Source organism: Mucilaginibacter sp. A5337 (genome assembly GCF_059690695.1).
Genome location: NZ_JCAWEC010000002.1, coordinates 1,153,428 through 1,211,098, shown reverse-complemented (window position 1 = coordinate 1,211,098; position 57,671 = coordinate 1,153,428). Strand labels below are relative to the sequence as shown.

Here is a 57,671-nt window from a genome sequence, read left to right as displayed (position 1 = left end):
CAGCGCGGAACCAACTTATTTTGAATGATGTAGTGTCGCAGTTGAACTTAGGTAAAAAAGCTGTTATAATAACAGAGCGAAAGGATCATATTGGTTCGCTTCAACAATATTTAAAACAACAATACGACACTATTGCATTGAGTGGCGAAGATTCCGACTTAAGTAAAAAATCGAAGTGGGCGGCCATAAATAAAGGTGATTTTCAGATGCTGATCACAACGGGCCAGTATTTTGGAGAAGGAACTGATATTCAAAATATATCGTGTTTGTTTTTGGTCTACCCATTCGCTTTTGAGGGTAAACTCATTCAATATATTGGCAGAGTACAACGATCAGAAGTATCACCCGTTATCTATGATTATCGAGACCACAAGATAAGCTATCTGGAAAGACTATTTCAGAAAAGAAACCTGTACTATAAAGAACTTGATAAAAGCGGCCTAACAAATCCAATAGATGAAAGCGAAATAGTAAGTAGTCAAATAAACGAGAAAATCGAGGTGACGATCGAACAATTAGAATTTAGATTTGGTAGTATTGCTTTTAAGCATGTCATTGCTGACTTTAATAATAAAGAAGTTGAGTTTGAAATAGAGAATTTAAATGTCAGACCAGAGTTCGCCGTTCTCAAGCCGTACTTTATTCGATTTCTAAAAAGTACAACTGTGTTAGTCAGCATCCGGGCTACGTTCCAACATAACAGACTAGTCTTTAAATCAGCGACCTCAAACGACCTTGATAAAATAAACCACGAGGTTATTGAAAGTGTAAAGTTTCGTTTTTTAAATAAAGAGATCATAAAAGGTGTCCGGGCCAGCGAAGAAAATATATTGGATGCCGGGCAAGTGCAAGGCGACAGTGAGCAATTAATTTATACCAACGAAGATGATTTACTGGAAAATATACTGGCACTTAAACAGTATAAACACCATAGCCATATCCGGTATCTTTCCCAGAAACATGAAAGATCTATATTAAAGCTCCGCTTTGTATTGGAGCCATTTTCATTTGTGTTTCTACTTTCCGGCAATAATCAATATCACTTGGTGTGGGAAACATTAGACACTGAAGAAGCAACCTATATATGGCACATTGAAAAATCTATTTACGAACTTGAACGGAGTATAAAGCGAATAGACGGTTTGCTCGGCCAAATAAGGACAAAAGGGCGACAGCAATATCTTGAAACTAATCCTGAGCATTTTAGCCGCATCGTACATGATTATTCGGATCACGCTAAAGGTTTAATTACATGGAAAGACTTATTGGAAGAAAAACTATTCTAAAAAAGCAGCAATAGTTAATGCGTTATTTATCAATATATCCTGTCCCCTTACTCTTTAAACCCCAATTCATCCGCGCCACGCGTTTCAAATGATCTCTAAATCGGTTCGTATGTATAAGGGACAAGAGTACATCTGATAGATGTAGAAGGCTGTAAGCTAATAGCTTACAGCCTTTCTTTCTTTTTTCTTACATATCATTTTAGTAATATTTTTGGATCAGGCAGGATTAGTCGGCAAAGTTTGTGACGGATATTTAAGCGTTAGATACTTGCAAAGAAAATCATCCTTTCTTTGCAACCAATTGCCCGGATTATTCGTCTAAAATAAAAAATACACCTATGAAAATATTATCTGCCATTTTTATCACTGCATTGCCATTAGGCCTTTTTGCACAAACCGGGAATCATCTCCCGGTTAATTCATATGAAAAACTAAGTTTTGAAAACGCCGGTTTTTTAGTGAGGGACTATTATATACCTCTTGATGGCAATATCAATAACGACAGAAGCGCAATGTACCTGTCAAAAAAGCCCGGTATGGATGATGTTTTAAAAGCTGCAACCACATTTAAAACAGATTCTTTCACGGTTGAAAAGGACAAAAAAGTTCTTTATTCCATAATCCTTCATATCGATCCTTCATCCAGCTATTTTGCAGTCACAAACATAAGCACAGGAAAACAGCGAAATTTCCCCTGCAAATTTGATGGGGTTATATCGGCCAACAGAGCTATTGAAATAACCGGAAAGCGTTATGATAAAAATGGCTCCGTTGTTGACGGGATATTGAATTTCAATTCAGCACAATATAAGATTGTATCGAATAAAGAAATTGAAACAACAATAACCGGTATCCTCAATAATAACAAACTATAGTGGTACCCGGTTAGAAAATAACAAAGGCTGTTCCGGAAAGCGGAACAGCCTTTTGCTGTTTTCACGAGGTATTGCAGGGTTTAAAAGATGCTTTTATTTCAGGCTGCAAGGTTGTTAATTGCACATTTATCATTGCATGAATTATAGGTGCCACAGGCGGTAAGCTCAGAGCATGATCCTGAATGGGTTGCACATTCATTAACGCTACGTACCCCTCCGTAAAGCAGATCCATGACTTCGCCATTTAGTATGGTTACCTGGCTTTGCGGGGCTGTTGCAGCCTTACTTAAGGTGTTTTGAAATAATGATTTAAGAGATTTTGATTTCATGGTTTTAGGATTTTAAAGAGATTATTTTATTCGTTGTTTTTCATCTTCGTTACTGGTGTTTCGCTTATCGATGCGTTTTACCTTCAGGTTGCCAAAGGTTTTACTAACCGTAAGGCGTATGCTCCGGGCATCGCTATTGGTTATTACCCTGGTGTACTGATCGTCGGTTTCATTAATGTTGTACACATGCCGGTCGTTATATTTCAGTAAATCGTTTACCGCAAGCGAGAGCCTGAAATTGCTTTTAGGAATGTTATAGCCTGCTCCCAGGTCTACGCGGTAACTGCTGGTATTATCTCTCCATAATCCGTATCTGCCAGGTGTGTTAAAGCTTACATTGCAATAAAGGCTAAGGTTTTTAGAGCCGATTTTGCTAAATGAATTATTTAAGGAAGCAAATAATTGCACGTTACTGCTTGAAGCAGTTGATTTAGTAATACTTGTGTTATAGCTTCGTTGATAATAGCCAAGGTTTGTATTTATTGAAGCGGTCCAGTGATTTTTGAACATGTTTCGTTGTGTGAAAAACCAAAAGTTATATTGTTTTTGATTTCCCCAGTTTTGCCATTTAATTAATAAAGTGTCCTGGTTAATAACCTGGTTGATTTGGCTAAACAGGCGATTGTTTTGGGTATAGGTAAGCCCCCAGTAATAGGTTTGTTTTAAACTGTACATCAATTCTACTATACCGCCGTTTGATGGGTTTAGATATGGATTGCCTTCGGTGATGGTCCTGCTGCCTATCAATCGTCTTGCGGGGTTAAGATAGCTGTACCCCGGGCGACTGTTGTTTATTTTTGAGGTTAGTGAAAATGAATTGTTATCATTAGGGCTGTAATTGAGATAGCCTAATGGAAAAATGAAAGTGTAATCCTGTTTATTGGTTTGCAAAGTGGCCGATTGTGTTTCGGTATGGATATGACTGTGCTCAACCTGCAGGCCAATCTTTGCTGACCATTTTTTGCCAAAATCCCGCTCTAAAGTTGAATATCCTGAATAGATGTTCTCGCTATAATGAAAGTCGGCCGAAAACTCGTCGAGAGGTTTAACTTCATTATTTGACAGGTCAAAGGCCTGGTAAGGAGTATTTATGGTTGAGTTACTATACCTGAGGCCGCTTGTTAACAAAACCTTTGCGAAAACAGGTTTTGAAAAATCTGTTTTAACAGCATAGTTGCGTATATGCTGTGGCGATATATTTTGGTAATTGCCGCCCGGAAGATTACTGGTAAAGCGGTTGTCCTGGTCCATATCGGCTTTTAAGTAGTCTGTGCTTAACTCAAAATAAGTTTGTTTCTTTTCCGAATTGTATTTCAGGAACGCATTGTTTGACAGCAGGTTGTTTTTTACATGGTCAACTTGCTGATAGTCTGAATTGATTGCAGCAGGTTCAATAATTTCGGCGCCATCACCATTACTATTGGTTTTGGAGTTGTTGGTTATCAGTTGTGTTCCAATAGTTAAAACCGGTGTTAAACTATACCGGAGATCGGTATAGATGTTTATTCCTTTACGGTTGGCATGGGTATTTACGTCAGATGTTACCGTTGATGGCTGCGCACCACGAAAATCGGTAGTTTTGTCGATGGTTTTGAAATAGTCTCCATCATTAAGCCCGATAGAAATGGTTTGGTTATATCGGTTAGAATTGATATCAAGACTGTTTGATAAAACACCCCGGTTTACACTGGCCCGTTCATAGGCAAGGGATGTTGAACCCCTCACGCCATTTATATCAAGATGTTTTAGGACGATATCGATAACAGGGCCGTTAACATCATAATAAGGTGGCGGAACACTGAGAATTTCTATCTGCAGGATATTATCTGCAGGCATATTTTTTAAGAAATTGGCCAGGTCTTCACCAGTAAGCGGGAACTTTTTCCTGTTAATGAAAACAGTTGCATTTTGCGGGTTGCCGAGTATGTTTAATGCACCCTGGTCTGTTAATTGCACCATGGGTGTTTGCCTCAGCACTTCAAAAACATTGTTCCCAAGTGTAAATGGCGAATTGGAAACATTGAAAATAAACCTGTCGCGTCTGCGTTCAAGCAGCCGCTTGTTACCTGCTATTGTTACGTTAGACAGGGTGTTGATACGGTCTGTTAATTTTACCTTGATGGTGGTATCATTTGCCAGGTTGATTTTTATTGACAGGGTATTATAAGCCACATTGGTTATGGTCATGCTATAAATGCCCTTTTGCAAGTGATTAATAGTAAAGGACCCATCTTTGTCACTTAAAGCTGTTTGTACAAAGCCTTGATTCGTGGCCGAAGTCAATTTAACCGAGCAACCGGGAATGGATACGGCTGTACTATCTTTTATAAAACCCTTTATACTTAACTGAGCATAAGAAGCGGTACAGAAAAGCATGAAAAAGAGAGAGATGTATATTTTTCGGAATAGTGGGGTATTAGTTATGATCATATGATTTGGGTTATGTTTGCATCAGGCTACCAAAAGCCTGTTGTATACGAATGCCTGGCTCGATAAAAAATGATAAAGACCATCATTTATGGAGCCGACTTCTATTTTTATCTGATCATGATTGCTCATGATTTTAATTATTTCTTTTCCTTTAAGTCCCTGATCTTTAATTAAATCAAACACCATAAACCAGTTTTTTAAAAGGATGAGTTTAAACCGGTTGTTTTCGCGGCAAATGAGGTACGGGGATAAATTACCTTCGCTCGGGGCTTTATCATCTATCATAGCCCCTATATTTTTGATTGTTAATTCGTGCGGCCAGTCATGATAAAGATGTATGATCTGGCACGAGTCTTCATTTATTTTGAACTCAAGATCAAGGAAATTATTGATGTCATATTCGTACAGGTAAGTGAGGCTGTTGCAGTAGGCAGTTGCCGGCTTAAGGTTTTTTACGGCCCATTCTATCTGGTAAAGGTCCCACAGCTTATGATATTCGTTTTTATCAAAGTTCTCTTCCAAAAGTGCTTCTATAACATCTTCATTAACATCTTTTATATGGTGGTTTAGCTTTCTGATGTAGCTTTCGCAATAACCAAACCTGCTGTCCGCACTGCTGGCCTGCCAGTCGGTCGGGATGGAAGGAGTAGCGCTGTAAATTTTCTGATTTTTGTAAATATTGCTGATGTGCTTGTAAAAACGCGGAAACTCAAATGAAAAGCGTTCTTCCATATGTAGTGCCAGTTTGATATGGGATTTGGCCTGACCAATCATGTGGATATATTTTTGAACCTGGGGTACCAGTCCAAAAGAAGTAAGGTTATACATATGGCCTGCATTTTCGCTTAACAGCGTGCCAGCAGCAGTTTGCGCGTCCCCATATTTCATAAACAGCAACTTGGCATAAAAGAGTTGTTCAAAGTACAGGTTATATGCGCCCTTCAGATCTGAATTGAGAATGTTATGTTCATTTTGTTTTACAAATTCAAAAGCTAAAGCACAATAGTTTTTATAGAAATCAATATCGTAACCGCCTATAATACCGGCATTAATGGCTGTAAGTTCGGTATTCTTATTCATGGCATCGGTAAACTGACAGGGGATTACAAAGTTTTTGCTTATTGCTTCTTCATGCAATTGCTGATAAATACCATGGTTTACCTCAAAGTTTTGGAAAATAAGTGGTTTGGCCAGCAGCTCGCTGTTAAATCGTTCCCACATAAATACGTCGTTATCTATGTGCAAAAAAGGTTCAGTTTGTCGGCTGTAAGTATATATTTTACCCATTGACCACAGCATCGGATCGATATGGTTAATACAGTCAAGCTCAACCTTTACATCATCATAAGGAAGGGAAAGTTTATTGATCAGCCAGTCGAAACCCTGATTATCTGTATATAAGGTTACAGGTGTACCTGCGTTGTACTTTTGCAGCAGCATTAAGCTCATGGCACAGCTTATAGCATGGTGTTTTTCGGTTACCCAGCCGCCGCGAAAGCGGCTATAGTCGTTTTCGTATGTTTTAATACAGGGTAAACTCCAGTAGGATTGAATGTGCTTCATGTTTATTATCTGTTGGATTAATTCCCTAATTCTAATTGATTTTTAACAAGCTGAAAATATTTGCCCCGTACCTGGGTAAGCTCCCGGTGATGACCTGTTTCTTCGAGCCGGCCGTTTTCAAGCACGATAATCTGATCGGCATTTTTTACTGTACTTAACCTGTGTGCTATGATCACTACAGTACGGCCTTTAAAAAACTCGTCAAGGTTTTGCATAATCTGCCGTTCATTATTTGAATCAAGTGAACTGGTTGCTTCGTCAAGGAATAAGTATTTTGGATTTTTGTAAATAGCACGAGCTATCAGCAGGCGTTGTTTCTGCCCGCCGCTCAGCCCCATACCTGTATTACCTATTTTAGTGTTAAACTGTAGGGGGAGCTTTTCGATAAAACCAATAAGGCAGGCTATCCGGGCTGCATTTATTAATTTATCCATATCCGGTTGCGTATCGCCAACGGCTATATTATCGGCTATGGTGCCGCTAAAAATGTATCCGTCCTGAAGCACTATGCCGCATTGTTCACGCCACTTTTCGGGGTTCATTAATTCAAAGTTGGTATCGTCCATAAGGATGCTGCCTTTTTGCGGCGTGTAGAAATTGAGAAGTAACTTGAATATGGTAGATTTACCACTTCCGCTGCTTCCAACTATAGCCGTTACCTTACCTATGGGGATCTCAATATTGATATCTGAGAGTACGTAGGGCTGGCTGCTTCCTTCATATTTAAAGCTTACATTCTTTAACTCAATCTTTTGTTTCGGCTCAATATCCAGGTAACCGGCATCCTCCATAACCTCGTTTCTGCGCTGCATAATTTCATCAAGGCGGGTTAACGATAGCTGAGCGTCCTGGATGGTACGCGAGAAGTTGGCGAGCGAATCGATGGGGTTGGAGAGTAGTCCTGTTATATAACCAATGCTAAGCATAGTGCCTATACTCAGTTGCCCTTTGATAACAAGGTAGGCGCATAAAAAAGTAATAAGCACATTTTTAAGCTGCGTTAAAAGTTGCACGCCAATATTTTGGTATACCCCCAGCTGCAGTACACGGTTTTTAAGTACAAAGATTTTGGTTTGCAAGCGTTTCCACTGTGATATTTTTTTATCCTGGGCATTGTTCACCTTCACATCCACCATGCCATGAATAATTTCATTTACGAGATTGTGATTTTCAGAATTGAGCCGGAAGTTAGTGTAATCAAGTTGTCGCCGAAGCCTGTAAAACAGGAACACCCATGAAACGGATATAACGCTTAAAATGGAAAAGATGTAACCGATATCAGTATTATAACCAAACAAGCGTACGGTTAGTACTATAGTTAATACTATTGATACGATGGTTTGGATAAGCTGCTCAGAGATAAAGAGCTCTACGTTTTTTTGATCTTCAATGCGCTGAAAAATATCTGTTGGTACCCGGCTGTCAAAAAAGCGAACAGGTAATTTGATCACCTTAAGTAATAGCTGGGTGATCATTTTCACGCTGATCCTCATACTGAATTTTACACGTACCCAGCCCTGGATCCAGTTAAAAAGGTTTTGGCCGAATATTAATGCCAGCTGAAAGCCCAGAACCGACCACAAGATGCCAATATTTTTATGCTGGATCCCCTTATCTATTACCGTTTGCATGGTTTTGGGAAACACATAAATAATGGCTGAGCTAAACACAATGATAAGCAACAGGGCGCTGATAAGCCGGTGTTGATCTTTAATAGCATCTTTAAAGTAGGAAAAACTCCGGCCAACGCGTTCCTTAAAGGTTGAGGATACTAACTGAAGTTCGTCAAAGTCGGCTTTGGGTTCAAGGAACAGGGCAATACCTTTTTCGGCATCTTCTTTCCACCAGTTTACAAAAACGTCATGCTTTAGCCTGATTTTACCAAATGCAGGATCTGATATGTAAAAATGCTTATCGGTAATTTTATATAAAACAACAAAATGATCCTGTTTCCAATGAATAATACAAGGCAGAACCGCGTTTTCTATCAACCATTGGCTTGTGCATAATAGAGAGACCGTATCAAAACGCAGTTTATTAGCAGCGTTAACAAGGTCGCCAACGGATACGCCTGCCCTGGTTGTTTCGCATAAGTCCCGAAGCTGTGCAAGAGACGATTTTTTGTCGTAATATTTTAAAATGATCTTAAGACAAGTGGCTCCGCAATCGCTATATTCTAACTGTGAATAATGTGGAAACGACATATGAAATTTATTAAAATATTGATCTTTTGTTGCTTTCAGCCGGTAACCGGGCAATTGTTATCAGTTACCGGCAGTTGATCAGGAATAAACGGGCTTCTTGTTATAAGTAAGGCCATGTTCAGCTAGTATGCCGGCGAAATGTGTGAAATTTGTATGCTCTTCAATATTTTCATCAAGCCCGTTAGTGTAATTCAGGTAATTATTTAACACCAATCGTTTCAGGTAAAACGGACTGTTTCTGATAGCATCAAAGTCAGATTCATTTAGGGAATTAAAAATGTCTTTTTCGCCATTGAAATACTGATGATTGAGGTTTAATACCCGAACCAGGGCGTTGAGCGTGGTTTTGGCCTGATTTTCAGGTTGAAATACGTTTTGTAATACCGACTGGTAAATGGCATCAGCCTCTATGCTTTCGTCTCCAAACTTTCGCCACAAGGCATGGATAGAATTGTTAACGATATGATGGGCCCACTTTGTTTTTTCTGCGTGCAACAGGCCGCTCAACGAAGGATCGAGATAGGCGTTGTTATTGATATCGTAAATAACACTATTCAAAACTGCCGATAAAAGTTCGATGGTTTTTTCCGTGTCATGTGTTTTGATAAAAACACGCAAAATATTAACATTCAATTCATAAATGCTGGGTACAAATTTGGCCATCTTGTCTTTTTGAATAACAGTGAATTTTAAGGCCTCCTCCATGCAGTTAATGGCGCTTTCGTAACGTTTTTCAACATATTCCAGGTAAGCGAGGCATGAATAATAATTTGCTTCAACTGCATTTACCACATTGGGCGAGAAGGTACTGCGGTTAATGGCCGAAAGGGTTTTGAATGTGGCGTAAGCCGAATTTATTTCATTACGTCTGCTAAAGGTTAAGCATTTTTCGCACAGGGTATAAAAATAATAGAGCTCCATATATTCAGAACTTGAAAGCTCTTTTTCAAATTGGGTTAACAATTCGATAAAAATGTGGTAACTCTTTAATTGTTGCTGAGTCGTGTCCTTTAAGGCGCTTGCTGAGCTGAAGTAGTCAAGAAAATTCATGTCAAAAAAGATTAAAGGTTAATGATTAGTTCAATACAGTTGCTTGTGCACTATCAAGGCTTACAAACTTGCTCAGGAACAGACGTTCGTCAATATTCTTTTTGAAGCTTGGGCAGGCTGCCGTACCGCTGTTCCAATGTTTTGGACAACCACCACCACAAACAGGAAGGAATTTGCACCCTTTACACCAGGTATCGTTGGTAGGTATTTCGTTAAACCAATCGCGCATGATAACCTTGGTCGAGTCGACATTTGGATTGGTATGAAGATTACCTGCATAATATTCCGTATTATCATAAACAGGGGTATAAGGAACCTCCCAGCATGTTGACACATTGCCGTAGGCGTCATAAACCTCGCTTTGAGAATTAGCAACCATACACACATTGTAGTTTCTTAAAGGAATAAGCCTTCCCCGACGCAGTAGGCCATAGCTATGGAGTTTTAGTAAAACGTCTATCTCGAACTGTGCGTAGTCGTCTTTAGATATACCATTTATTTGCGACGCGCCATTGTCGCCCCAATCATGTATAGGTGCAGTGTTAAAGCCAACTTTATCTAAAATTCCGTGTTCGTGCATCATTTCAAGCAGAGTCATGATGTTGTCCTTGTTCTGGGCATCAACATTACACCTGATATTTATATCAGCCTTATTCTCCCTGAAAAACTCAGAGTGCACAATTTCTTTTACATTGTTAAAGATGATGTCAAATGATGGTGCCCCGGTTTTTAACATCCGGCGCTGATCATGAAACTCGGCAGTACCGTCAATAGTGATCTGGTAGCTGGTGATCTTGTATTTGCTTACAAGCGTTTTAAAAGTTGACATTTTTAATGCAAGAGCGTTGGTAACGATAGATGCGCTGTAATAAATATTATTGTTGTTGCAATAGTTGATCAGCTGCTTTGAAAGCTGTTCTATTGAACTCAGGCCCGTTAATGGTTCGCCTCCATACCAGCTTACAGACAGCGTTTGCAGAGTATCCTGTATGGCCAGTACCTTGCCGATGATCCGGTTGTAGATGGCATCATTGGTCTCGGTAGATGCAACTTTCTTTACGTGCTGCTGTCCGCAGTAATGACATCCTAACTGACAATTGGCCGTTGGCTGAATGGTGAATGATAAAAACTTTTTGTCGTTATCCTTGATGTTCTCTTTATTGGAGGTTAGCACGTAATCCAGTTCATTTTGCTCGGTAGGTACAATAGCTTCGGCAAGCATCAGCGTATCAATTACCTTTAATGGCAGTGCTCTCCAGTTTTCCTGTAAAATATCATCGTGATACTTTGTTTCCAGTTCAATTGCCGCACCTGTACGTGTGGCGTACAAATAAAATGCATCGGGCAACACGTCTTCATCCTTGCTGATGTGTACGTATTTGGATAATTTAAATTCCATGGTTGTTGCTTTTAAATTTTTGTGACTTGTTTAGTACTGTTATTTCTCGGCTTTACCGGAGCCGGTCCGTTATATTTTAAATGGGTGATAGATTAGCCTAAAAAATGAAAAACCTTAAGCAAATCCTTGCTGCCTGCTACCTGATGTCAAATGTTGCCGGATGGGTTAATTAAAGTTTATGCTTTATATAAACATCTGAAATGCAGGCAGCTAAGGATAGCTAAATTAAATACCTACTTTCACGTTGTCGGCGAAGCATTTGTCGGTACATGAGTCAAAAGTGCCGCATGACGTTAGGTTTGGACAACTGGTTGAAACATTACCACCCATAGCGTAAATGAGTTCATCCTGGTTAAGGATGCTTACTTCAGTTGGTTTTGCATTGTTTTCGGCAAGTTTGGTAGCCATCAGGCCTCTTAAATTTTTGTTTTTCATTTTTATGTTTTATTAAAGGATAAACAAGTTTCCATGTTCGTAATCAGGGTTTTCGGGCATAGGTATTCCAGTTCAGCCGGAAATGTCCAGCTGAATAATTCTAAAAAACGCTTAACCGGATTTACTTTTTGCGGCGATTAATCTTGAAGAGTGCGATCATGGTTCAGGTTAATTGAGGTTGTTACAGGCCAACAGTTACGTTGTCAGCAAAACATTTATCACCGCATGAGTCAAAGGTGCCACATGAGGTTAGCTTTGGACAATCAGTTGCTACATTACCGCCCATGGCAAAATTAAGTTCATCCTGGTTAAGGACGGTCACTTCTGTTGGTCGGTCATTGGTTCCGGCCATTTTTAAAGCCATCAGGCCTTTAAGGTTTTTGTTTTTCATTTTTTTTAGCTTTTTTGATTTTTAAAAAAATCCAACAACATTTATAAAACATTAATTAAACTTTACTTATCCGGTTAAGGGGATTGCCGTTATTTGTGCAATTGATACAGGCTGTTCCCCTTATGGTGTTTTTAGTGCCTCCGGTGTTGCACCAGAGGATAAACCGATTGGATTAAAGTTAATTAAGAAGCATTTTTTTTGTATTAAAAAGAGGCTGTGTTATATCCTGAATTTTGCCCTTTTTACCCCGAAAACCGGCCTATGCGAAGAAAAATATGTGTAAAGACCTTCTGAAATGATTGTTTAGCGTAAAAAATCAGAAGAATATCTATTAAATAATATCTATGATAAAGCTGAAACTACACAATGAAATCCTTTGCCGCACGCCAGCATTTAGTTTGATCGATACGCTTGAACAAACTACCGGACATCTAAAGGAAATGATAAAAGAGGCATCGCCTGATTTTTACCAGGTAATCAATGACCAGGATTTTGTTCAATTGAATAATAGCTTAAACAAAGTTGGGTTTTCGATCTGGAAATATTTTAACAGGGCCAAATACCGTGCTACTCCCTACGGAAGCTTTGCAGCAATATCCCTGTTGAATACTGATGGCGATACCGGTACCAGAGCATCTATAAACAACACGATGCAATTGCACCGGTTCATCAACTGGCAGCATAAGGATGCTTATGTTAGTAATATATCTAACTTGATAGAAAACATACGATGGTTTCAAACCAATACATCTGTTTATAAAACTGGCAGCGAGTACAGATATATCAGGGTAAACGATGGGAAATTTGAAATAGCTTCGGTTGCCGGTTTTGCAGAACTTGACGCGCTTTTAGCGTTTTGCAGCAAAAAGGCTTGTAACGAAGATGTTTGCAGGTTTATGTTTTCTGAATACCGTTTAAAGCAGAGGGACGTTTTTGCTTTATTAAGGCAATTGGTCGGGCTTCAGCTTTTGCTAACCGATAAACATCCTAACATAATTGGTCCTGATTATTTTAGCAGGGTAGATTGCCGCGCATCAAATGGAGATGGCGACTATATCATTGCAAGCAGGGAGGTTATTTCAGGTACAATTGATAAAACAAAGCTTAAGAACGTTCCCGAAATGCTGAGTTTCATGGCCAGGCACTTACCGGGGCAGGCAAATAGTACCTTAAATGATTTCACAAGAGCATTTCTAAAGAAGTTTGAGGGCAGAAGCGTTCCGCTTACCATTGCCCTTGATCCGGAATTAGGTATCGGCTACGGAGATATGGGGGAGGAGTACACTGGCGAAAAGCCCGTTATATTACACGCCGGGAACAAATCTGAAAACTCACAACAAACCATTGTTTACACCGCGCTGCATAAGTTTATATTAAATAATTTATGTAAGCCAGTAATCAAACTGGAAGAGTTTAGCAGCGATGGTACCAGAGAAATTCTTCCGTTACCTAATACTTTCAGCGTTTTAATGCATTTTTGGAATGATAAACCGGTTATTGAAAACGCCGGAGGATGTACCGCTAATGCATTGCTTGGGCGTTTTACCATAGCCGACACCCCATTTAAACAAATGTCCCGGAAGCTGGCCGATATTGAACAACAGGCTAACCCGGATGTGCTTTTCTTTGACATAGCCTACCAGGCCGAAAAGCAGGTAGATAATGTTAATCGCCGTAGTCGGGTATACGCGCATGAACTGCCAATACTAACATGGTCATGCCATGAAGAGCCTCTGCAGCTCAATGAGATCCTGGTATCTGTAAGGGGGAAGGAAATTATCCTTTGGTCAAAACAACTTAATAAACGAATAGTGCCGCGGATTCCGTCGGCATATAACTATACCCGTTCTGATCTTGCTGTGTATCGCTTTCTTTGCGATCTGCAGCATCAGCAAATCAGTTCTGATCTTAACTTTAAAATACAACATTTTTTTCCTGGCCTTGATCATTATCCCAAGGTAATATATAAAGACATTGTAGTTGCTCCTGCATCATGGAAGATCCCGCAATCATTATATAGGGCCGGCCCTTCCGAAAACGTAAAAGATAAAGTTATAGGATGGCTCACAGATAAAGGGATTAGCTTTTTATTTAAAAGTGGTTTTGGCGATCAAACTTTGTGCTTTAATCCGAAGCTTGACGCCGATATGGATGCATTTGCCATTTACTTAAGACAATATATCCAACAGGAAATATACATTACTGAGGTGCTGAACACAGATGCTGATGGATTAAGTGACAACGATGGAAAGAGATATGCTGCCGAATATATTTTGAATTATACTCATGATGAGCAGGTGTATGATGGAATTAACATTGATAAATTAAACGCCAGTACGCAGAGCAGCAACATTTTGCCTGGCGGCGATTGGATTTATTTTGAAATATACTGCAGCACAACAAGGGCGAATAATCTTTTAACAGGCAGATTGAACTTCTTTTTACGGGATGCGAAATGGGAGGTAGCAAAATGGTTTTTTATACGTTATGAAGACCCTAAACCACATATCAGGTTAAGATTGCAATTGAAACATCCCGAAAATGGTTCGAACCTGACCCGGAAATTGAATGTATACCTGGCACGTGATTTTACAAACGGTGTGGTAACCGACGTTCAGATCAAAACCTATTACCGCGAAACCGACCGTTACGGCTATGACAGGATGCCGTTAATTGAATCCTTCTTTTTTGCTGACAGTAAATATGTGCTCAAGCTTATAGAAAAGGCATTATCAGGCAATGATTTGTATAATCAAAGTATTCGGCTAATGGCGGAGCTGCTTAAATACGGACTCGGTTGCATGGATGAAGAGATCGAATTTGTGCGTGCAATGGCCGATAGTTTCAAGTCGGAATTTGGAATGGGTGGTGAGTCTTTCAGGAAAATTAATCAGGATTATGCTGAATTAAGAAAGCAATTTCCGCAGTTAGGCTATACAGATGAAAGGTATTTGCCTTCGGCGTATGTTAAATTATTCAGGCGCATCATGGATACTGCGCAAAGCCAGGCTTCAAGACATCAACTGATAGCAGATCTTATTCATATGCATGTTAATCGTCTTTTCAACGCAAACCAACGTGCTCATGAGGCCGTTCTTTATCATTATCTCTTGAAGGTTTTGCAGACACGCCGGGCGTTTTCAAAGCAGATACGGGAATGGCAAGACTAAGTTTGAAATGTTTATCGGTTTCGTCCAGGTAATATTTAAAATCGACAAGATTACCGTAAGCATATACAAGGCGCTTTTTGATGTTGATCAAGCCGGTTTGGGTTCCGGGCTTTGGCCCGGAATTATTAATCAGGTTATCTGTATCGATATGAAAAATACCATCCTCAATAAAAATATTCACCAACGATTCATGTCCCGGTTCGGTCAGGTTACCGTGCTTGAAAATATTTTCTACCAGGGTCAGCAATACCAGGGGGATCAAATACAGTCTGCGGGCTTCATCCGCAACTTGAAGCCTGAAACCCAGATCATTGCTTTTGCGCATTTGGCTTAGGTACAGCAGATTGTCTACCTGGGTGATTTCTTCTTCAAGGCAAATGTAATCGCCTATTTTATCTGAATCAATTGCATAGCGCATCATTTCTGACAAGGTAATAACCGCATCTGAAGCTACCGGTGATATCGTTACAATATTATGGTATATAAAATCAAGCGTATTAAACAGGAAATGCGGATTGATTTGGGCTTTTAAAAAAGCGTTCTGTGCTTTAATAAGCTCCTGCTCGGCATTTTGCCTGTAAATTACATCTTCCAAACGTTGCTGCTCAAGTTCGCTGGTTTTTTGTTTTTCATTAGTGTATCTAAGGATAAAATAATATCCTGTTGAGAACCCAATGAAGTAAATCCCCCGGTATAACGTTTTAAGACTATATTGATATGATAGTTTAAAATTAGGACTGTCGGTAATGATATGGGCCTTAATAAGCAATGCATCAGCTGTATAGGACATTAAAATGAATAGCGATATTTCTCCTATAAAAATGAGCGGTATCCTCCATATTGCTGCCCTGGTGGATGATAGTGCCCATGGCAGGCCATAGTGGGCGTGAAGGTAAAATAAAAAGGCAATAATGAAATAATGCGTTGCGTAGGTTAACGGATTGCCAAACTGCCCGGTAACCAGCCCAATTACAATAGATTCATACAATATAAATAACGTCCAGGCGACTATATGATGTTTATATTTCTTTAGCCACAATAGGTTAATGCTTTTCATGTAAGATTGTGCTTTTGTATAGGATTTTAACTGTTATGTATAGTGTGTTTTCTTTTTGTGAAAAAAGGCCATAAGTTTCGGAAAAAATAACAAACTATATGAAAATCAGATCGTTTAAAATTAACTGTACTACGCTTTTTGTGTACAATGCTCCCAAAAACAACAGGCCTTCAACGGAAACCGACCCTACTACAAGTATGGTAACTTTTACCAAAACAGGAAGTTTTACTGCGCGCGGTTTAAAGTAATATTAAGGCAGGGCTTAATTAGTCTTTACGCCCTGCCTTAATAAGTTTTTCGGCCATGAAGGCAGCAAAGTTTTTCCGGTAATAGTCGCCCACGGTAATATCGAGCCCGGTGGTCATTTTGATCATATTGCCTTCAATACTTTCAATATGATCTTTGCTCAAAATGAAACTACGTTGAAACTGCACAAAGGCGGGTTTCCGGTTAAACACTTGCGAGATCTCTTTCAACGACATGTAGGTCATCACCTTTTTTGAAGTAGTATGAATCATTACATAGTTTTGCTTGCTTTCAACGGCTACAACTTCGGCATACTTTACCTTTATTATTTTCAGATTGTCATTTTTGTTTTTTACAAAAAAGAAATCGTCCAAATCACCGGAGTCAGTATCTTCTTCAATTACTTTGGGAAATAGTTTGGCAATAGTGGCAGCAAATTTAAAGAAGGTATAAGGCTTTAGCAGGTAAGCATCGGCGGCAACTTCAAATGCTTCATACCCATAGCGTGTATGGGCTGTTGTAACAACGAGTTTGTGTGTTTGCTGCCTTATTGCTTTTGCCAGTTCAAGACCGGTAATACGCGGCATTTCAACATCCATAAAAACGAGATCAACCATGTCCATATTTGCAAAGTCAAGTAAAGCGTTCACCGGGTCGGTATAGCAATTAAGTAATTTGAGATTGGGTACATCATTAACATATTTTTTTAAGCCCTCAATTGCGTAAGGCTCGTCATCAATTATAATACACTTATAGCTGCTCATTTTGCAAATAGAAAACTCAGTTCAATTTATTAAAATATTAAATATAAAATACAATCAGGCAGCATTAACATACTTATTGCTGTTTTTTGACAAAAACCAGTAAAGAAAATTACCCTGTTTATGTAGAAAGTATAACGTTTTGTATAAATATTGCACTTATTAATTTTTATACGGATAAATTGCGACATTGATTTGCCGGATATAAATATTTTTTGAATAAAAAATCCGGGATAGTAATAATGAAGCTTTACCGGCATATGTAATATTTAGGCTGGGCATCATAATTATACGCCCGAAGACCGTTTTTAATGTTTTTTGTTAGTTAAAATAACCGGCGTTAATTACCGGTGTATAAAATAGATTATAGTAAACCATTTATTATGCTAAGATGCGCTATAATTGATGACGAAGAATTTTCAGTCAATTCTCTGTTAAGATATATAGAACTTTTACCTCGGCTGGATGTAATCGGGGTGTATACCAATCCGCAGGAGGCATTGGAACAGGTTGGCCAGGTTAATGAGTTAGACCTGCTTTTTATGGATATCGATATGCCTTATATCTCAGGTATTGAACTGGCCCGGGCGTTGAGGTCAAAAACACAGAAGTTGGTTTTTACCACCTCGCATTCCCAATATGCTTTTGACGCTTTTGAAGTGGAAGGCGATGCGTTTTTACTCAAACCATTCAGTTTCGGAAAGTTTTCAACGACCATCAACCGCTTATTCCCGGTAATGCCCGGAGAGAAAGCAAACGATGCCGGTTCCGGAGACGATTATTTTTTGGTGAAAAACAAAGAAGAGGACCTGCGGATCATCAGAGTGAGATATAACGAGATTGTAGCATTTGAAAGTGCACAAAACTATGTTAAAATTTATCTTACAAATGGTAAAGTGTTAACTGCTTACCTAACGTTGAAAGATATAATGGATATAGTAGGTGCGCGGGACAGCTTTAAACAATTTCATCGTGCGTTCATTGTCTCTACAGATTGTATCGACTATATAGAAGGCAGTACCATAAAAATGGTCAATAATCTTTGTTTTACCGTGGGTGAACATTACCGGGACAGCTTTTCGATGTATTTATCAAATAAACTTGTTAAAACCTCGCGTAAGCGATAGGTGCCAGATGAGGGAGATTTGTTGAAGATATAATATCCAACACCACGTATTTATGATGCTGTATGTTCCATTTTTACAATAATGCCCGTCCGGAACTGCTTTGAAAATGCTGAACCTTCAGTTCAAACATTTGGGCGATTTTAGCAGCCCGCCATTTTGCTTCTTCCGCTTTTTCACCGCTGAAAAGCTCATCAACTGTTTGCGTAAACAGGTTTACCCAGCGGTTGAAATGTGCCGGGCCGACAGGCAGCGTTGCATGAGGCGGAAAAGGGAGACCATGATAGGTATGTTCACCAAGCAGAGTAGTTTGCCAGAATGCGTACATTTTTTCAAGATGTTGCGGCCAGTTGTCTTCGATACGGGCGTTAAAAACTGGCCCCAGCAAATCGTCTTTCTGCACCTTATCGTAAAATGAATTGACCATTAGTTTCACATCGCTGAGATCCAAAAGCTGCTTTTCCTCTTCCATAACCGCAATATAGGTGATTATATTCCAATGACGGGCAACGCCTGTCAGGGATACGTAAAATCATGGTTTTGAGCCGATATTTGTACCGGCAAAATATCCGGTTTTATGCGGTAAAAGGATATACACGGTTTGTCCTGTACTTTTTTTATTGGAAGGCTTAGTTCTTTAATAATTGAGGCTCCCTGTCGATATTAATTGCCACACTGAAGTCACAGTTATACTATATCAACAGTTGACACAACAAGCGACTTTCTTTTTTTTAGCTTTGCTTTCAAAATACTACCTATGGACTTAAACAACGTTACATTAGAAATAACCGGTCTCATCATCACATTTGACCATTACGACGCCCTGGCAGCAAATCTGTTGAGCAAAGAAAAAAGCGGATTAAACGATGAATTCGAAAAAATACGCAGCAAAAATAGCGGCCATTTACGTGTTTTTTTCGGCGATACTACCTTTTATGATCAAGACAAACAATTAAAAAAGTTGTCCGAAATTAAGACGGCGATCAAAGACAGGCTGGAAGGTGTGGATGCCAAAAAGGTACACGAATTCATTGAAAGGCTTGAGAAAGATGCAAAAAAAATGAGGAAACTTTATAAGGCATTACAGAAATGAGAACGAAGCGCCGGTTTGATAGCAGTTGTGTAGGGGAGAGATGTAAAGCCTGCAACAGGGAATGACTTTTTGATGTTTAGGCTTTCTCGTTTCACCTTACTAAATGTTGTATCAAAGAGGCTGTATCATAAATGGAGATACGGCCTTTTTTTGCTTATTCGGATACTTAAAGCGATATGCATGGTTTTAGGTTGACTCTACTGACAAAAAGGGGGTTAACAGGGTTAACAGAATTTTGTATCGATTTTTAATTATATTGTTGATAATCAATTGATTGGGCGTTTTTTATGCCAAAAAAGTGTTAACCCCCTTTTTGTATAATGATATTTACTTATATTGTTCATAATCAGTTAATTAAATGATTTTACGCGAAAATGTGTTACCCCCCTTTTTGTGTAAATATAATCGGCTAAATTTCAAGTCACTGGTAACATAACATCAGGGGGCGCAATTTGATTTATGATACAACCTCTTTGATGTCTAGTGTCTGAGTAAAGCGGTGCTTTGTCATTTTGGAAACAACCATACTCATTTTGGAAACTTTTGTCATGATGCAATCCGGCAACTTTGTGGTATAAAATTTATGACATCATGAAAACCATTTTTATTACCGGTGCGTCTACCGGATTGGGTAACGCCACTGCAAAACTTTTTCAGGCGCAGGGCTGGAATGTAATCGCTACTATGCGTAACCCGGAAAAGGATACCGAACTAAGTCAACTTGAAAATGTTACCTTGTTGCCGCTCGATGTAACTGACATTAATCAGATCAGTAAAACAGTACAGGCTGCGCTTGAACTCACAGATATCGACGTAGTTTTTAATAACGCCGGCTATGGCCTTATAGGCCCAATGGAAGCTTATACCGACGAACAGATCACCAAACAACTCAATACCAACCTGCTTGGTGTAATACGTGTCACGCAAGCTTTCATCCCATATTTTCGCGAACGTAAAAAGGGATTGTTTATCAGCACAACTTCTATGGGGGGATTATTGTCCTTTCCGTTATCCTCAATTTATCATGCCACCAAATGGGCGCTCGAAGGCTGGAGCGAAAGTATGTCGTTTGAATTGGGTATGTTCAATATTGGTATTAAAACAGTGGCCCCGGGCGGTATCATCACCGATTTTGGTGGCCGTTCTCTTGAGCCGGTGAGCCATCCGGCCTACGATGCTGCCCTGCAAAAAATGTTCGCTTTGTTTAATGTAGATAATTTTTCGACAGCCGAACAGATTGCGGCGGTGGTATATAAAGCAGCTACCGATGGGAAAGATCAGGTACGATATGTAGCCGGCGCGGATGCCAATCGTTTGTATAACCGCCGGTTGGAGGTTGGCACCGAGGCTTTTCGCAAAGAACTGGGCCACATGATCTTTGAACAGGGAAATATTTAAATTAGCATCATGAAAAAAGCAAGCCAGGCGCCTGTTAGTATCCATAGTATCAGCGAGCTTCACAAGTTGATGGGCCTTCGTGGTCCCGCGCACCCAATGATCAGTTTGGTAGATAATACAAAGGTTGTTATCAACCTGGATACCATGCCGGATAGTTTTGTGCTTGATTTTTATAAAATTTCCTATAAAAAAACAATGAAGGGCCGCATTGGCTATGGCCAGGGATATTATGATTTTGATGAGGGCGGTTTGATATTTACCGCCCCTCATCAGGTCATTCACTTTGACAAAGATGTCGAATATTACGGTTTCTCCATCCTGTTTCATCCAGATCTTCTGCGTAACTACCCGTTGGGAAGGAATATGAATAAGTATGGTTTTTTTTCGTACGATACCAGGGAGGCACTGCACTTATCAGAAAAGGAAAGAGGCATTATATTGAACATCATGGAACAGATAGGTGCCGAACTGGAAACCAATATCGACGATTTTAGCCAGGATGTAATTATATCATATCTCGAAGTGCTGCTTAACTACAGTAACCGGTTTTATAAACGCCAGTTTATAACTCGGAAAGCGGCCAGTCATGACTTGCTGGACAATATGGAAGAACTGCTTGCAACCTACTTTGAAGGCCGGCAAAGCCTAAAAAGCGGCTTACCTACAGTTGAATATCTTGCCGGTCAGTTAAACCTGTCGCCACGGTATCTGAGCGATATGTTGCGCTCCCTTACCGGTCAAAGCGCGCAGCAACATATCCATCAAAAACTGATAGATAAAGCCAAAGAGTATTTAACCACCACCAGCTTGTCTGTAAGCGAAATAGCTTATATGCTTGGGTTTGAACGCCCACAGTCGTTTAATAAACTCTTTCGTAAAAAAACTGATTTGTCACCGCTGGAGTTCAAACAAGCCTTTAATTAAGTGGTGACATCTGAACTGAAATTCAGTTCTAAACTTCCGTGGTGATTATTTGGTAAAAACCAAATAAAAATGGACCGCAAGCAAGTTCAATTAATTTTTTCCAAGTACTTTAGATTTCGAATAGTGATGGGTTGGTTATCCGGTTTGAGGCCGTAAAAAGACTAACATGTATATTATGAATCTAAAGACAAAACAATGTTTGCCCGTGTTCTGCACATTGACATTTTTATTGGTATTTGCAATGATAAGTGGGAATGCTGTTGCACAGGTAAAAAAACAGGTACAAGCCTTATCTAAAATAAAAGGTGAAAAGCCAAGAAATGTGATCTTTATCCTGACAGATGACCATCGCTATGATTTCATGGGTTTTACTGGCCGGGTACCATGGCTCAAAACTCCAAATCTTGATAAATTATATGCCGAGGGAGCCTGGTTTAAAAACGCTTTTGTAACCACATCGTTATGTTCGCCCAGTCGTGCATCAATATTAACAGGTGCATATTCTCATGTACACACCATTGTAGATAATAACGCCCCCGAACCACCTAACCTGACTTACTTTCCTGAATATCTTCAAAAGGCAGGGTATCAAACCGGTTTCTTTGGTAAATGGCATATGGGCGATGATGATGATCACCCCCGTCCCGGTTTTAACCAATGGGAAAGCTTTCGCGGGCAAGGCGTATACTATAACCCCACGCTAAATATCAATGGAAAACGGGTAACGTACGGTGATTCTACCTATATCACCGACCTGCTGACTGAACATGCGCTTGGCTGGCTTAAAAAAAGGGATAAATCGAAACCGTTCTTTTTGTACCTGTCGCACAAAGCTGTACACGCGCCAATGCAGCCGGCCAAAAGGCACCGCGGATTATACAAAAATTTGCCATATACCTTACCGTCCACGTTTTACCAAACCCAAACTGATGCCTATAAAAAATTGGGTTGGCCCGAGTGGGTAAAACAGCAGCGCTATAGCTGGCACGGAGTGGATTATCTTTATCATACGCACCAGCCGATAGAAGAGTTGGTGAGGGATTATTGTGAAACTTTGCTGGCTGTTGATGAAAGTGTTGGCGCGGTTATGGATTATCTGAAGCAGGAAGGCCTCGATCAGAATACCCTGATTATTTATATGGGTGATAATGGCTTTAGCTTTGGCGAGCATGGGTTGATCGATAAACGGCATTTTTATGAAGAATCGGTTAAAGTGCCATTTTTGGCCCGTTGCCCGGAGCTTTTTAAAGGTGGTCAGGCCATTAGTAAAATGATCCAGAATGTGGATGTAGCGCCAACCATTCTGCAGGTGGCCGGCCTGCAGAAGCCAGCTACCATGCCGGGAAATTCTATTATTCCGTTATTGAAGGGAGACTCTACTAAATGGCGCGACAAAATCTTTTATGAATATTACTGGGAATACGATTTCCCGATGACGCCGGTTATTTATGGCGTGAGGACAGATAGGTTCAAATACATCAGGAACCAGGGCGTGTGGGATACCAATGAGCTCTACGATCTTGAAAAAGACCCAGCCGAAAGTGTCAACCTTATTGACAAACCGGAATACGAACAAACAGTAAAGCAACTGGCCAATGATTTATACGACTGGCTGGAGAAAACAGGAGGGATGCAAATCCCCCTTAAGCGTACGGTCAAACACCCGTGGGGCGATTACCGACACCCTTATAACGACTAATGCTTTTTGTAACAACTACGATTAAAAGACAAGCTGAAAATTAAGTTGTAAAATGGATAATTCAAGAATATACAAAATGTCTTTTGCGGGTGTTTATCCGCACTATATCCAAAAGGCGGAGAAAAAAGGCCGTACAAAAGCCGAAGTTGATGATATTATATTTTGGCTAACCGGTTATGATGCAAAGATGCTGCAAAAACATATCGACGACAAAACCAACTTCGAAGACTTTTTTGCCGGGGCTCCGCAATTAAACCCCAATGTTTCAAAAATTACCGGTGTAATTTGCGGCTATCGTGTTGAAGAAATTGAAGATAAACTGATGCAGAAGGTCCGTTATTTAGATAAGTTGATTGATGAATTAGCAAAGGGAAAGGCAATGGATAAGATTTTGCGGAAATAAGAGCCGTTTGCTATTTAAAAAGAGACTGTATCAATATTTTTCTTATTCAGCTACTTAAGCAATATAGTTTAGGGTTGGATTGATTCTACTAACAGAGTAGGGTTATTGCATTCTAACGTATAGTCGCAAGTTCAAGCGTCTTTCGCTTGAACTATTTTGAAGGTAAGCGTCCTCGCTTACCTTTTGACATTGTTAGGGAAGCGCATCGAATTGGAATGCTACAACCCGACTAACAAAGGGGGTTAACAAGGTTAACACAATTTAGGGCTGATATTTAATTATGTATTTGATAGTCAATTAGTTTTAATGTTTTTTTATCGAAAAACATGTAACCCCCATTTCGTATAAATATATCGGCTAAATTTCAATTCATGGGTAACAACCTGGTTCGGGATATTTTTCGGTACTGATTTTATCTGTGAAATAGATCTTAGGTATGCCTATAGCGTTGCCATCAAAAAAATGCAGGCTTTAAAATTGCTGCCGTCTAAAGCAAAACCTAATTTACATTGGCTCATGAATGGGCGCAGGTCAATATCCGGGCCTAAAACTAAACAGGCATGCGGACTAAGGGCACCATTATTTCCTGGCTTGAGTAACAATGCCTGAAAACCTATAGCGTTATTCTTAATGTAAAAAGAAAACGCACCGATACCAAAAGTTCCATTTTTTTCATCCCTCGCATCGTGATTTAGGATTTTCACCCTATTCCTTTAGGATATTACCCCCTCCAAACAGGTCATTTAAGTCAGTTTTGTTTAAACCAAAAATAAACAAACCATGAAAGAGATGATAATTCATTGACCTGCCTAATGATCTTGCTTATTGTCCGCGTGCCCTATAGCACAGCATTATCTGATCAATAAGCGCCTGATCTCCATTTTATTTTAAACAATCACAATAAATAAAACAACCCAATCAAAATGAATCAAAATGGATAAAATTTACTTATGCAGTTATTTTAAAGTAAGTATTGCAAAGGGCTTTAAACATGCTCTGGGCGTAATGGCGATACTGTGCTTTCTTATTCCCAATGCCTACTCCCAGGCCAGAAAAATATCCGGTACAGTAAAAGATGCTAAGGGCCTGAGCCTGCCCGGTGTAAGTGTTAAAATTAAAGGAACAGCCGGTGGTGCCATTACTGATAGCAAAGGAAGCTTTAGTTTAAGTGTTCCTAATAGCAATGCCGTATTGGTATTTTCCTATATCGGCTTTGTAGCCAAAGAACAAGCTGCCGGTGATGCTTCGGTAGTTGATGTTGTCCTTACCGAGCAAAGCACCAGTCTTAATGACGTAGTTGTTGTAGGTTACGGAACGCAAAAGAAGGTAAATGTTGTAGGCTCTGTAGCTACAGTAAGTGCAAAAGACCTGGAAAACCGTCCTGTAACCAACGTTTCATCGGCATTAACCGGCTTAAGCTCTGGTGTATCGGTAATGCAAAGCTCAGGAAAGCCTGGTGCCGATGGCGCAACTATCCGCATCAGGGGCCTGGGTACATTAAACAATAACAACGCGCTGGTAGTAATTGACGGCATCCAGGGTACTTTAGATGCTGTAAACCCGGATGATATCGAAAGTATTTCGATATTGAAGGATGCTGCGGCTGCTTCTATATACGGTTCGTTAGCAGCAAACGGCGTTATTTTGGTAACCACTAAAAAAGGAAGTAAAAACAAAACTACCATTACTTATAGCGGTATAGCATCTAAAACTAACCCAACCGCCATGCCCTCGTTTGTTACGGACTATGTAAGGCATATGCAATTGGTGAACGAAGGCTATAAAAACCTTGGCCAAACACCGGTTTATACCGATGCCACCATTGCCCAATGGCAAAAAGCCAACGCCGATCCAAATGGGTTAAATACCATTGGTGTGCCTAATTACATTGCATATCCTAATACAAATTGGGCAAAAACTATTTTTCAAAACAATGTGCTGCAGGATCATAACATTGCTTTAAATGGCGGTAATGAAACCACGCAGTACCTGTTATCGGCGGGTTACAATGGCAACCCCGGTACAATGCAAAACACCGGATCAAACAAATACCAGTTCAGGGTTAACCTGCAAACCAAGGCTACCAAGTTTTTAACTGTCGGTACGCAAACATTTGCATCGTTACAAAGCTATGGGCTGGCCAGCACAAGCAATGCGTTTAATTATTTAAGACAAACTACTCCGGGGGTATATCCATACTATGACGGTAAATATGGCTTTCCATCTGCACCGGAAGAATCATCGACAGCCAATAACATTCTTACTTATTTAAACAGCACCGGTGGCAGGGATCAGGAATCGAGGTTTAACAGTACCATTTTTGCAAACGTTAATTTGTACAAAGGCCTGGTGCTCGAAACAAAATTCAACTATCAAACCCGCTTTGAGGAGAACAATTCCTACACCATTCCATTGGAGCGCTGGGATTTTTCAACCAATACTTTAAAATCGGCGGCAACGGCCCCTGCGCAGTTAAGTACTTACTATGATTTTAACAAAAACTACCTGCTTACCTGGGACGCCGTTTTAAGGTACAATACTACTATCGCCAAAGATCATAACATCGGAATCTTGGGTGGCTTTGACCAGTACTATTATAATTACTATTATTTCGATGCTACCAAGTTAGGTCTTATCGACCCTACAATAACTACTCTGAGTTCGGCAACAACACCGACTGCCGCAACAGGCGATGCTTATGATTATTCCCTGCGATCGTTCTTTGGCAGATTGAATTACGACTACAAACAACGCTATTTACTGGAGGCGGTGTTCAGGTATGATGGTTCATCAAAATTTGCACCTGCAAACCGCTGGGGTTTTTTTCCTGCCTTTGCCGCCGGATGGAGGATTTCTGAAGAGCCTTTCATGCAAAACCTTAACAATTACGTGGGTAATTTAAAACTAAGGGCTTCATGGGGACAGACCGGTAATAACGTGCTCAACTCTTCGGCTTCCTTAGGAAATTACGATTACATGGCTACCTATGGTACTACTGCTTATTCATTTAACGGAGCAGCGGTAACCGGTTTGATTCAGTCAAAAACAGCTAATCAAAACTTAAAGTGGGAAACTACAACCACTACCAATATCGGTTTAGACGGATCATTGTTTAAAGGCAAAATGAATTTTGAAATTGATGCCTATCGCAAGTATACCAGTGGTATTTTATTTACGCCAACCGTGCCGTTAACAGTAGGTACGGCAACGGCCGCAACACAAAATATTGCTGAAATATCAAACCGTGGTATTGAGGTTACTTTGGGTTACCACGGCAAGGCCGGTGATTTAAGCTTCAACGTATCGGGCAATTTTGCCTATAACTTTAACCGGGTTGAAAAGTACAAAGGCACTTTACAGGAAGGGTACGCTACTGATGCTACAGGAGCCTCTGTGTATTCATCAAATATCGGGCAGGTATCAAGCGGTGGTACTACAAGAGTAATACAAGGCCACCTGATTAATGAGTACTATCTATATCCTGTATACAAGGGTAACGGCAGCTACTTTAATGCCGATGGAACCGTAAATAAGAATGGCGGCCCTAAAGATGGTATGATCAGGACTCCCCAGGATATGGCATGGCTGCAAAGCATGATGGATGCTGGTTACAAATTTCAGCCAGGCAACGGCATCGGCAAAACTAAGATCTATTATGGCGATTTAATTTACGGCGATACTAATAATGACGGTATTTATGGTAATAGCTACGATGCTCAGCTAACCAAGAAATCATCAGTTCCTAAATACAATGCCGGTTTGCAGTTCAATGTTGCTTACAAAGGCTTTGATTGCTCTATGATATGGGCGGGCAGTTTTGGTATGTATTATTACTGGAACGATACGGGTTACAACAACTCCATTGTGTCATTGGGTAACGCGGTTAGCACTTTGATAGCCGACAACCACTACTATTACAATGATGCCAATCCTTCTGATCCCGCAAATAACACTGGCGCACATTATCCAAGGTTAAAAAACACATCTGATGTGCAGAACGCCGCAGTAGCCAGCGATTTTTACTTGTATAACGCATCATATGTAAAGCTTAAAAATGTGCAGTTAGGCTATACCATTCCTAAACGGATTTCTGAGAAATGGGCTTTAACTAAAATAAGGATCTATGTAGCTGCCGAAAACTTGCTCACTATTACAAAGTACCCTGGCCTCGACCCGGAAATAGGGGCAAGCGTGGGTTACCCAACCATGCGTCAATACTCAGTTGGTTTAAACGCTACTTTTTAAGGAGAAAAAATGATGAAAAAGATATTTATAGCTTTACTTACCGTAATTATTGTAACAGGTTGCAAAAAGAACCTGCTTGACACGGCACCATATTCGTCTGTTGCCTCGTCAACCATGTGGACGACTGATAACTTCACCGATTTGGGGGTTACCGGTGTTTACCAGGCCTTGAGGCTTGGCGAAAACACAGGTGGCGACAGCGAACTGGAATTGTATATGTTTGACCGATTTGCATATACCGGCCAATACAGAAGCCAGGAATCAATGCTGTCGGGAACTATCACCACAGGTAATTCGCTTTTCAGTAGCACCTGGCAAAACCTATATGAAGGAGTACAGCGTGCAAATGATGCCATCAAAAATATACCGTTAAAATCACCGTCGGACGCTGCCAAAAAAAGCAGGTACGTTGCCGAATGTAAGTTTTTAAGGGCCTATTTTTACCTGAGATTAAACCAGTTATGGAAAGGTGTGCCGATATACCTTGAACCGTTTACTGCAGAACAAGCAACAAAAGCACGTTCAACAGAAACAGAGGTATGGAACCAGGTAGTAGCGGATTTAACTGCCGCCATTAACGAGCCAGCCTTACCGCAAATTTATGCAGCCGGAGCCGCTAACTACGGTCACGTTACCAAGGGAGCGGCATACGCCTTACGCGGCAAAGCCTACATGTATCTGAAAAAATGGGATTTGGCGGCGGTGGATTTTAATATGGTAAAATCGGCCGGATATGCGCTTTTTTCAAATTATGTAACCCTGTTTAAGGCAGCTAATGAGCAATGCAGTGAAATGATATTTTCTATCCAGAACGTTGCTGTTGCCGGTGGCGGAACAACAGGTTATGGTTCAACTACGCAATGGTTTTGCGGTACCCGTTCATCATTCGGCTCATGCTGGAACCAATACCTTGTATCACCAAATCTTGTCGATCTGTATCAAAACCTTGACGGCTCAACTTTTAGTTGGGATGCCGTGCTACCGGGCTATTCGAGCCTTACGCCGGCGCAGAGGGAGGTTTTCTTTTTAAGGAACAATCTTACCGCTGCCGAAATTACTGCAGCCACAACAAGGGGTGCAGCAATGAATTTGTACCTGCCGACAGGCAATGAAGAAAGGATCCTTAAAGCTTATGCTAACCGCGACCCGCGTTTGGCCGCTAACGTAATTACTCCGTATTCAACCTATAATGGTGCTTATAATTCACTGAATGCTACGGTAACGTCACGCTGGCCTTACCGTTCAGAAGCTGCCATTGGCGGTGATCTGCGTACAGATACACAGAGCTATTTTTATTACCTGTACAGGAAATTTGTTTATGAAGGAATTTCAGAAACCATTAATCGTGCTTACGGGCCAACGGATTTTCCGATCATCAGGTACGCCGATGTGTTATTAATGTGGGCTGAGGCACTTAACGAACAAGGCTTAACTTCAGATGCGGTTGCCAAAGTAAATGAAGTACGCGCAAGGGCTGGTGTGGGTTTATTGAACTCAAGTGCCGCAACAGCAGTAGCCGGACAGGATGACTTGCGTGAGCGAATCAGGAACGAGCGCAGGGTTGAATTCCCGAACGAGGGTATCAACTATTTTGACGAACTGCGCTGGAAATCATGGAAGGATAAAGTATTTTATGCGGGCAACGGTGTAAAGCAAGTTTGGGGAGCCAATGTATACACCTATTCATTCCAGGGTGATTACATTTACAATTGGCCTATCCCGTTGGTTGAAACACAAAGGAATCCCAACCTGAAACAAAACGACGGATGGATTAATTAGATAAATTAGGGTTTTTACCGTGTGTTGAATAGCAAGGCACACGGTAAAACTTTAAAGTAATTTGATCATTATTATATGCCATTTTTAAATAAACTGATTTTTCCTTTACTGCTGTTGGCAGGTTCCGCACGGGCGCAAAACAATAGTTTTACAAGTATTTCGCCGGGAGATACAGAGGCGGATATCATTTATAAAGCTGCTCATGTAACACCATCTCCAAGGCAATTGAGATGGCAGCAGCTTGAGCTTACCGCGTTTTTTCATTTCGGGGTCAACACGTTTACCAATAAGGAATGGGGCGATGGAAAGGAAGATATCTCAAAATTTAACCCTACTGAGCTTGATGCAGAACAATGGGTTAAAACGGTTAATAGTGCCGGAATTAAACAGGTAATCATCACCGCCAAACATCATGATGGTTTTTGCCTGTGGCCAAGCCGGTTTACAGAGCATAGCATTAAAAACACGCCATACAAAAATGGTAAGGGGGATATTGTTAAGGAAGTAGCTAACGCTTGTAAAAAGTACGGTGTCGGGTTCGGCATTTATTTGTCGCCATGGGACAGAAACTCTGCATATTATGGAGATTCGGTTAAGTACAATACCTATTTTGAAAACCAGTTAACCGAATTGCTTAGTAATTACGGTAAAGTTGACGAAGTATGGTTTGACGGTGCAAACGGGGAAGGCCCCAATGGTAAAAAGCAGGTTTATGACTTTAACAGCTGGTATAAGCTCATTCGCAAATTGCAGCCGCAGGCCGTAATTGCCATACAAGGACCCGATGTACGCTGGGTTGGTACAGAAACCGGCAAAGGCAGGTTAACCGAATGGAGTGTGTTACCTGTTGATGAGCAGCAGCAAAAGAAAATAGCCGATGCATCTCAAAAAGATGTGATGATAAAACCGGTTGTTTATAAAGCAGGTGAAGATCTCGGCAGCCGCGAAAGGCTGAAAGGAGCAAAAGGCTTAGTTTGGTACCCCGCAGAAACTGATGTATCTATCAGGCCGGGATGGTTTTATCATCCGGCAGAAGATGCTAAGGTTAAAAGCGGGCAGGAACTCCTGAATATTTACTTCACTTCGGTTGGACGTAACAGTTTATTGTTGTTGAACATCCCTCCGGATACCCGGGGCCTCATCAGCGATAGCGATGTGAAAGCCCTTAAAGATTGGGCGCAATTACGTGAATCACTTTTTAAAAATAACCTGCTGAAAGGGTTTACGGTACGCTGCGCAAACGGGATCAATAACCAGATGCTTGTGAGTGATCGGCGATCCTTTTGGACAACCAAAGGCAAGGATTCTACCGCTGTAATTGAGTTTGAATCGCCTGCTCCGGTATCCTTTAATGTATTGCAATTGCAGGAAGATATTACTAAAGGTCAGCGGATAGAGAAATTTTCGCTGCAATACTTTCAGGACGGTAAATGGGTAGAGATTACATCCGGAACTACAGTGGGGTATAAGCGCCTGCTAAGCTTTAAGCCGGTTACCGCTGGTAAAGTAAGATTGGTAATTGAGTCATCGCGCTTTAATCCAACGCTTACAGATGTGGGCTTATTTAAAAGTGATATTACGCCCTGATAGCAGGGTTAAAATAACAATAAATGAAAAAAATATTTCTATTGATCGTCCTCGTTTTATGCGGGGCAACCATATATGCCCAGCAGAAAAGGAAACTGGTTTGGTCGGACGAGTTCAATTATAAAGGTCAGCCCGATCCTCAGAAGTGGGATTATGAGGATGGATTTGTACGCAATAACGAGCCTCAGTATTATACCACCAAACGCCTCGAAAATTGCAGTGTTGAAAACGGAACGTTAGTTATTGAAGTAAGGAAAGAGGAATTTCCAAATGCCCGTTACAAATCCGGCTCGACTAATTGGGCTGAGAAGGAGCAGTTTGCGCATTATACTTCGGCCAGTCTGATCACCAAAGGTAAGGCCGACTGGAAATACGGGCGCGTAGAAGTCCGCGCCAAAGTAGCTACCGGTGCAGGCGCATGGCCGGCTATCTGGATGCTGGGAACAAATCGCGGCGCAGTAAAATGGCCCGATTGCGGCGAGATCGATATTATGGAATACCTGGGCCGCGATCCTTCAAAAGTATATGGTACTGTACATTATGCCGATTCGTTAGGAAAATACCAGCATCAGGGCGAAAGCCCAGTGGTAGGCGCGCCTGCCGATGGTTTTCATATTTATGCCCTGGAGTGGTACCCCGACAGGTTTGAATTTTATTATGATAACCTGAAATACTTTGTGTTTGATATCAGCAAGGCGCAGCAAAAGGAGGGCAATATTTTTCAGAAGAATTTTTACCTGTTACTAAACCTGGCATTAGGCCATGAGGGGTCATGGGCAGGCCCGTTTAACGACAATCTTTTGCCGCTGAAGTACTACGTTGACTACGTGCGTGTATACCAGTAAATCAATAATCAGTTAACCATTATCGCAACTAAAACCGCAACATTAACTGGTCTCTGCTGATCGGTTTACTTCCTTGTGCTTTATGAATAAACGACTATCAAAATATTTATACTTTTTTTTACTGTTACTGATCAATGCAAATTATTCATTTGCTCAGGTCGGTGCTAATGATAGCCGTAAGGTTGTCAATTTTAACAGCGACTGGAAATTCCATTTTGCTTATGATATCAGGAAACAACCTCAAAAGATCAGTGTAACGCTGCCCCACACCTGGAATTCCGATGATGTGTTAAAGGGAAAAGCCAACTATGCCCGGGAAGCAGGCATTTACGAAAAGAGCTTTTTTGTGAATCCAAGCTGGAAAAATAAAAGGCTGTTCCTGTATTTTGAAGGGGCTAATAGTGTGGCCTCGGTTTTGATAAACGGCCATTTTATTACAGAGCATAAGGGAGGGTATACGGCTTTTTGCATTGAGATAACAGATCGCGTTAAGCTGGGTGAGGCAAACAATATTCAAGTACAGGTAAGCAACGCTTCCAGAACAGATGTGCTGCCCCTCTGCGGCGATTTTAACATTTATGGCGGTATCCACCGGCCGGTTTCCTTGCTGGTAACATCAAAAGATTGTATTTCGCCTTTAGATTACGCCTCATCAGGGGTCTATCTAACGCCGAAGGTTTTATCTGATCAAGCTGCCACGGTGGGTATTATTACCAAATTATCAGTAACCGGTACGGCAGGTTTAAAACTTAAGGCTGATATTTTAGATGCCGGTAAAACTATAGTGTCATCCGTAACAAATAGTATCACCAATAACAAGCAATGCAAGCAAACCATAAGTTTAAAGCAACCTCATTTGTGGAATGGCAAGGCCAACCCTTATCTATATACTGTTAACATAAGCCTGATCAGGAATGGGCAGGTAATTGACAAGGTTACCCAGCCTTTAGGGTTCAGGACTTACCACATTGACGCGGATAAAGGGTTTGTATTAAATGGCAAATATCTCGATCTGCATGGCGTAGGCTTTCATGAAGATGTGGAAGGTAAGGCATCGGCAGTTGACCGCGCCGATCTGAATAAAGATATGGAGCTGATTAAAGAGATAGGGGCCACAGCCATCCGCTTAACCCACTATCCGCACGGTAAATATTTTTATGACCTCTGCGATAGGAATGGCCTGGTTGTGTGGTCGGAGATCCCTTTTGTTGGTCCGGGAGGGTATACCGGAGCTGGTTATTTGAAAAGCCCGGCTTTGGAATCCCAGGTGAGGCAGGTATTAACTGAAATGATCCGTCAAAATTATAACCATCCTGCTATTTGCTTTTGGGGTTTGTTCAACGAGCTGAAACTTGATCATGATGATCCGGTGCCATTTTTAAAGCAATTGAATGAGCTGGCCAAAAAAGAAGATCCAAACAGGTTAACCACTGCGGCTACTTTTTTAGATGGCAGTCAGTTCAACGGGGTATCTGACGTTATTGCCTGGAATAAATATTACGGATGGTACGATGGCGAGTTTAAACAAATTGGTTCATGGGCCGATAAAACCCATCATGATTATCCGCAAAAGCCATTTGCAGTAAGCGAATACGGGGCCGGCGGCAGCCCGTTTAAGCATGCTGAAAATGATGACAAACCAGATGCTGATGGAAAGTTCCATCCTGAAGAGTGGCAAACGCGCTACCACGAGGTTAACTGGCAGGAACTTAGCAGGCGGCCATTTATTTGGGGCAAGTTTGTATGGGCGCTGGCCGATTTTGGCTCGTCTATCCGTACCGAAGGGGATGCTGACGGGATCAATGATAAAGGCCTGGTTACCTATAACAGGGCGGTTAAAAAAGATGCCTTTTACTTTTATAAAGCTAACTGGAATAAGGAGCCCATGTTATATATTGTCGACCGGAGGAATACTGTGCGGCATCAGCAGGTAACTGCTGTGAAAGTGTACAGCACCGCTCCGAATGTAAAACTGATGGTGAATGGTGTAGTGATAAATGGCGGTAAAACCGATGATTTCCGTACTGCTGTATGGGATAATATCACCCTGCAAAAGGGAAAAAATAAGATTGAAGTAAGCAGTGTTATCGACGGCAAGCTATTGCAAGACTCCTGTGAATGGAAGCTGGAGAATTAATCACTGACATAAATAAATTGTATGAAAAAATTACTGATGCTGCTTTTATGTTGCAGCGCTGTGTTAAAAGCTCTGGGTAATACGTATTATATCGACGATAAAAAAGGTGATGATATGTTTGACGGTCGCAGTGCAGGTAAAGCATGGCGCTCATTAAATCGGGTAAATAAACAGGTTTTTGAAGCCGGTGATAGTATCCTGTTCAAAAGAGGAGGAGTGTGGGAAGGCCAATTAGTGCCGATGGGATCGGGTACTGTAAAAGCGCCTATTGTTTTCGGCGCTTTCGGCTCAGGTGCTTTGCCCGAAATTAAAGCCAGTGGGCATTTTAAGGACGCCGTTTTGTTAAAGAACCTTCAAAATATTGTAGTCGAATACCTTGCATTATCAAACTTTGACAGTACTATCCCATTCCAAAAAACAGGGCCGACCGGAGTGCGGGTATTGGCTGAAGATATAGGTACATTACACAATATCAGGCTGGCTAACTTGTACATTCATGATATTAACGGCGATAACAAAAAAGGATCGGCAGAAGGTTATGGCATCTTTTGGGATTGCCAGGGGCCGAAGCCAAGCAATATTGAACATCTGGTGATCGAAAACTGTAAAGTGGAGCGGGTTGACCGTAACGGGATCCGCGGTAATGGTACGTTTTCTTTCAGGACTAAATGGTTTCCCAATAAGTATTTAGTGATCCGTAATTGCCTGCTTGATGATATCGGCGGCGATGGTATTGTGGTTAAAGCTTTTGATACCGCCATGGTTGAGCATAATAAACTGTTTCATATCCGCACCAGGGCAAAGGATAATGCCGTGGCCATTTGGCCACACAGCAGCGATAATACAGTTATCCAATATAACGAAGTGGCGTACACCCAAAATGATAACTGGGCTAACGACGGGCAATCTTTTGACATCGACGGCAATAGCAGGAATACCATTATCCAGTACAATTATAGTCACGATAATGAGGGCGGTTTTATGCTGGTGATATCTGATCTGATTAACAAAGACAACGTAATGACCACCGGAAATATCATCCGTTATAATTTAAGTGTAAATGACGGCCTGAACCGTAAAAGGCTATTCAATTTTGCCGGCGTAACGGATAGCACGGTAGTAAAAGGGAACATCTTTTATAATGAAGGCTCAAAATCATACACTACTGAGGTAGCAGATATTGAAAACGGCATCCCTGATCATGTAAGCTTTGATGATAATTATTTTTTATTTGCCGGTAAGAATGCAGCTGTTTTTTCCAAATCACCAAAACAGTACAGCAAGGTTGTATTCAGCAATAATGTATTTAAGGGCAATATCATCGGCATGGATAATTTGGTTAACGTAAAAGGCTTATCCAAAGTAAAATCTAACGGCTCTAAAGTATTGCATAAGAGCAAATTCTTTCCGTGGATGTACCTGCCTGCAAAACTCAGAGTGCTTGTTCCTGATTTTCCTGAAAGTTTATACCAGTCATATATTTCAAACGGATTGCGATGATAAATGCATAGGTGTTGGATAAGTAAAATAAATTTAATTAGTTTTATTTTCCGAGGGGCGAGATGAAACTAATTATAACCACATTCCTGTTTTGCATATTTATTTCGTTATCCGCTTATGGTCAGCGGATAGCATTTGAAAACCTCACGGTGGATAATGGCCTGTCTCAAAATTCTGTATTGGCAATTGTTCAGGATAGCCGCGGTTTTATGTGGTATGGTACCCAGCATGGGCTTAACAAATACAATACCCGCAGTTTTAAGATCTATAAAAACAATCCGACAGATCAGTCGAGCATTTCATCTGATTATATCACCTCGCTCGTTGTCGATTCGCGTAAAGTGCTTTGGGTGGGCACTCGTAACGGCCTGAATAAATATAATCCCGAAACTGATAGCTTTGAACGAGTTAAACTAAGCCTGCATGTTACAGGAGCCGAAATCATAAGCGCAGTTTACGAGGATAAACGCAGCAACATGTGGGTTTGGTCGTCGGATGGGCTTTACCGCTTTTCAAACGCAACCGGCAGTTTTAACTCAATTGCTGTTCCTGACTCTGTTGCCGGTTTATATGGCACCAATGTGCATACCTTGTACCAGGATCGCGGCGGTAATTATTGGATTGGCTCATCAGCAGGGTTAAGCAAAATGCAGGAGACAAATGGCAGGTATACTTATCAAATGTATAAGCACAATGATAAAGTAACCAATAGCCTGAGTGATAATTATGTAACCACCATTACCGAAGACGCCGCAAATAACTTATGGATAGGTACATTACATGGCGGTGTAAACCTCTACAATAAAAGCTCAGGAGCCTTTACCCATTTTTTGGCCAATAACGGTGCTAATGGGCCTGCCAACAATAATATCAGGGTCCTTCAGCCCGAAAAATCTGGGAAAATCTGGATAGGTACACAAAGCGGCCTGAATATTTTAAATCCCGTTACAAAACAATTTGTAACCTACAGGCACGATCCCGAGGATAAGAACAGTTTAAGTCAAAACTCTATTTACAGTGTTTTTATCGATAATTCAAATACGGTTTGGATAGGTACTTACTGGGGAGGCATTAACATAGTATCCAATCCCAATACCACGTTTTTGACCTATCAAACAGCCCGCTATCACTCGGCCATTAATAACAACGTGGTAAGCGCCGTTGCCGAGGATGAAAGACATAACCTGTGGATTGGCACCGAAGGCGGCGGCCTCAACTACTTCGATCGTAAAGCAGACGTTGTTACTACTTATCAAAATAAAATAAATGACCCTTCGTCGCTCGGGTCCGACCTGGTGAAAGTGGTTTACATTGATAAAGACCGGAACGTATGGATAGGTACCCACGGCGGCGGTTTAAATATGTTTAACCCGGCAAACCATAACTTTAAGCGTTTCCTGTATAAGGAAAATGACCCGGTAACCTTAGGCTCGGAAGTGTTGAGCATCTTGCATGATTCCGACGGCAGTCTTTGGGTGGGCACACAAAGCGGGTTGCTCATTTTTTACAAAAAAGGTTCTTTATTGGAGCATGTAGATCAGTCTGTTATCGGTAAAATCGGCAAAAAATCTGTCATGGCTTTGATGGAAGATAACGGGAAGAATATCTGGATAGCTACTGCCAACGGTTTATATAAAACAGATCGCAACCATACCCATATCAAGGTTTACAAAACTGAAGATGGCCTTAAGTCAAATGATATTAATTGTATTTACCAGGATACAAAGAAGCGGATTTGGGCTGGCTCGTATTATGGCGGGCTTGCAAAATATGACGAGGCTCATGAAAAATTTATAACTTATACCGAAAGGGAGGGCTTAACCAACAACAATGTACTTAGTATTTTAGAGGATGAAAAAAATAACCTGTGGATGGGGACAGGTAATGGTTTATCCAGGTTTTCTATCGCTACACAAACCTTTAAAAATTACAGTAAAAACGATGGCTTAGGAGGCAATACGTTTAACATCAATTCCTGCTATAAAACAAGTGATGGCGAAATGCTGTTTGGCGGGCTTAACGGCTTGAGTAGTTTCTTCCCCTCAAAAATTGAGGATAACGTGATACCTCCACCGGTAATCATCACAGCATTGAAGCTTTTTAACCAGGCTGTAGGGATTAACCAGCCGGATAAGCTGCTTTCAAAGGATATCAGCCTTACGCAAAATGTGGTTTTTTCGCATGCTCAAAATGTATTCACCATTGATTTTGCAGCGCTAAATTATATCAAATCTGATAAAAATAGGTACGCGTATAAACTGGAGCCCTTTGATAAAGACTGGGTCCATACCGATATCCCATCCGCGCCGTACACCAACCTGTCGCCGGGGAGTTACACATTTTTTGCGAAAGGCTCAAACAATGATGGAATTTGGGGAAAGGCTGTTACCCTGCATATTAAAGTGCTGCCTCCTTTTTGGGAAACTACCTGGGCTTATTGTTTGTATGTGCTCTTTATCGGAAGCATAGTATTCCTGCTGGCACGCTTTTTTATTTTGAGATCTTTACTGCGGCGAGATAAAGAGCTCACGCATTTAAAACTCAACTTTTTTACCAATATCTCGCACGAGATCCGCACCCACCTTTCCCTGATATTTGGCCCGGTAGAGAAATTGATCCTCGAAGAAAAGGACGGCACGCAAACCCGGCAATTGCAGGTCATCAAAAAAAACTCCGATAGCTTGCTGCAACTGGTAAATGAGCTCATGGATTTCAGAAAGGCCGAAACCGGGAATCTGAAACTGCATATTGCGGAGCATAACGTGGTAACCACTATCTCTGAAATTTACAGTTCGTTCTATGATCATGCGGTATCCGCTAATATTACTATTGACCTGGTTACCTCTGCGGATTATATTCCGCTGTATTTTGATAAAATACAATTGGAAAAAGTGTTTTTTAATCTGTTGCACAATGCATTCAAGTTTACCAATAGCGGCGGTTATATCAATGTTCTGGTTGTGGATGGAAAAGATCATGTAACCATTACCGTGGCAGATAACGGTAAAGGCATTGCTCCCGAAAATTTGAAGAATTTGTTTGAAAATTATTTCCAGGAAAATGATCTTGGTAAACAAAATACAGGTTATGGCATTGGGCTTGCTTTATCAAAAAGTATTATTGAGCTGCACAAAGGCTCTATCGCTGCAGATAGTAAAATAGCCCATTCTGGCAACAAAACATCCTTTGTTGTTAAGCTGCGAAAAGGTGCGGCTCACTTTAAGAATACTGATCTGGTGCAAAGCCCGGTAAATGATTTTCTGAATGTACAAAGGCCGGTATTGATCGATAACTTAATCATGCCCGCTACTGAACCAGTTGGTTCATCAGCCCCTCTGTTAAAAGAGAAAAAGCATACTGTTTTACTTGTTGAGGATAACCCGGAAGTTCGTTCATTCATTGCCGGTTTTTTGCAAAGCCATTACGAAGTTATTGCATGCGAAAATGGGGTAAGAGGATTGGAAGCCGCGAAGGAATATATCCCGAATGTTATTATAAGCGATGTAATGATGCCCGAAATGGATGGCTTTACATTATGTAACAATGTGAAGACAGACGAGCGCACTAACCACATTCCTGTTATTCTTTTAACAGCCAAAGCATCCGGCGCAAGCCACATAGAAGGCCTTAAAATGGGCGCCGATGTTTATTTAACCAAACCCTTCAGCATTGAGGTATTGCTGCTGCAGGTTACCAACCTGTTAAACGCAAGCGAAAGGATCAGGAAATCGCTTAAAGAGCAAATTACAGCTACTGATAATCATGCTTTAAATGTCGGTTCAGAAAAGAATGCTCAGGCCACCCAGGAACTGGTTAATACAATTGACAATGAGTTTATAAATAAACTGGTAAGAATCATTGAAAAAGACATTGATAATTTAGAATTCGGGGTTCCTGAGCTGGCCCGTGAAATTGGGATGAGCCAGCCTGTGTTGTATAAAAAGTTAGATGCTGTTACCGGCATGTCGGTGAATGACTTTATCAAGTCTGTAAAAATGAACAACGCCGGGATACTGCTCAAAACCAAACGGTATACCATTAATGAGGTGGCTTATATGGTTGGGTTTAGCGACAGAAAATATTTTAGTAAAGAGTTCAAAAAAAGGTATGGAAAAACACCAACGGAATTTATGGAATGAGATGGGTGTGTAAAACTGATATACACAACAGATTTTTTGTTCTCAATCCCCATAAATATGGCTATCTTTCAAAATGAAGCACCAAGAATTTGAACCTCCTGAAGAACTGCGGGACACTATCAAATGCTTTTGGTACAATATCAGGGAAGCGGAAGAACCGCAATCAAGTTTTGAGGTACAGCCTGACGGTTTCGCTGAGATTATTTTCCATTTCGGAAGTGCTATCAGCATTTTACAGGATGGTAGTTTAAAGCCATTACCATCACCCTTTATGATGGGGCTGCTCAACCAGCCGGTTGTTTTCCATTCAAATGGGCGTTTGGAGATCATTGGTGTCAGATGTTTTCCGTGGACTGTATTTGATTTGCTCGGACTACCATCCGGCAAAGTTGGAGTGCACACTTTTGAGCACCCTGTTGCCCGCCTGCAGACTGTATTGAATGAGTGGATAACTATTGACAGAGCAGATAAAGCGCTGGCAGAAGTAGGGAAGTATTTCCTTAATATGCATTCGGGTATTGCGATTAACAGTATGCTATTCAAAGCAGGAGCTGCTATGAGAAAAGCAAACGGAACCATACCCGTAAGCCAGGTAGCTGCTGCCGCTCATGCCACTGTTCGTACGCTTGAAAGAAAATTCAAGCAATCTTCCGGCTATAGCGTTAAAGACGTGTCGGGTTTAATGCGTTTTGAGCAAATACGAAACCGGTTATGGCATTACCCGGATACAAGTCTTGCAGGCTTAGCTCATGAGTTGGGTTATACAGATCAATCCCATCTGAGCAGGGAATTTAAACGATATAGCGGCACCACGCCGGCTGCCTTTGCACGAAAAACGAAGAAAGGGAAACAAGCCGTAAGTAATGATTTTGTCGCGTTTGTACAAGCCTAAGCTGTAGGCATTGCGGAATTTTGTGTTTCAATATAATATATATGAAACCAATATCTGAAAACAATAAATCTGTACAAAATTACACTATTTATGATGTCATCATTTCCGGAGCGGGGCCTGTGGGTTTATTTCTTGCCTGCGAACTGGCCCTGGCCAACTGCTCTGTCCTGATACTTGAAAAAGCAGAGGACCCGCATTCGCCATTGAAACAGATGCCATTCGGCATCCGCGGGCTCTCCGCTCTAACTATTGAGGCGCTTTATCGCCGCGGCCTGCTAAATGAATTGGAGATTCATAAACGGATAAAAAATCCGCATCAAAATGCCAAACAAGGAGCCCAGCGACAGGTAGGGCATTTTGCCGGAATACCTTTTATTGAAGGCAATGTCGATACTTCGCAATGGCAATACCGTTTGCCCGGCTCAGCTGAAACCAGCTTAATTTCCGAAATGGCGGAGCTTGAAACCGTGCTAATCCGTCGTGCCCAGTTACTGGGCGTAGAAATCAAACGCGGGTTCGCTGTTACCGGTTTTCACCAAACCGCGGATGGGGTAACTGTTGAGTCAGATGGGCAATCATTTCAAAGTAAATGGCTTGTTGGTTGCGATGGGAGTCGCAGCGCGGTGCGTAAGGCCGGTGGTTTTGAGTTTGCCGGTACCGAGCCGGAGTTTACCGGCTACACCGCGCTGGTTGAGATAGCAGATCCGGAAAAGCTTAAACCAGGACGAAATGTGACACCACGAGGCATGTACATGCAATCGCAGCCAGGTTACATGGCCATTCAGGATTTTGATTGCGGGGTATTTCACGGTTCAGGAAAACCGGTTACGCTTGAACACTTACAGGAGGTGTTGCGCCGGATTTCCGATACCGACGTTACATTTAGCACCCTGCATATCGCGACCACCTGGACAGACAGGGCGCGGCAGGCCACGGCTTACCACAACGGACGGGTACTTTTAGCCGGCGACGCGGCACACATTCACGCACCATTGGGAGGGCAGGGGCTTAACCTTGGATTGGGCGATGCCATGAACCTGGGCTGGAAGCTTGCCGCAACCGTTCAAAATAAAGCGCCTGATGGTTTACTGGATACTTATTATACCGAACGGCACCCTGTTGGCGTACAGGTTTTAAATTGGTCGCGCGCGCAGGTGGCAATCATGAAGCCAGACCCCGATGCCCAGGCGCTGTATGCTATCATGGGCGATCTCATCAATACGCGAGATGGTGCCACTTATATTGCAGGAAGGGTTTGGGGCATTAATACGCATTACAATATTGCAGGCAGCCACCCTTTAACAGGCCGCAGCGTTCCCGACTTTGAATTTGAAGATGGCAATAGGATTGGCGGCTTGATGCATGATGGCCGCGGCTTATTGCTCGACTTTGACGGGAATACCCCGCTAAAAACCGTGGCCGAAGAATACGGCAACCGACTGACATGTGTTTCAGGCAGGGCAAAGGAGCAATTTGGCTTAAGCGCCGTATTGATACGTCCGGATGGGATCATTGCCTGGGCTTCTGACAACGAGCCGGATTATGCTGAACTTCGGAAGGCTGCTAATCTCTGGTTTGTAGGCAATAAAGCATAACGGACTAGATTTCTTCACTACAAAAAAGCCGTTTCTTTACAAGGAGAAAGGCTTTTTTGTAGATGCAACTTTGTCCAGTCGGTGATTGAAAATGAATGATGCTCATATTAGCTTTCAGGGTTTAACCGCGGTGAGGAGGAAATATGTCCTTTTAACAGAATACTTGCCAGTGATAATATTGCCAGGATCACAATTGCCCAGTGAGCCTGTTCGGCTACCTTATTTACAAATGCCGAAACAAGATTGGGCGTTTCAGTTGCACGTTCTGCTATCCATGCAATAGCAACTATGCCTGACATGACCGCGCCTCCAACCCTCACATATTTGTAAACCGGCGTTTGGCTCAATAAAATTAACCACGGAATTGTAATCAATACTACAAAAAGCTGCATGATCTCAGTGCCCAGGTTAAAACCTAAAATACTCAAGGCCATAGTATCTGCCCCTAATTTAAGGTTAGCTAATATTGATGCGAATGCTAAACCATGGATCAAGCCAAAGCTCGCCGCCACATACATTTCCTTCCCCTGAAAAATTGGCCTTATAGCGTGAACTGCCGAAACAAGGATAGAAAATGCGATCAATATTTCCACCGGTTGTGCCGGTAACCGTAGCCAGCCTAAGGCACCTATCAGTAGGGTAACAGAGTGGCCGATGGTAAACGAAGTAACAATTTTTAACAATCTCAGGATACTATATTTGGTACCTCCAAATTTTCCCCATCGTTTGCCATTTATTAAAAGTGTAGCCGGTAATAACAGTACAATTAAAAACAGTAAGTGATCGGTACCTTCTTTAATATGCCGTATACCTAACATAAGCATACTTTTAAAACCTTTAAACCAGCTTCCGGGTTGTAGATTTATTTCAAGAGGATAGATCACGTTATCTTTGGTACTCCGGCTGATTACCATAGCGTCAGTAGTTGGGCTTAAATTTCCTGTTTCCCAATCACTGCGAACGGAAACGAGGGCGGCATGATTAATCACCTGGTGCATGATCACATCATAATCAAGCATAAACTTCCGGGTACTTTCGCCCGGTTGCGGTATAATAACCACATTAGCGATCACTTCCCAATAATCCATACCATTTTCAATGTATTTTCCTTTATCCATCCTCAACCCCTCTATTTCAACTTCCCATGGGGCGGTTTTCTTCAAATAAGCATGTATGTGTGCTCTGAGGTATTCTTTTAATTGTGGCCCTAACCTTTCAATTAGCGTTTCCGGGTTTTTCGATATATCGTTACCAAAGGAGAGTTCAAGTTCTGACAGCGGCATTTGAAGCTCCAGCGCAATCCTGTTTGGGCTTGCATCTAAAAAAACAAGCGTATTTGGCGTTTGATGTGCACTGGAGATGGTTGGCCTCAGCATTGTAACTGCAAAAATGGCGGCAATGATAAACAGTCGCCAGCTGTTTTTCCGGCGACTGTTTATTGAAACGATGTTATACATAATTTCTGTTGATTTTTTATAAACCTATATAATCGCGGGTATGATCTCTCATTACAGTGTGGTAATGTATTTGATTGCTGATAACCACACCAGTTTGGCATATAAACTCTATCCAAACACTTGGCCCGTCAATCCTTACATAGTCTGTATTAGTTGTTAAAAATGAAGTTGCAGAACCCGCAACACCTGAGGTATTGCTTGCATAACACACGTAAGTATTGGCCAATTCATTTTGATAAATAGTAGTAAATGCTGCTGCCGAAGTAGCGTCAAGATCATTGATCCATGGCATCATTGCCGCTAACACTTTGGCCTGGGCTGCTGTACTTAATGTACTTACCTGAATGCCCTGTTTTGTAGTTGGCATTGTATTGGTTGTTGATCCCGGAACCATCAGGCAGTCTGAAAAAGTACCTGATATTTTTGCCGAAGCTAATTCTGTACTTGTGAAAGACCCCAGCATATTTTGCATAGCAGTATGCTCAGATTCTATCGCCCCGGTATAGGTTACTCCTCCTGTGGTAAATGACCCTTTTGGCTCAACGCCCTGGTGTAACGGTGTTATACTGGTAACAACTCCTGCATCATAAGTGATATTTTGGGCATAGTGGTGACCGCCAAATTGCAACATCCATTTACCGGTAGTAGTAGGTGTCCCTAAAAATGCAATGATATAGTTGCCTGAAGAATATCCTGAAGCCATTGTTCCCAGGTAATCGTCGGCCGCCATGATCTGGGTAAATTCGTCATAGCCCTCTCCTGTGGTTGTACCCATGGCTGCCGCTGCCACGGCTTTTGCAGCTGCTAATTGTGTGCTGGTTAAGCTGCTGAAAGCCAATCCGTTTCTGCACGAAAGCCCGCAGGGTAGGTTTGACCATCTTAAAGCGTTGGTTTTATTTAAGGTTAAAACTACTGAGGCTTGCTGGCTGGTACTGAGTGTTGCTAAAAACGCGTTGGCTAAGCAAACTACTTTTGAAGCAATGGTTGTTGAGGTTGAACAGCCGGTTGCTGTGCTTGCAGCATCTACAGTAACGGTAAAGCTGCACGTTTGGCCACCAAACGTAATGGAAAATGATGCGGTACCTGTTGATGTTGGTGTGCCGGCAATAGCATACGTGATATTACCGGCCCCGCTTGCTAAGGTACCTGCCGCTAAAGTTGCCGTTAATCCGGTAACCCCTGTTGAAGAAATAGCAGTACCTGCAGTGTAAGTTGCGCCATTGCCACCTGTATACGGTACTGTGGCGCTGCCGCTAAATACTGTATTAACGGTTGCTGTTGATGACACCACTGCCGAGCCGCAGGTTAAAGCCGAAACTGAAGCCGTGGTGGTAGTAGTTGTAGTTGTGGTAGTAGTTGTTTTTTCGCTGCTCTTTTTACAGGCAACCAGGATGCAAGCCGTTATCAGCAAGCCTGCTCCGGATAAGAGTATTAACTTTTTCATGATCTAAGGGTGTTTAATGTTTCGTTTTTTTTCCTTTGATCGAAAGTATCCTCAATTTTTCCGGCCGGTAAATATTATCGATAAACAGGGCTTATATAGTGGTGAACGGGCATCGATAGATGGTGTGCGATATGAATATAGGATTACTTTTTTCTCATGTACAGGCTTTTTATTAGGTAAACAACCGCAATGCCGGGTTAATGTCGGTAATAAATCCGCCTGTAATTATTGTATATTGGAAGTGCTAATTATAACATTGCGTCAGAATTTTACATAACCATGCAACAACCAGACTTAGGCAAAAAAATTGCGAAACTTAGAAAGGCCAGGGGATTAACACAGGAAGAACTTGTAGAAAAGTGTAACCTAAACGTGCGTACGCTTCAAAGAATAGAAGCAGGAGAAGTAACGCCAAGAAGTTATACTATAAAACTAATCTTCTCCGCCCTTGATCACCAGGTTTACAATTCACCCTCCGGTATGGCCGATTGGTTAAGTGATTCAACGGATATGATTCGCGATATTATCCGTAAACTTTATAGTTACATACTCGATCTATTTAACCTAAAAACAAACGCAATGAAAAAATTAACAATTTTATCCATCTTCTTTTTAACCTTTTGTTCACTGATCTTTTCAGCATGCCTAAGCTCCAGGAAAGTAATTAATGACCAAAAAGCCTTGCTTGGTACCTGGCAAATAATGAGTAATGGCGTGCCTGATACCACTTACGCTGGTAAGCCAGGCCAGATCAGGTATCAGACAATCACCAGTGACAGATTTATGGTTACTGATATACAATATTCAAAAAAACAGATTTACGCTGCATTCTCCGGGTCATATACTTTAGATACTCAAAATAAAACCTACTCCGTATTGATTGAAGCCATTGGCGGGCCAGGATATGCCCAATACATGGACGGAAAAATTGGAACATTTAATTACCGGCTTAAAGATTCGTTATTGTACCTGAAAGGAAATGGCTATGACGAGGTTTGGAAAAGGGTGAAATAAAGGCAGATGGATTACGATGGGCTTAGAATGAGCTTTCGATATATCATCAATTATCGTAAAATCACGGCATATCAAAAGCTTGAAATAATCTTGTTATTGCAAATATTTGACTGTTAATTCCTTAACAAATGGCACGCGTTTGGTGTTATGGATAAGAAATTACAACATCACTAAACGCTAAACAACCATAATATGTCAAAAAAAGTAGCCGAACAGCTTGTAGAAATGCTGGTACAGGCCGGTATCAAACGTATTTATGCTATTACCGGCGATAGCTTAAACGAACTTAATGATGCGGTACGTAAGACGCCCGAATTAAAATGGATCCATGTACGTAACGAAGAAGCGGGCGCCTTTGCTGCTTCGGCAGATGCTCAATTAAGCGGGCTTGCCTGTTGTGCGGGCAGCAGCGGCCCGGGGCATGTGCACCTGGTAAACGGGCTTTATGATGCCCACCGTTCGGGAGCGCCGGTTTTGGCTATAGCATCCACCTGTGCTACAAAAGAGTTCGGCAGCAATTATTTCCAGGAAACCAATGTTATCAAGCTTTTTGATGACTGCAGTTATTACAACCAGGTCGCGGCCAATAGCAAACAGGTGCCCCGCATGACGCAGGCTGCTATCCAAACCGCCATTCAGCGCAAGGGAGTTGGTGTGTTGGGGTTTCCGGGGGATGTGGCAGGGGAGGATGCTGTTGAAATCGACTCATCGGTAAATAACTTTTTTTGCAAAGCTAATATCACCCCGGTGTGGGAAGAATTGGTGAAACTGGCCGATCTGATCAATCGTCACCCCAAGGTTTGCATTTTTGGCGGCATCGGTTGTGCCGATGCCCACGACGAGGTGGTTGAGTTGGCCGCATTGATCAAAGCTCCGGTCGGCTATTCGTTTCGGGGTAAAATGTTTTTGGAGCATGATAACCCGTATGAGGTTGGCATGACGGGCTTGCTTGGTTTACCAGCTGCTTATCATAGCATGCACGAAAGTGATCTTGTTATCCTTCTCGGTACCGATTTTCCTTACACACCTTTTTATCCGCAGGATAAAAAAATAGTACAGATTGATATCAAGCCTGAAAATCTTGGTCGCCGGGCTAAGTTAACGATGGGGCTTTATGGCGATATTAAATCTACACTTAAAGCATTGATCCCATTGATTAAAGAAAAAACAGACCGGAGTTTTTTGGATGCGCAACTTCATGTACATGCCAAAGTGAAGGAGCAGCAGCAAGCCTACATTCAGGATTACGGTAAACATGACGCCATCCACCCCGAAGCTTTGGCTGCTATTGTAAATGAACATGCATCTGCCGATGCCATTTTTACCTGCGATACCGGGATGTGCAACGTATGGAGTGCCCGGCACATCAGCGCTAATGGGAGGCGGTCGATGATCGGGTCATTTGTTCATGGTTCTATGGCCAATGCTATGCCTCATGCAATCGGTGCTGCTTTGGCTTGCCCCGATAGGCAGGTGGTAGCCATGTGCGGCGATGGAGGAATCTCCATGTTGTTAGGTGATTTAGCCACCATCAAACAATATGATCTGCCTATCAAGATCATTGTATTTAACAACAGGGCATTGGGTATGGTAAAGCTTGAAATGGAGGTAATGGGCCTGCCCGATTTTGAAGTTGACATGCATAATCCTGATTTTACCATGGTGGCCGAGTCGATGGGGATCAAAGGCATCACCATAAACGATCCGCAGGACCTTGAGCAGGGTATAGCCGAAGCTTTTGCGCATACAGGGCCGGTTTTGGTTAACGTTTATACCGATGGAACGGCCCTTGCCATGCCGCCGCATATCGAACTTAAAATGGTAAAAGGCATGGCTGTATCCATGACAAAAATGATGCTTGGCGGTAAGTTTGATGAAGTTTTGGCTACAGTGAAAGGGAACTATAAACATCTGCCGGAGATTTTTGATTAAATTATTGCACGAATACCTTGCAAATTCAACACAATTAAAACGAATTACACGAATTTGGTTGGAAATTAATTTGTGTAATTCGTTTTAATTAGAAAAATTAGTGTGGGAATTATTTTGCCGTGACTTTCCCGATTAACGCAATAGTTAGAAAGTTATATTGCGGTTATGCACTTATAGATGGCGGGCCTTTATAATTTCAAGTGTGTGATAATATTATTTTCCCGGATCTGTATAAAGTTGATACGTTCATCCTGTGGATCGTAATCGATACTTAGTACAAGGTTGTCTATTTTATAATGATCTATCAGAAAAGGCAGATCCAGTATTGGCGAATCCCCATGTTTGGTTTGCGTTGGCTCGCCTGCTTTTTTGAAAACTGCTTCGCGGGCGTCGTGAAATGAAATCTCAAATGGCAGCACGTATTGCAGGTCCGGTTTAGGGTAAATATTCAAATGGGAGAATATCGGCTGACCTGGCTCTAAAACGATCAGTTCATCTTCGTCAATAACAGCGTCCTCGTTGCTGAATCCTAAATCGATATCCAGCATTTCAGATCGCATGTAATCGCTTTTTAAAATATTGTAAGGACTGAGGTCAGTAAAAGTATCTGCTAAAAATGCCTGGAAATTATCATTATAGAGATATGAGCCGAATTGAGTTGTAAAATGGAGGTAGGTGAACATGGAGAATCAGTTAACGGATCAATAAAACTACAATAAATCAAAATAAAGCTAAACTATGTTTTTATTTTAGCTACATGATCACAAGGTTTGCCGGATTGTATTTAAGAGAAGAAGTGCCAGATATTTTGTTTATCACTTCTTATTATTCGTTGCTTGATTTTGAAAAAAAAATACAATTTAATCTCTGTGATGTCTCGTACACCGATAAGAAAATTCATAGAACTATTACTATTGATGAGAATAGTAAGGTGCTAATTACCATCGATCAGGGAAGCCCTCGTGGCACAAACACGCGCTCCGAAGTTTATATCAAAAATGGAGAAAAAATCTGTTTGCTTTGCAGTTTTAGCGCGTTTGAAGAAGTAAACGATCTGCGCAAATTGGAATGCTATAAACTGGCAGAATATATAGCAAACCGGCTAAATGTTAAATACGGGATTGATTGGGAATACAAGATTTCTGTAGATACACCTGAAAAAGAAAAGCAGTTTAATAAGAGTGTTTTCATTTTAATTGTCACGCTGATAGTGACTTATATTATAATTTATTATAGGCTAAAATATGATATGGAACATCCTAAAATAAATTACAGTCGTTGATAATATAAAGCAATTTATTTTTTCTTCGGTAAATTGGGCTTCCTTTAAATTTCCCTACTTTTAAGCCCGCAATGGAAGCAAAAAACAACAAGAAAACCATTTGGGCCTGGTGCATGTTTGACTGGGCCAATCAGTCATATAACATCGTTATTACCTCTACTATATTCCCCGCATATTTTGTGGAGGTTACTAAGTTTAACTCGAAGAATACCCAGATGGTAACTTTCCTGGGGCACAGGTATGTTAATACAGTATTATCAAACTATATTCTTGGGTTATCCTATCTTATAGTAGCAGCTATTTTGCCAATTCTTACTTCCATAGCCGATTACCGGGGCAACAAAAAATCGTACCTGCAATTGTTTACCTGGTTGGGGAGTTTGGCGTGTGCCGGTTTGTTTTTCTTTAAGCCCGGTGTTGGGCTGGAGTTGCCGATGCTATGCTTTGGGTTGGCATCTATCGGCTATTGTGGTGGTTTTGTATTTTATAACTCTTACCTCCCGCAAATAGCCACGCCCGATAAGCAGGACGCCGTAAGCGCCAAAGGGTTTATTTATGGTTATGTGGGCAGCATTGTAGTGCAGGTATTATGCTTTATAGTGGTGCTTGAACCTAACTGGTTTGGCATTACCGACGACTGGCTACCGGCGCGGATCTCGTTCCTGATGGTTTTTGTATGGTGGATAGGTTTTTCTATTATTCCATTTCGTTTGCTGCCGAAGGGACAGCCTAATACAGATAAACATACTTATAATGTACTTACGGGAGGCTTTAAAGAGTTGGCAAAGGTTTTTGGCAAAGTAAGGAATATGCCTTTGTTAAAACGCTTCCTTGCTTCGTTTTTCCTTTACTCGGTAGGTGTACAAACCATTATGTTGGTTGCGGCTAATTTTGCTGCAAAGGAGTTGCATATGCCCGATGCCGCGCTGATCTCTATTGTACTTATTATCCAGGTTGTTGCTGTGCCTGGTGCGTTGATCGCATCCAAATCATCGGAAAAACTCGGGAATGTACGTACGCTGGTTGGTTTGGTGGCGGTGTGGTCGGCCATTTGTTTGTATGCCTATTTTATTACTAATTCTACCCAGTTTTATGTTGCCGCTGTGATCATCGGCATAGTAATGGGAGGGGTACAATCCTTATCGCGCTCAACCTATTCTAAATATTTGCCCGAAAATATCCCGGACACGGCTTCCTATTTCAGTTTTTATGATGTTACCGAAAAGCTTTCGATAGTGGTAGGCCTGTTTTGTTTTGGATTTGTAGAGGCTGTAACTAATGAAATGCGCGATTCTACGCTTGCTCTTGACGGCTTTTTTGTATTGGGTTTAATAATGCTTATAGTGCTCATGTTCACTGAAAACAAGCTCCGTAAAAAGCGTGTTGACGTGAACACCTAAACAATTTGACCACAGGCTTGTACTATATAAAAACATAAGCCATGATCCACACAGTTAACCACAATGTCACCGCTGATAACGGCATACAAAGAAATATTATCATCGAGCCGGTGCTGCACCAATCAACAGATCACCAGTTAAACGCCACAGGGTTGTACAAGCTTTACAAAGGTGGTAGCGACGGAGAAGCTATCCTTTTTGAAATTCAGGAGATAGCACCTGAAATAGGTGAAAGCAAACCCTTGCTTGATGATAAAAAGAACCCCGATTATTTAGGACAGATCAGCTTTGAGGGTGACAGCAACTCCAAATGGCATTATTCAGAAGGCCCGCTTTCTTATTATGAGCAGCAACAGGTGGTAGAATTTATACAAAATACAAATAGTTAATTTTTCTTTTTAGCTGCTGACATAGGGCTGTCACCACTGCGTGATTACTTTGTATTGTAATCAAAAACAAAAACAACACAATGGAAACCAACGCAATTCAACAACCAGCAACAGAAACTCCTGTTTATACACCTGATCAATTTTTGCAAGGCTGGCTTGGTCAGCGCCGCGTAACCCGCCGCCTTATCGAAGCATTTCCTGAGGAAGCGCTTTTTAATTATTCAATTGGTGGAATGCGTCCTTTTTCTGATATGGTGAAGGAAATTATCAGTATGAGTGGCCCGGGTGTTAAAGGTCTTGCAACTGATGATTGGACATCAATAGCAGGCCTTGACCATCATACCGGAAAAATTGAAGCCCACTCAAAAAACGATTTATTGAGGTTATGGGATGATGCTACTGAAGCCATTACCACTTATTGGCTGCAAGTTCCGGCTAAGCGTTTTCAGGAAACTGTATTGGCCTTTGGGCAATACGAAGGCGTGGGTAACAGCATTATTCAATATATTATTGATAATGAAATTCATCACCGTGGCCAGGCTTATGTTTACCTGCGTTCTTTAGGAATTGAACCACCGGCTTTTTACGACAGAAGTTAAATTTGATTTAGCATATTTAAAGGCTTCCGCTAAAGGAGGCCTTTTTTATGATATCTTTAGCAGAATTCTTTACGCTAAAATTTAATGATGGCAATTATCCGCTCTTTTGCATTGTTTTTACTTGCCGGTTTATTTGAAATAGGAGGCGGCTATTTGGTTTGGCTTTGGTTAAAAGAAGGTAAGCCTTTATGGTTTGGGATAGCAGGTGGAATTATTCTTGCGCTTTATGGGATAGTGGCAACGTGGCAAACCGCCAATTTCGGTAGGGTGTATGCGGCTTATGGTGGTATTTTTATTGTAATGGCATTGATCTGGGCCTGGAAGGTTGATGGTTTTAAACCCGATCGTTATGATATCATCGGGGCTTTGATAGCGCTTGTGGGTGCTTGTATTATTGTTTACGCACCGCGCGGGCATTAATTGGCTTGTAGTTGTTTTAGGGGAGAGGTAACAATTTTTATTTATTGCAGGCGAAGCTTTTTTTAGCTTATATTATAGATATTAGCAGCAATAAATCTAAACCCATCATGAATACCAGAATTTTCATTATTGCTGTATTTTTCTTTTTAAACAGTGTAAATGCATTTTGCCAGGTCCCATCCGAAGAGTTTATAAACGGCCTTAAGCAAATTAACACAGATATACCGGCCGCTAAACTCAACTTCCTTGCTGCGGTTGCGAAAACTCCTTCATTTCATGGCTCATATCACTTTTTAGGAGTTATCTATTTAAATGATCATAAACCTGATTCTGCTATTTGGTATCTTAAAAAAGCAGTCGAATTAAATACCCGGAATATTGGCCATACTGCCGAATTCAGCTATTTGCGTTTAATTGCTGCTTATATCAGCAAACAGGATTATGAAAGTGCTTTTGCCGCCGCCTGGGATGCTTACAAACTATTTCCCGATTCACAGGAACTACAGTTGGGCTTAAAGGATGCCTGCCTCTGGGCTTATTACACCCAAAACAATGAACTCGATCCAAAATACTCCACTATTGATCCCCGTGATGAATATGTGGTAAATAATGTGGACGAGGAATATTTAATTGTAAGAAACTTGCGGGTGAATGATCGCAACTTACAGGTAGCCGGGCAAAGCCTGGCCAACAAAAATGGATCGGCCTATGATGCTTTAACTTGTTCAATAGCCGGCACCAATGATACCCGGAAAATAGATTTTAAAATAAACTGGGATATGGGTAAATATTTTGGAGGTATAAATGGTCCAACCACTGAAGTAGCCGGCAATAAGCAAAAATCAATAGCCGAAAGGGCAGGTGCTATGCTGGTTACTGATAATAAAATAGATTTGCCCGGGGCTATTAAAAAGATGCTTGGCGAAAGATAGGTATTGTATTTAGTTGGTGTTTTTTGCAGTTTCTAAAATTTGCATACATTTATTGAGCAAATGGAAAATAAAAACAACAAAAAAACCATACGGGCCTGGGCTTTCTTTGATTGGGCCAACTCGGCGTATAACCTTGTCATCACTTCAACAATTTTTCCGGCTTATTATGTAGCCATTACTACCAACCATGCCAATGGTGATAGGGTTAACTTTTTTGGAAAAAGCTTTGTAAATACTGCCCTTTCTGATTACGCTTTATCTGCTGCTTATTTGGTAATGGTATTGCTGTTGCCAATATTGTCATCCATTGCCGATTATAAAGGCAATAAAAAAATCTTCATGCTGTTTTTTACGCTGCTTGGTTCGGCGGCCTGTTGCGCGTTGTTCAACTTTGATAAAGATCATTTGGAGATGGGCGTAATCTGTTTTGCACTGGCGGCCATCGGTTACAGCGGAGGTTTTGTGTTTTACAATTCATACCTGCCCGAAATTGCTACCGTTGATATGCAGGATAACGTAAGTGCCAAGGGTTTTACTTATGGCTACATAGGCAGCGTATTGCTGCAGCTTATTTGCTTCTTATTTGTACTGAAAGGCGAGTGGTTTGGTATAGTTGATAAAACCTTTGCTCCGCGTTTGTCGTTTTTGCTGGTGGGCTTATGGTGGATAGGTTTTGCCATGATCCCTTTTAGTGTATTGCCTAAGGGTAGCCCCAACGCGGTGAGCCATAGCCACAACATCATAAAAGGCGGTTTTGTTGAGTTGGGCCATGTTTGGAAAAAGGTTAAGGATATGCCGCTGTTAAAAAGGTTTTTGCCGTCGTTCTTTTTTTATTCCATGGGGGTACAGACCATTATGCTGGTGGCAACCGGTTTTGCTGCAAAAGAGTTAAAAATGGAAACCCCGCAGCTGATCACCATCATTTTAATTATCCAATTGGTGGCAATTTTCGGAGCAACGCTGATGTCGCGCCTGTCTGGTAAATATGGTAACGTGCGGGTTTTAATAGGGGTGGTGATCCTTTGGATTGGGGTGTGTATCGCTGCTTACTTTACCTATACGCAAACACAGTTTTACATTATAGCTGTAGTAGTAGGCTTGGTAATGGGCGGTATTCAGTCCATGTCGCGTTCAACTTATTCCAAATATCTGCCCGAAAATATTCCGGATACTGCGTCTTTTTTTAGTTTTTATGACGTTACCGAAAAGCTGGCTATTGTAGGTGGGGTATTTAGCTTCGGCTTTTTTGAAGAAATAACCGGTAGCCCGCGAAATTCGGTTTTGGTATTGGGCGTATTTTTCATTGTTGGCTTAATTTTGTTGTTTTCTTTGCTGAAGGCGGAACGAAACGTCAATAAAAATTTGGATTTTAGCGCCCGTTAACTAATTTGTGCCGATGAAGGTTGAGTTGTTTATACCGTGTTTTATAGATCAGTTGTTTCCGGCAACTGCTTTTAATACCGTAAAATTGTTGGAGAAAGCAGGTTGCAAGGTTAGTTATAATCCGGCACAAACCTGCTGCGGTCAGCCGGCCTTTAATGCCGGTTTTTGGGATGACGCCAAAGAGGTAGGAAGTAAGTTTTTAAGCGATTTTTCGGAAGATAGTGTTATTGTATCACCATCAGCCTCTTGTACCGGCATGGTGAAAAACTATTATAACGACTTGTTTACCAATACCGCGGTACACAATAAATGCCGGGCTATTCAGGGTAATATTTACGAGCTGTCCGATTTTTTAGTAAATATCCTGGAATTTGATTATTTCGGTGCCGAGCTTGATGGTAAGGCTGTTTATCATGATAGCTGCGCCGGTCTGCGCGAATGTAAAATAAAAGATGAGCCTCGCCAGCTGCTCTCTAAAGTGCTTGGTCTTGAGTTGATTGACCTGAAAGACGGCGAAACCTGCTGCGGCTTTGGTGGCACCTTTGCTGTTAAGTTTGATGGTATCTCAACCGCGATGGCGCAACAGAAGGTAAATAATGCCCTTGATGCCGGTGCTGAATATATTATCTCAACTGATACATCATGCTTGATGCATATGCAGGGATATATCGATAAAAATAATCTTCCTATTCAAACCATGCACATTGCTGATGTATTGGCTTTGGGTTGGGGGAATGTATAATAACTACTATTCTTTAACCAGTTTCAATTTCAAGGTATCATCGTATACTTTGGTATCCCATTGCATTTGTTTTCCGTTGTAGTTACTGATCTTCACCCTTGTTGTATCACGTTTTGTACCTCCGTCAAAAACGATGTTGAGCGTTTTTTTGCCCGCATGGTATGTGTATTGGCCAAACCATGCGCGGTTGGCTTCAAAAATATATGGGTTAGCACATAATGCAATCCGGCCGCCGTCTTCTATATAAACATAGCACCAGTTTTGCGCGCCGTTCATCCATTCATTTTCACCTACAGTTTTACCGTTTCGTGTAAAGTGTTCTATTTTCCATCTCCCTGTAAAGATTGATGGCGGTACGGCTACTACATAACGGTAAATGCTATAAAACGCAAGGCCGATTACTAAAAGTTTTAAAACAGGTTTTGCAAAACTTAGCTTTAAGGGCGGTATTACTACTTCTTTAAATAAAACAGGTTTAATATCCGGCCATCGTAGTAGTAAAAGGTATAACAGGCCGGTAGTTATAATGATTGAGTTCATGAACGCCCCTGCGGCTATATCATAAAATGCATTGATCAGTACAATGTTTAACATTATGGGTAATAATATGCAGGTGCCCAGCAAGGTAGTACGCCTGAACAAAAGCATAACGCTGCCGCCAATCTGAAGCAAACCCAGTATAACCGCGAAAGTATAGGAGTGGCCAAAATAATTCCAGGTGAGATCGAAACCACTTAATTTGCCTATTGGAGTATTATCTCTCATGTAAACGTGTCCAAACTGTGTTTTCAGGATCTTGGCAAAGCCATAAGCCGACACTTGAAAGGCAAGGAAGTACCGCATAACGCCACGCAGAAAGGCGTGCCCTATTTCTGAATTAAATCCTTCCTTTTTGCTTTTTTGATTCCAGTAAATAGAATATATCACCGAAAGGATGAGCATCCCGATAATAATCCAGGTAAAAAGCCTCGCGAAGGAAATATTACCAAAAGAGGTAAACAGCTTGTAAAGTAAAGTGCCCCACATCATCATTAAGCAATCATAAATAGCTATGAGCAGATACAGGCATTCAAAGAACTTAGCAAACCAATAGGAGCGGTGTGTGGCAGTCATAAGCTTATTTGCGTTCAATATCCAAAATAGTTCCCTCTTTTGCCATTTCTATAAGGAATGGTTTGGCAATACCTTCCTGTGCGCTATCATAAGCGGTATCACCCCTTGCAGCAATGTCATCAAGGCCATCTTCGCGGTCAACTTCATATTTGTTCAGGGCCAGGTAAACGGAATCGCCCGATATCTTATTTACTTTGTATAGGGTATAATGATCGTTTTTAAGTTTGATATGGAACACATCGTTCTTTTGTGGCGATAAAACCCATTGGTTTACTTTTTTTGCTTTCTGCTTTTCGGTGATATAGAAAAATATCGAACCGATAACAATCAAAAAACAGCCGGCAAATGTCCATATCGGTATTTTGGCTTGAGTTTTCAGGTTATCATAGCTCAACTTCAGTGAGGCGGGCATTTCCTTAAGTTTTAACACCTGCCTGCAATTGAGGCATTGCGAAACGCCTGTTTTACCAATCGGGAAAAATGGAATCCAGAAAATATGCGCCCAGCGCTGAAATACATTCATTTGAATACTGTTGGCTGTATTGCAGTTTGGACATTGGTCGGCTGTTATTTCGGATTTTAAAAGTTTGCCTTTGGTTCCGTATATGATCATAATTGATAAGGTTTACAATGTTTTAGTCGGCCTTGAAATTACAGAAATGATGCTGATAAATGAAATTATCAAATTGTTATAACTGTTTTCCGCCGTTTCGGGGTTTGTTCTTTTACGCAGATATGAAAAAAGCTCCGGGTCAACATTTTATAAAAAACTGTATCTTTGCCGTTTGAAATGAACAAGAAAGTCGCTTTTTACACTTTAGGCTGCAAGCTGAATTATTCAGAGACCTCATCCATTGGTCGGCTGTTTAACCAGGCCGGTTATGATACGGTGAATTTTACCGAAACGCCGGATGTTTTTGTGATCAATACCTGCTCGGTAACTGATAATGCCGATAAAAAGTGTAAGAAGATTGTTAAGGAAGCGCTTAAAATTTCGCCTAATGCCTA

The 57,671-nt window shown here is 41.3% G+C and carries 47 protein-coding genes (2 of these 47 cut by a window edge); 30 read left to right on the top strand and 17 right to left on the bottom strand.

Features of this window, described 5'->3' with window-relative positions; all coding sequences use genetic code 11:
• Positions 1 to 1,286: the 3' portion of a DEAD/DEAH box helicase gene (locus tag AC59JO_RS09770; protein ID WP_497304997.1), read on the top strand. The gene continues 148 nt to the left of window position 1, outside the view; only the last 1,286 of its 1,434 coding nucleotides appear in the window; its start codon lies off the left edge, out of view; it ends in the stop codon at positions 1,284 to 1,286.
• A gap of 338 nt (positions 1,287 to 1,624) precedes the next feature.
• The gene (locus AC59JO_RS09765; protein WP_497304995.1) at positions 1,625 to 2,161 is read left to right on the top strand and encodes a hypothetical protein; all 537 of its coding nucleotides are present in this window, start codon (positions 1,625 to 1,627) and stop codon (positions 2,159 to 2,161) included.
• 98 nt (positions 2,162 to 2,259) lie between these two features.
• On the opposite strand, the gene AC59JO_RS09760 is transcribed toward AC59JO_RS09765, so the two are convergent.
• The 8 genes from AC59JO_RS09760 to AC59JO_RS09725 form a co-directional block, all read right to left on the bottom strand.
• Positions 2,260 to 2,490: a hypothetical protein gene (locus tag AC59JO_RS09760; protein WP_413667662.1), complete on the bottom strand. Its 231-nt coding sequence runs from the start codon at positions 2,488 to 2,490 to the stop codon at positions 2,260 to 2,262.
• A 21-nt stretch (positions 2,491 to 2,511) separates the two neighbouring features.
• Complete coding sequence (locus AC59JO_RS09755) at positions 2,512 to 4,920, bottom strand: outer membrane beta-barrel family protein (protein ID WP_497304993.1); 2,409 nt, start codon at positions 4,918 to 4,920, stop codon at positions 2,512 to 2,514.
• Positions 4,921 to 4,941: 21 nt separating this feature from the next.
• Positions 4,942 to 6,483 (bottom strand): DUF6734 family protein, encoded by a 1,542-nt coding sequence (locus AC59JO_RS09750; RefSeq protein ID WP_413667664.1) that lies wholly within the window; start codon positions 6,481 to 6,483, stop codon positions 4,942 to 4,944.
• Positions 6,484 to 6,500: 17 nt separating this feature from the next.
• On the bottom strand, positions 6,501 to 8,687 hold the full coding sequence (locus AC59JO_RS09745) for a peptidase domain-containing ABC transporter (RefSeq protein ID WP_413667665.1): 2,187 nt from the start codon (positions 8,685 to 8,687) through the stop codon (positions 6,501 to 6,503).
• Positions 8,688 to 8,765: 78 nt separating this feature from the next.
• Positions 8,766 to 9,737: a hypothetical protein gene (locus tag AC59JO_RS09740; protein ID WP_497304991.1), complete on the bottom strand. Its 972-nt coding sequence runs from the start codon at positions 9,735 to 9,737 to the stop codon at positions 8,766 to 8,768.
• A 25-nt stretch (positions 9,738 to 9,762) separates the two neighbouring features.
• Positions 9,763 to 11,136, bottom strand: a complete 1,374-nt coding sequence (locus tag AC59JO_RS09735; RefSeq protein WP_413667667.1) for a radical SAM protein — start codon at positions 11,134 to 11,136, stop codon at positions 9,763 to 9,765.
• A 225-nt stretch (positions 11,137 to 11,361) separates the two neighbouring features.
• Positions 11,362 to 11,571 carry a hypothetical protein gene (locus AC59JO_RS09730; protein ID WP_413667668.1) on the bottom strand — a complete coding sequence of 70 codons (210 nt, stop codon included), beginning with the start codon at positions 11,569 to 11,571 and terminating at the stop codon, positions 11,362 to 11,364.
• Positions 11,572 to 11,752: 181 nt separating this feature from the next.
• Positions 11,753 to 11,962 carry a hypothetical protein gene (locus AC59JO_RS09725; protein ID WP_413667669.1) on the bottom strand — a complete coding sequence of 70 codons (210 nt, stop codon included), beginning with the start codon at positions 11,960 to 11,962 and terminating at the stop codon, positions 11,753 to 11,755.
• Between the two features lie 344 nt (positions 11,963 to 12,306).
• Here AC59JO_RS09725 and AC59JO_RS09720 point away from each other — a divergent pair, with 344 nt between their 5' ends.
• On the top strand, positions 12,307 to 15,132 hold the full coding sequence (locus AC59JO_RS09720; RefSeq protein ID WP_497304988.1) for a lantibiotic dehydratase: 2,826 nt from the start codon (positions 12,307 to 12,309) through the stop codon (positions 15,130 to 15,132).
• Here AC59JO_RS09720 and AC59JO_RS09715 read toward each other — a convergent pair.
• Complete coding sequence (locus AC59JO_RS09715; RefSeq protein WP_413667671.1) at positions 15,026 to 16,189, bottom strand: sensor histidine kinase; 1,164 nt, start codon at positions 16,187 to 16,189, stop codon at positions 15,026 to 15,028. The genes AC59JO_RS09720 and AC59JO_RS09715 overlap by 107 nt on opposite strands.
• A 98-nt stretch (positions 16,190 to 16,287) precedes the next feature.
• Here AC59JO_RS09715 and AC59JO_RS09710 point away from each other — a divergent pair, with 98 nt between their 5' ends.
• Positions 16,288 to 16,437 carry a hypothetical protein gene (locus AC59JO_RS09710; RefSeq protein ID WP_413667672.1) on the top strand — a complete coding sequence of 50 codons (150 nt, stop codon included), beginning with the start codon at positions 16,288 to 16,290 and terminating at the stop codon, positions 16,435 to 16,437.
• 18 nt (positions 16,438 to 16,455) lie between these two features.
• On the opposite strand, the gene AC59JO_RS09705 is transcribed toward AC59JO_RS09710, so the two are convergent.
• Positions 16,456 to 17,199, bottom strand: coding sequence for a LytR/AlgR family response regulator transcription factor (locus AC59JO_RS09705; protein ID WP_413667673.1), 744 nt, complete (start codon positions 17,197 to 17,199; stop codon positions 16,456 to 16,458).
• A gap of 380 nt (positions 17,200 to 17,579) precedes the next feature.
• Between AC59JO_RS09705 and AC59JO_RS09700 the strand changes: the two genes are divergently transcribed.
• Positions 17,580 to 18,323 carry a LytR/AlgR family response regulator transcription factor gene (locus AC59JO_RS09700; RefSeq protein ID WP_413667674.1) on the top strand — a complete coding sequence of 248 codons (744 nt, stop codon included), beginning with the start codon at positions 17,580 to 17,582 and terminating at the stop codon, positions 18,321 to 18,323.
• A 73-nt stretch (positions 18,324 to 18,396) separates the two neighbouring features.
• Here the strand turns inward: AC59JO_RS09700 and AC59JO_RS09695 are convergent, their stop codons facing one another.
• Positions 18,397 to 18,792 (bottom strand): group III truncated hemoglobin, encoded by a 396-nt coding sequence (locus AC59JO_RS09695; RefSeq protein WP_413667675.1) that lies wholly within the window; start codon positions 18,790 to 18,792, stop codon positions 18,397 to 18,399.
• Positions 18,793 to 19,077: 285 nt separating this feature from the next.
• Between AC59JO_RS09695 and AC59JO_RS09690 the strand changes: the two genes are divergently transcribed.
• The 5 genes from AC59JO_RS09690 (at position 19,078) to AC59JO_RS09670 (ending at position 23,837) form a co-directional block, all read left to right on the top strand.
• Entirely contained in the window at positions 19,078 to 19,413 is a 336-nt protein-coding gene (locus AC59JO_RS09690) for a hypothetical protein (RefSeq protein ID WP_413667676.1), read from the top strand.
• A gap of 588 nt (positions 19,414 to 20,001) precedes the next feature.
• Entirely contained in the window at positions 20,002 to 20,811 is an 810-nt protein-coding gene (locus AC59JO_RS09685) for an SDR family oxidoreductase (RefSeq protein WP_497305045.1), read from the top strand.
• Positions 20,812 to 20,820: 9 nt separating this feature from the next.
• Positions 20,821 to 21,735 carry a helix-turn-helix domain-containing protein gene (locus AC59JO_RS09680; RefSeq protein WP_413667677.1) on the top strand — a complete coding sequence of 305 codons (915 nt, stop codon included), beginning with the start codon at positions 20,821 to 20,823 and terminating at the stop codon, positions 21,733 to 21,735.
• Between the two features lie 241 nt (positions 21,736 to 21,976).
• Positions 21,977 to 23,434: a sulfatase family protein gene (locus AC59JO_RS09675; protein WP_497304984.1), complete on the top strand. Its 1,458-nt coding sequence runs from the start codon at positions 21,977 to 21,979 to the stop codon at positions 23,432 to 23,434.
• Positions 23,435 to 23,486: 52 nt separating this feature from the next.
• On the top strand, positions 23,487 to 23,837 hold the full coding sequence (locus AC59JO_RS09670) for a DUF2200 domain-containing protein (RefSeq protein WP_413667679.1): 351 nt from the start codon (positions 23,487 to 23,489) through the stop codon (positions 23,835 to 23,837).
• Between the two features lie 440 nt (positions 23,838 to 24,277).
• Here AC59JO_RS09670 and AC59JO_RS09665 read toward each other — a convergent pair whose 3' ends face one another.
• Positions 24,278 to 24,541, bottom strand: a complete 264-nt coding sequence (locus tag AC59JO_RS09665; RefSeq protein WP_413667680.1) for a hypothetical protein — start codon at positions 24,539 to 24,541, stop codon at positions 24,278 to 24,280.
• A 229-nt stretch (positions 24,542 to 24,770) separates the two neighbouring features.
• Here AC59JO_RS09665 and AC59JO_RS09660 point away from each other — a divergent pair, with 229 nt between their 5' ends.
• The 9 genes from AC59JO_RS09660 (at position 24,771) to AC59JO_RS09620 (ending at position 42,556) form a co-directional block, all read left to right on the top strand.
• Positions 24,771 to 28,082, top strand: coding sequence for a SusC/RagA family TonB-linked outer membrane protein (locus AC59JO_RS09660; protein WP_497304981.1), 3,312 nt, complete (start codon positions 24,771 to 24,773; stop codon positions 28,080 to 28,082).
• Positions 28,083 to 28,094: 12 nt separating this feature from the next.
• Positions 28,095 to 29,861, top strand: coding sequence for a RagB/SusD family nutrient uptake outer membrane protein (locus AC59JO_RS09655; protein ID WP_497304979.1), 1,767 nt, complete (start codon positions 28,095 to 28,097; stop codon positions 29,859 to 29,861).
• Positions 29,862 to 29,936: 75 nt separating this feature from the next.
• Complete coding sequence (locus AC59JO_RS09650) at positions 29,937 to 31,448, top strand: alpha-L-fucosidase (protein ID WP_497304977.1); 1,512 nt, start codon at positions 29,937 to 29,939, stop codon at positions 31,446 to 31,448.
• 23 nt (positions 31,449 to 31,471) lie between these two features.
• Entirely contained in the window at positions 31,472 to 32,293 is an 822-nt protein-coding gene (locus AC59JO_RS09645) for a glycoside hydrolase family 16 protein (protein ID WP_497304975.1), read from the top strand.
• An 82-nt stretch (positions 32,294 to 32,375) separates the two neighbouring features.
• Positions 32,376 to 34,430, top strand: a complete 2,055-nt coding sequence (locus AC59JO_RS09640) for a glycoside hydrolase family 2 protein (RefSeq protein WP_497304973.1) — start codon at positions 32,376 to 32,378, stop codon at positions 34,428 to 34,430.
• A gap of 21 nt (positions 34,431 to 34,451) precedes the next feature.
• Positions 34,452 to 35,930, top strand: coding sequence for a right-handed parallel beta-helix repeat-containing protein (locus AC59JO_RS09635; RefSeq protein WP_497304971.1), 1,479 nt, complete (start codon positions 34,452 to 34,454; stop codon positions 35,928 to 35,930).
• 62 nt (positions 35,931 to 35,992) lie between these two features.
• On the top strand, positions 35,993 to 40,069 hold the full coding sequence (locus AC59JO_RS09630) for a hybrid sensor histidine kinase/response regulator transcription factor (RefSeq protein WP_497304969.1): 4,077 nt from the start codon (positions 35,993 to 35,995) through the stop codon (positions 40,067 to 40,069).
• Positions 40,070 to 40,142: 73 nt separating this feature from the next.
• Positions 40,143 to 40,961 (top strand): AraC family transcriptional regulator, encoded by an 819-nt coding sequence (locus AC59JO_RS09625; RefSeq protein WP_497304967.1) that lies wholly within the window; start codon positions 40,143 to 40,145, stop codon positions 40,959 to 40,961.
• A gap of 41 nt (positions 40,962 to 41,002) precedes the next feature.
• Positions 41,003 to 42,556 carry an FAD-dependent monooxygenase gene (locus tag AC59JO_RS09620; RefSeq protein ID WP_497304965.1) on the top strand — a complete coding sequence of 518 codons (1,554 nt, stop codon included), beginning with the start codon at positions 41,003 to 41,005 and terminating at the stop codon, positions 42,554 to 42,556.
• A 107-nt stretch (positions 42,557 to 42,663) separates the two neighbouring features.
• Here the strand turns inward: AC59JO_RS09620 and AC59JO_RS09615 are convergent, their stop codons facing one another.
• Positions 42,664 to 44,013 carry a HupE/UreJ family protein gene (locus AC59JO_RS09615; RefSeq protein WP_497304963.1) on the bottom strand — a complete coding sequence of 450 codons (1,350 nt, stop codon included), beginning with the start codon at positions 44,011 to 44,013 and terminating at the stop codon, positions 42,664 to 42,666.
• A 16-nt stretch (positions 44,014 to 44,029) separates the two neighbouring features.
• Positions 44,030 to 45,457 carry a DUF3500 domain-containing protein gene (locus AC59JO_RS09610; protein WP_497304961.1) on the bottom strand — a complete coding sequence of 476 codons (1,428 nt, stop codon included), beginning with the start codon at positions 45,455 to 45,457 and terminating at the stop codon, positions 44,030 to 44,032.
• Between the two features lie 279 nt (positions 45,458 to 45,736).
• On the opposite strand from AC59JO_RS09610, the gene AC59JO_RS09605 reads away from it, so the two are divergent.
• The gene (locus AC59JO_RS09605) at positions 45,737 to 46,471 is read left to right on the top strand and encodes a helix-turn-helix domain-containing protein (protein WP_497304959.1); all 735 of its coding nucleotides are present in this window, start codon (positions 45,737 to 45,739) and stop codon (positions 46,469 to 46,471) included.
• A gap of 192 nt (positions 46,472 to 46,663) precedes the next feature.
• On the top strand, positions 46,664 to 48,403 hold the full coding sequence (locus tag AC59JO_RS09600) for a thiamine pyrophosphate-dependent enzyme (RefSeq protein ID WP_497304957.1): 1,740 nt from the start codon (positions 46,664 to 46,666) through the stop codon (positions 48,401 to 48,403).
• 188 nt (positions 48,404 to 48,591) lie between these two features.
• Here the strand turns inward: AC59JO_RS09600 and AC59JO_RS09595 are convergent, their stop codons facing one another.
• Positions 48,592 to 49,086, bottom strand: a complete 495-nt coding sequence (locus AC59JO_RS09595; RefSeq protein ID WP_497304955.1) for a hypothetical protein — start codon at positions 49,084 to 49,086, stop codon at positions 48,592 to 48,594.
• 74 nt (positions 49,087 to 49,160) lie between these two features.
• Here AC59JO_RS09595 and AC59JO_RS09590 point away from each other — a divergent pair, with 74 nt between their 5' ends.
• From AC59JO_RS09590 to AC59JO_RS09555, 8 genes are all read left to right on the top strand, one after another.
• Positions 49,161 to 49,685 carry a hypothetical protein gene (locus tag AC59JO_RS09590; RefSeq protein WP_497304953.1) on the top strand — a complete coding sequence of 175 codons (525 nt, stop codon included), beginning with the start codon at positions 49,161 to 49,163 and terminating at the stop codon, positions 49,683 to 49,685.
• A 71-nt stretch (positions 49,686 to 49,756) separates the two neighbouring features.
• A complete protein-coding gene (locus tag AC59JO_RS09585) occupies positions 49,757 to 51,085 on the top strand; it encodes an MFS transporter (RefSeq protein ID WP_497304951.1) in 1,329 nt (442 codons plus the stop codon).
• Positions 51,086 to 51,126: 41 nt separating this feature from the next.
• Positions 51,127 to 51,474 carry a hypothetical protein gene (locus tag AC59JO_RS09580; RefSeq protein WP_497304949.1) on the top strand — a complete coding sequence of 116 codons (348 nt, stop codon included), beginning with the start codon at positions 51,127 to 51,129 and terminating at the stop codon, positions 51,472 to 51,474.
• Positions 51,475 to 51,554: 80 nt separating this feature from the next.
• Positions 51,555 to 52,073, top strand: coding sequence for a DinB family protein (locus AC59JO_RS09575; protein ID WP_497304947.1), 519 nt, complete (start codon positions 51,555 to 51,557; stop codon positions 52,071 to 52,073).
• An 87-nt stretch (positions 52,074 to 52,160) separates the two neighbouring features.
• Positions 52,161 to 52,493, top strand: a complete 333-nt coding sequence (locus AC59JO_RS09570) for a YnfA family protein (RefSeq protein ID WP_497304945.1) — start codon at positions 52,161 to 52,163, stop codon at positions 52,491 to 52,493.
• A 107-nt stretch (positions 52,494 to 52,600) separates the two neighbouring features.
• On the top strand, positions 52,601 to 53,425 hold the full coding sequence (locus AC59JO_RS09565) for a tetratricopeptide repeat protein (RefSeq protein WP_413667699.1): 825 nt from the start codon (positions 52,601 to 52,603) through the stop codon (positions 53,423 to 53,425).
• 60 nt (positions 53,426 to 53,485) lie between these two features.
• A complete protein-coding gene (locus AC59JO_RS09560; RefSeq protein ID WP_497304942.1) occupies positions 53,486 to 54,808 on the top strand; it encodes an MFS transporter in 1,323 nt (440 codons plus the stop codon).
• Between the two features lie 13 nt (positions 54,809 to 54,821).
• Positions 54,822 to 55,550, top strand: a complete 729-nt coding sequence (locus AC59JO_RS09555) for a (Fe-S)-binding protein (protein WP_497304940.1) — start codon at positions 54,822 to 54,824, stop codon at positions 55,548 to 55,550.
• A gap of 6 nt (positions 55,551 to 55,556) precedes the next feature.
• On the opposite strand, the gene AC59JO_RS09550 is transcribed toward AC59JO_RS09555, so the two are convergent.
• Together AC59JO_RS09550 and AC59JO_RS09545 are read right to left on the bottom strand one after the other, a co-directional pair.
• The gene (locus AC59JO_RS09550; protein WP_497304938.1) at positions 55,557 to 56,663 is read right to left on the bottom strand and encodes a hypothetical protein; all 1,107 of its coding nucleotides are present in this window, start codon (positions 56,661 to 56,663) and stop codon (positions 55,557 to 55,559) included.
• Between the two features lie 4 nt (positions 56,664 to 56,667).
• Complete coding sequence (locus AC59JO_RS09545) at positions 56,668 to 57,276, bottom strand: hypothetical protein (RefSeq protein ID WP_497304936.1); 609 nt, start codon at positions 57,274 to 57,276, stop codon at positions 56,668 to 56,670.
• Positions 57,277 to 57,453: 177 nt separating this feature from the next.
• Here AC59JO_RS09545 and mtaB point away from each other — a divergent pair, with 177 nt between their 5' ends.
• Positions 57,454 to 57,671, top strand: partial view of a tRNA (N(6)-L-threonylcarbamoyladenosine(37)-C(2))-methylthiotransferase MtaB gene (gene mtaB, locus AC59JO_RS09540; protein WP_413667704.1) — the start only. The gene runs 1,102 nt beyond the window's last position; 218 of the gene's 1,320 nt are visible here — the first part of the coding sequence; it begins with the start codon at positions 57,454 to 57,456; its stop codon lies beyond the right edge, outside the window.

Bases quoted from the DNA above. Each gene is read 5' to 3' on its own strand.
- AC59JO_RS09655 (WP_497304979.1), top strand. From the start codon at position 28,095: ATGAAAAAGATATTTATAGCTTTACTTACCGTAATTATTGTAACAGGT.
- AC59JO_RS09590 (WP_497304953.1), top strand. From the start codon at position 49,161: ATGATCACAAGGTTTGCCGGATTGTATTTAAGAGAAGAAGTGCCAGAT.
- AC59JO_RS09730 (WP_413667668.1), bottom strand. From the start codon at position 11,571: ATGAAAAACAAAAATTTAAGAGGCCTGATGGCTACCAAACTTGCCGAA.
- AC59JO_RS09695 (WP_413667675.1), bottom strand. From the start codon at position 18,792: ATGGAAGAGGAAAAGCAGCTTTTGGATCTCAGCGATGTGAAACTAATG.
- AC59JO_RS09670 (WP_413667679.1), top strand. From the start codon at position 23,487: ATGGATAATTCAAGAATATACAAAATGTCTTTTGCGGGTGTTTATCCG.
- AC59JO_RS09660 (WP_497304981.1), top strand. From the start codon at position 24,771: ATGGATAAAATTTACTTATGCAGTTATTTTAAAGTAAGTATTGCAAAG.
- AC59JO_RS09555 (WP_497304940.1), top strand. From the start codon at position 54,822: ATGAAGGTTGAGTTGTTTATACCGTGTTTTATAGATCAGTTGTTTCCG.
- AC59JO_RS09565 (WP_413667699.1), top strand. From the start codon at position 52,601: ATGAATACCAGAATTTTCATTATTGCTGTATTTTTCTTTTTAAACAGT.
- AC59JO_RS09755 (WP_497304993.1), bottom strand. From the start codon at position 4,920: ATGATCATAACTAATACCCCACTATTCCGAAAAATATACATCTCTCTC.
- AC59JO_RS09650 (WP_497304977.1), top strand. From the start codon at position 29,937: ATGCCATTTTTAAATAAACTGATTTTTCCTTTACTGCTGTTGGCAGGT.
- AC59JO_RS09560 (WP_497304942.1), top strand. From the start codon at position 53,486: ATGGAAAATAAAAACAACAAAAAAACCATACGGGCCTGGGCTTTCTTT.
- AC59JO_RS09570 (WP_497304945.1), top strand. From the start codon at position 52,161: ATGGCAATTATCCGCTCTTTTGCATTGTTTTTACTTGCCGGTTTATTT.
- AC59JO_RS09750 (WP_413667664.1), bottom strand. From the start codon at position 6,483: ATGAAGCACATTCAATCCTACTGGAGTTTACCCTGTATTAAAACATAC.
- AC59JO_RS09615 (WP_497304963.1), bottom strand. From the start codon at position 44,013: ATGTATAACATCGTTTCAATAAACAGTCGCCGGAAAAACAGCTGGCGA.
- AC59JO_RS09745 (WP_413667665.1), bottom strand. From the start codon at position 8,687: ATGTCGTTTCCACATTATTCACAGTTAGAATATAGCGATTGCGGAGCC.
- AC59JO_RS09595 (WP_497304955.1), bottom strand. From the start codon at position 49,086: ATGTTCACCTACCTCCATTTTACAACTCAATTCGGCTCATATCTCTAT.
- AC59JO_RS09545 (WP_497304936.1), bottom strand. From the start codon at position 57,276: ATGATCATATACGGAACCAAAGGCAAACTTTTAAAATCCGAAATAACA.
- AC59JO_RS09640 (WP_497304973.1), top strand. From the start codon at position 32,376: ATGAATAAACGACTATCAAAATATTTATACTTTTTTTTACTGTTACTG.
- AC59JO_RS09600 (WP_497304957.1), top strand. From the start codon at position 46,664: ATGTCAAAAAAAGTAGCCGAACAGCTTGTAGAAATGCTGGTACAGGCC.
- AC59JO_RS09575 (WP_497304947.1), top strand. From the start codon at position 51,555: ATGGAAACCAACGCAATTCAACAACCAGCAACAGAAACTCCTGTTTAT.
- AC59JO_RS09605 (WP_497304959.1), top strand. From the start codon at position 45,737: ATGCAACAACCAGACTTAGGCAAAAAAATTGCGAAACTTAGAAAGGCC.
- AC59JO_RS09715 (WP_413667671.1), bottom strand. From the start codon at position 16,189: ATGAAAAGCATTAACCTATTGTGGCTAAAGAAATATAAACATCATATA.
- AC59JO_RS09580 (WP_497304949.1), top strand. From the start codon at position 51,127: ATGATCCACACAGTTAACCACAATGTCACCGCTGATAACGGCATACAA.
- AC59JO_RS09675 (WP_497304984.1), top strand. From the start codon at position 21,977: ATGATAAGTGGGAATGCTGTTGCACAGGTAAAAAAACAGGTACAAGCC.
- AC59JO_RS09610 (WP_497304961.1), bottom strand. From the start codon at position 45,457: ATGAAAAAGTTAATACTCTTATCCGGAGCAGGCTTGCTGATAACGGCT.
- AC59JO_RS09550 (WP_497304938.1), bottom strand. From the start codon at position 56,663: ATGACTGCCACACACCGCTCCTATTGGTTTGCTAAGTTCTTTGAATGC.
- AC59JO_RS09625 (WP_497304967.1), top strand. From the start codon at position 40,143: ATGAAGCACCAAGAATTTGAACCTCCTGAAGAACTGCGGGACACTATC.
- AC59JO_RS09725 (WP_413667669.1), bottom strand. From the start codon at position 11,962: ATGAAAAACAAAAACCTTAAAGGCCTGATGGCTTTAAAAATGGCCGGA.
- AC59JO_RS09620 (WP_497304965.1), top strand. From the start codon at position 41,003: ATGAAACCAATATCTGAAAACAATAAATCTGTACAAAATTACACTATT.
- AC59JO_RS09700 (WP_413667674.1), top strand. From the start codon at position 17,580: ATGCTAAGATGCGCTATAATTGATGACGAAGAATTTTCAGTCAATTCT.
- AC59JO_RS09680 (WP_413667677.1), top strand. From the start codon at position 20,821: ATGAAAAAAGCAAGCCAGGCGCCTGTTAGTATCCATAGTATCAGCGAG.
- AC59JO_RS09630 (WP_497304969.1), top strand. From the start codon at position 35,993: ATGAAACTAATTATAACCACATTCCTGTTTTGCATATTTATTTCGTTA.
- AC59JO_RS09585 (WP_497304951.1), top strand. From the start codon at position 49,757: ATGGAAGCAAAAAACAACAAGAAAACCATTTGGGCCTGGTGCATGTTT.
- AC59JO_RS09705 (WP_413667673.1), bottom strand. From the start codon at position 17,199: ATGAGCAGCTATAAGTGTATTATAATTGATGACGAGCCTTACGCAATT.
- AC59JO_RS09690 (WP_413667676.1), top strand. From the start codon at position 19,078: ATGGACTTAAACAACGTTACATTAGAAATAACCGGTCTCATCATCACA.
- AC59JO_RS09740 (WP_497304991.1), bottom strand. From the start codon at position 9,737: ATGAATTTTCTTGACTACTTCAGCTCAGCAAGCGCCTTAAAGGACACG.
- AC59JO_RS09635 (WP_497304971.1), top strand. From the start codon at position 34,452: ATGAAAAAATTACTGATGCTGCTTTTATGTTGCAGCGCTGTGTTAAAA.
- AC59JO_RS09710 (WP_413667672.1), top strand. From the start codon at position 16,288: ATGAAAATCAGATCGTTTAAAATTAACTGTACTACGCTTTTTGTGTAC.
- AC59JO_RS09645 (WP_497304975.1), top strand. From the start codon at position 31,472: ATGAAAAAAATATTTCTATTGATCGTCCTCGTTTTATGCGGGGCAACC.
- AC59JO_RS09720 (WP_497304988.1), top strand. From the start codon at position 12,307: ATGATAAAGCTGAAACTACACAATGAAATCCTTTGCCGCACGCCAGCA.
- AC59JO_RS09735 (WP_413667667.1), bottom strand. From the start codon at position 11,136: ATGGAATTTAAATTATCCAAATACGTACACATCAGCAAGGATGAAGAC.
- AC59JO_RS09765 (WP_497304995.1), top strand. From the start codon at position 1,625: ATGAAAATATTATCTGCCATTTTTATCACTGCATTGCCATTAGGCCTT.
- AC59JO_RS09760 (WP_413667662.1), bottom strand. From the start codon at position 2,490: ATGAAATCAAAATCTCTTAAATCATTATTTCAAAACACCTTAAGTAAG.